Source organism: Micromonospora sp. C28SCA-DRY-2 (genome assembly GCF_030519475.1).
GTDB lineage: Bacteria > Actinomycetota > Actinomycetes > Mycobacteriales > Micromonosporaceae > Micromonospora.
In genome coordinates this window covers 224482-280264 of record NZ_JAUMKD010000002.1, presented here as the reverse complement: position 1 = coordinate 280264, position 55783 = coordinate 224482, and the positions used below count along the sequence as shown (strand labels likewise).

The window sequence follows — 55783 nt, the reverse complement described above, 5'->3', positions numbered from 1 at the left end:
GCCCACGCCGTCGGTCGCGGACCTGACGCCGGTCAACCTCGACCAGGTGGCGATCGCGCCGGTGTCGCCGGCCGGTCCGGTGCTGCCGGCCACCCGGCCCACCGCCCCGAAGGCCGGTCCGCCGGTCCTCGGCGGCGGCAAGGCCGCCGGTCGCGGCCAGCGAGCCGGGCAGACCCGCCGGTACGCCTTCCGGCGCAGCTGACCGGCACCCCGGGTGGAGGTGCCGCTGCCCCGCCGGCAGTGGCCCCTCCACCCGGTACCGCCACCCACCGGCGGTGACCCTTCCACCCGGCGCGGCCGGTCAGCCGATCAGCGGGCGGAAGGTGCCGAGCAGCACGCTGACCGTCAGGGCCGCGCCGGCCACCGCCGCCGCCCCGGCGATCAGCAGCACGTCGGCGGCGCCGAACCGCTGCCGCCGGGCGACCGTGCGCGGCGTGTCCGCGTCGAAGCCCCGGGCGTCCATCGCCACCGCCAGCCGGGTGCCCCGCCGGATCGCCCCGACCAGCAGCGCGAAAGCGGTCGAGACGAAGAGCCGCAGCCTCGCCAGCGGGTTGCGTCCGGCGTCCACCCCGCGCGCCCGCCGGGCCAGGCTGATCATCTGCCACTCCTGGCCGAGCAGCGGCACCAGCCGGAACGCGGCCAGCGCCCCGATGGCGAACCGGGCCGGCGCCTTCGCGTTCTGGATCAGCGCGTCGGCCAGGTCGGTCGGGTCGGTGGTGGCGAAGACGATCACGCCGGGCAGCGCCACCGCGAACATCCGCAGCACCAGGCCGAGCGCGGTGAGCAGCACCCCGGAGGTGACCACCGCGGGACCGGCCTCCACCAGCACCCGGCCGGACCGCTCGGCGGCGAAGAGCACCAGGGTGACCAGGATGCCCACCGCACCGAGCAGCAGCGGCCAGGCCCGCCGGGCCAGCACCCGGAACCGGACCCCGAACAGCGGCAGCACGGCCAGTTCGGCGGCGACCGCGATGGCCGGCGCCACCGGGTCCAGGGTGGCGATCATGATGAACGAGAAGACCAGCGCCGCGGCCAGCTTGGCCACCGGGTTGCGCCGGGCCAGCGGGGCGTCCGGCGCGGCGACCGGCTCCAGCGTGATCACGGACGGCTCACGGTGAGGGTGCGGTCGGCCAGCGCGGCGACGAACTCCGGGTCGTGGGTCACCGTGACCACGCCGTGCCCGGCCTCACGCAGCTCGGCGAAGAGGTCCACCAGCTCCAGCCAGGTCCGCCGGTCCTGGCCGAAGGTGGGTTCGTCGCAGATCAGCAGCCGGGGCGCGGTGGCCAGCGCGGTCGCCACGCTCAGCCGCCGCGCCTCGCCGCCGGAGAGGGTGTACGGGTTGGCGCCGGCCAGCCGCTCCAGCCGCAGCCGGGCGAGCAGCGCGTCCACGGTGGCGCGTACCGCCGGCTCGGGCGAGCCGGTGCGGCGCGGACCCAGCGCCAGCTCGTCGAAGACCGTGCCGGTGACGAACTGGTGCTCGGGATCCTGGAAGACCGAGCCGATCCGGCGGGCCAGCGCCGGGGCCCGCCACCGGTGCGGGGGAGTGCGGGCGTCCGGGCCGGCCAGCGCCGGGCTCGCGGCCACCGTGCCGGCGCCGGGCCGGAGCAGCCCGCCGAGCAGCAGGGCCAGGGTCGACTTGCCGGCCCCGTTCGGGCCGAGCACGGCGAGCGCCTCGCCGGCGCGTACCGCCAGGTCGGTGGGGGCCAGCCGGGGCGGCAGGCCGAGCCGGTCGGCGGCGAGCAGCGGGTCGCCGGCCGGCGCGGTGGCGCGGCGCGGCGGCACCGGACGGCCCGGCACCCAGACCCCCTCGGCGGCGAGCGCGTCGCCGTGCGCGCCGAACACCGCCTCCGGGGTGCCGTCGGCTCGGACGCCGCCGCCGGGTTCCAGCACCACCACCCGGTCGACCAGCGGCAGCGCGTCGGCGACCCGGTGCTCGACCAGGATCAGCGTGGTGTCGGCGTCCACCGCCCCGGCGACCGCGTCGCGGACCAGCGCGGCGCCGGCCGGGTCGAGGTTGGCGGTGGGTTCGTCGAGCAGCAGCAGGCCGGGGCGCAGGGCGAGCACCCCGGCCAGGGCGAGGCGCTGCTGCTCGCCGCCGGAGAGCGCGGCGGTGGGCCGGTCCCGGTGGTACGGGAAGCCGACCCGGCGCAGCGCCTCGTCCACCCGGGGCCAGATCTCCCCGGCGGGCACCCCCCGGTTCTCCAGCCCGAACGCGACGTCGTCGCCGCTGCGGGCCATCACCAGTTGGCTCTCCGGGTCCTGGAAGACGATGCCGACCCGTTCCCGGCCCTTGCGCGGGTCGAGCCCGTCGATCTCGACGGTGCCCTCCTGCTCACCGGAGTCCTCGGGCAGCAGGCCGGCCAGCGCGGCGAGCAGCGTGCTCTTGCCGGCCCCCGAGGGCCCGAGCAGCAGCACCCGCTCCCCGCTCTCCACCCGCAGGTCCACCCCCCGCACCGCCCACGCCCGCCGCCCGGCGTGCCGCCACCCGAACCCCCGCACCAGCACGGAACTCACACCCCCACCCCCGCCCGGCCAGGGTTGACCATGAAGTTGCCACCACGACAGGCCGCTGCGGAGGGCAACAACTTCGTGATCGACGCGGTGGGGCGGGGGTGGGGGTGCATGGTGGGCGGGTCAGACCGGGGTGCGGTCGCGGGCGGCGGGGAAGCGGTCCAGGGCGCCGGTGCCGGCCAGGGCGCGGGTGAGGTACCAGCCGCCGGCGCCGGCGACGACCGCGGCGCTGACCACGGTCAGCAGCGCGTACGGGATCCGGTAGCTGCCCAGCGCGTAGTCGACGTTCCAGACGAAGAAGTCGAACAGCGCCGCGCCGAGGCCGGTCAGCGCGCCGGCGAGCAGCGCGGTCGGCAGCCGGAACGAGCGGTACCGGAAGACGGCGAAGGCCAGCTCGGCGCCGAGGCCCTGGATCAGGCCCTGGACGATGGTGATGCCGCCCCACTCGGAGCCGAGCAGTGCGGAGATCGTCGCGGCGACCGCCTCGCAGAACAGCGCCGCGCCGGGCTTGCGGATGACCAGGCCGCCGAGCACCGCCGGCACCAGCCAGACGCCGTACATGACCGCCTGGCCGGCCGGGAAGAACGCGAACGCCGGGTCGACGGCCCGCCAGAGCAGGCCCCAGGCCCAGAAGATGACGCCGAAGGCGACCGCGATCACCGCGGCCACGACGATGTCGATGGTGCGCCACCGGTTGCTGGTGGGGTGAGTCATGAGTGCTCCCAGTCCTGAGTGCGAACCAGGAGAAGACGCACGCCGCGCCCGGTGTCCCGGACGGCGGCGCGGCTGGAGGTCGACCGAACTCCCTGCGCTGGCATTACCCAGATCAGGTTCGAGGGTCTGCGGGTGGTGCCCGCACTCTCAGCGCTGTGCGCTCCCCTGTCGGATGTGAAGTTGTCCCGGCAGACGCTAGCACCGCCGGCAGCGCCGGGACGAGTCGCCCGCGCCGGCCTGGGTAGGCTGCCGATCATGCGCATCGACGCCCGGCAGTTGCGGTTCGAGGTACGCGCCGGCGGTCCGGAGGACGGCGAGCCCGTGCTCCTGCTGCACGGCTTCCCGCAGCACGGCGGGGAGTGGGACGACGTGGTCCCCGCGCTGCACGCCGCCGGGCTGCGCACGTACGCGCCGGACCAGCGCGGTTACTCGCCCGGCGCGCGGCCGGAGGCGGTCGAGGCGTACCGGATGGCGGAGCTGGTCGCCGACGCGCTGGCCGTGCTGGACGCCCTCGGCGCGCCGACCGCGCACGTGGTCGGCCACGACTGGGGCGCGCTGGTCGGCTGGGAACTGGCCGTCCGGCACCCGGAGCGGGTACGCACGCTGACCGCGGTCTCCGTGCCGCACCCGGCCGCCATGGCGTACGCGCTGGCCAACGACCCGCAGCAGAAGGTGCGCTCGGCGTACATCGTGCTGTTCCGGCAGCCCGGCAAGGCGGAGAAGGTGCTGCTCGGGTTGAACGCCACGGCGCTGCGCCGGATGCTCGGCGGGGTCGGCGACGCCGACCGGGTGGCGGCGTACGCCGAGCCGATGCGCGAGCCGGGCGCGCTCACCGCGGCGCTGAACTGGTACCGGGCGATGCCGTCGCGGTCGGAGCTGGCCGCCACCGGCCCGGTGACCGTGCCGACCACGTTCGTCTGGAGCGACCAGGACGTGGCGATCGGCCGGACCGCCGCCGAGGCGTGCGCCGCGCGGGTGACCGGGGACTACCGCTTCGTGGAACTGCCCGGGGTGAGCCACTGGATCCCGGACGAGGCGCCGGCGCCGCTGGCCGAGGCGATCCTGGCCCGGGTACGCGGACTGGCCTGACGCCGACGCGAGGTGCAGGCAGCGATGGACGGAGGAAGCATGACGGTGAGTGCCGAGGACTACCTGGCAGTGGTGACCGAGACGATGGGCCGGGTCGCCGCCAGCCAGCGCGAGGCGGTCGGTCGGGCGGCCGACCTGATCGCCGGGGCGGTGCGCGCGGACGGTGTGGTGCACGCCTTCGGCACCGGGCACTCGGAGGCGCTGGCGATGGAGATCGCCGGGCGGGCCGGCGGGCTGGTGCCGACCAACCGGATCGCCCTGCGGGACCTGGTGCTGCTCGGCGGCGAGCCGGTCGACCTGCTTGGCCCGACCCTGGAGCGGGACCCGTCGGTGGCGCACAAGCTCTACGACCTCGCCCCGGTCCGCCCCGGGGACGTCTTCGTGCTGGCCTCCAACTCGGGGGTCAACGGGGCGATGGTGGAGTTCGCGTCCCTGGTGAAGGAGAAGGGGCACGCCCTGGTGGCGATCACCTCGGCCCAGCACTCCGCGCAGATGACCTCGCGGCACCCGTCGGGGCGCAAGCTCGCCGACTTCGCCGACGTGGTGCTGGACAACGGCGCCCCGTACGGCGACGCCACCCTGCCGCTGCCCGGCGGCGGCGCGGTCGGTGCGGTCTCGTCGATCACCGCCGCGCTGCTGGCCCAGCAGATCACCGTCGAGGTGGTGGCCCGGCTGCTGGCGGCGGGGGAGCGCCCGCCGGTCTACCTGTCGGCCAACATCGCCGGCGGCGACGAGCACAACCACGAGCTGGAGGCCCGGTACGCCGGCCGGATCCGCCGCGGGGCGTGAGCCGGGAGGCCCCGGCGCGGTGCCGTGCGGCGCCGGTTGTGAGCCGGTTTCGTGACGCGTGCGGTGGGGCATCAGCGTTGCTGCCGGCGGGCTGGACCCCGCCGGCAGTAGCGTCTCACCGGAGGTGGCCCCCGTGTCGAAGGAAACCGAGCGGCAGCGCTGGCAGCGCAACTTCGCCGACCTGCTCCAGGAGTTGCGGGTCGCCCAGACCGGTGTGCAGATCCTCTTCGCCTTCCTGCTCACCCTGCCGTTCAGCAACGGTTTCACCAGCACCAGCGGCTTCCAGAAGGACGTCTACATCGTCTCGCTGCTGGCGGCGGCGGCCGCGACCGCGATGATCATCTCGCCGGTGGCGTTCCACCGGGCGCTGTTCCGCCAGGGGCGCAAGCCGGAGCTGGTCCGGTTCGCCCACCGGATGGCCAGTGCCGGCCTCGCCTTCATGCTGATCTCGATGGTCAGCGCGGTGCTGCTGATCACCGACTTCGTGCTGGACCGGAGCATCGCCCTGGTGCTCAGCGGCGTCACCGGCCTGTGGTTCCTCACCTTCTGGGTGATCCTGCCGTTCGCCCGGCGCAACTGGGGCGAAGACATCGACGACGAGGAGGACGACCCGCGGAGCATCCCCGGCGACTGAGCCGGGTGGCTCGGCACCGACCGCGTCGAGAAAACTCGATCTTTACGTAACGCTACCCCTGGGTAACACCCGGGGGTAGCGTTGCGTGTGTCGAGCACGTTGACGCAGCCGGACCGAGGTTCGAGGGGGCAACCGTGACCACGACGCAGAACAGCCGATCCGCGCCCGACGGCGCCGGCCCCGACCAGCCCACCCCCGCCGACGGCGTGACCACACCCGGCGTCGCCGGGCCACTGCCGATCGAGGCGGGTCAGGTCTCCGAAAAGGAGGCTCGTCAGGTCGCCGAGGCCGCCCGGGAGTCCACCTGGGACCGTCCCAGCTTCGGCAAGGAACTCTTCCTCGGCCGGTTCCGGCTCGACCTGATCAACCCCTGGCCCCGCTCGGACCCGGCCGACGCCGAGCGGGCCGAGGAGTTCCTCGGCCGGCTCCGCGGGTTCCTCACCACCGAGGTGGACGGCGCCGCGATCGAGCGCGACGCGTCCATTCCCGACGAGGTCTTCCACGGCCTGGCCCGGCTCGGCGCGTTCGGCATGAAGATCGACCGGAAGTACGGCGGGCTGGGGCTGAGCAACCTGCACTACTGCCGCGCCCTGATGCTGGCCGGCTCGGTGAGCCCGGCGATCGGCGCGCTGCTCTCGGCGCACCAGTCCATCGGGGTGCCGCAGCCGCTGAAGATGTTCGGCACCGACGAGCAGAAGCAGCGCTTCCTGCCCCGGCTGGCCGCCGGCGAGGTCTCCGCGTTCCTGCTCACCGAGCCGGACGTCGGCTCCGACCCGGCCCGGCTGGCCACCACCGCCGAGCCGACCGAGGACGGCACCGGCTACCGGCTCAACGGCGTCAAGCTGTGGGCCACCAACGGCACCGTCGCCACCCTGCTCGTGGTGATGGCCCGGGTGCCGGCCGCCGAGGGGCGCCGCGGCGGCATCACCGCCTTCGTGGTCGAGGGCGACAGCGAGGGCATCACCATCGAACGGCGCAACGCCTTCCTCGGCCTGCGCGGCCTGGAGAACAGCGTCACCCGGTTCCACGACGTCTTCGTGCCCAAGGAGAACGTGATCGGCGGCGAGGGCAAGGGGCTGAAGATCGCCCTGACCACCCTCAACACCGGCCGGCTGTCGCTGCCGGCGATGTGCGTCGGGGCCGGCAAGTGGGCGCTGCACGTGGCCCGGGGCTGGGCCGCCGAGCGGGTGCAGTGGGGCCGGCCGGTCGGTGAGCACGAGGCGGTCGCCCAGAAGCTCTCCTTCATCGCCGCCACCACGTACGGCATGGAGACGATGCTCGACCTGTGCTGCCTGCTGGCCGACGACGACCGCAACGACATCCGGATCGAGGCGGCGCTGGTCAAGCTCTACGCCAGCGAGATGGCCTGGCGGATCGCCGACGACCTGATCCAGATCCGGGGTGGTCGCGGCTACGAGACGGCCGAGTCGCTGGCGGCCCGGGGCGAGCGCCCGGCCGCGGTCGAGCAACTGCTGCGCGACCTGCGGATCAACCGGATCTTCGAGGGCTCGACCGAGATCATGCACCTGCTGATCGCCCGGGAGGCGGTCGACGCGCACCTCTCCGTCGCCGGGGACATCATCGACCCGGACGCCGGGCTCGGCCGCAAGGCGCGGGCCGGTGCCCGGGCCGGTGCCTTCTACGCGAAGTGGCTGCCCACCCTCGCCGTCGGCCGGGGCCAGACCCCCGGCGCGTACGCCGAGTTCGGGCCGCTCGCCAGGCACCTGCGGCAGGTGGAGCGCTACTCCCGCAAACTGGCCCGCTCGACGTTCTACGCGATGTCCCGCTGGCAGGGGCGGATGGAACGCAAGCAGGCGTTCCTCGGCCGCGTGGTGGACATCGGCGCCGAACTGTTCGCGATGTCCGCGGTCTGCGTCCGGGCGTACGCCGAGCGGGACAGCCGGCCGGAGAACGTGGAGTTGGCCGACCTGTTCTGCCGGCAGGCCCGGGTCCGGGTCGACGCGCTCTTCACCGCGCTGTGGGACAACACCGACTCGGTCGACACGGCCGCCGCGAAGCGGATCCTCGACGGGCGCTACACCGACCTGGAGTCCGGCGTCATCACCCCGGCCGACGACCTGCCCTGGGTGGCCCGCTGGTCGCCCGGCCCGTCCACCGCCACCGACGTCCGCCGCCGGGTACCGCCACCGCGCTGACCGTCGGCTGACCGCCCCGCCCCAGCCCGCGCCCCGGCCGCCCGCGTCGAGGCGCGGGCCTCGGCCGTCCGCGCCGGGTGCCTCGGTTGTCCGCGCCGGGGCGGGTGCTCGGCCTTCCGCGCCGAGGCGCGTGTTCGGCTGTCCGGCGCCGGGGCGTGCCGGCGCCGCCTCAGCCGGCTGCCGGGGTCAGCGGGCGATGGCCCAGGCCAGGACCGCCGCGAGGATCAGTCCGTTCAGCGCGGCCAGCCCCAGGTACGCCTGCGGCGGGATCTTGCGACCCTTGCGGACGAAGTTGACCAGGACGGCGGCGTAGACGAGCAGCAGGACGGCGATGACGACCAGGAAGTAGAACACCCGACGACCTTAGCGGCCCCCGCGCAGGCCGAGTTGGCGCAGTTCCAGTGCGGCCAGCGCGTCGACCGTGGCGTCGTCGCCGCGCCGCCACGCCTCGGCCACGTCCGGCGCGATCCGGGTCAGCCGGCCCAGCGGTTGGGTGGCCAGCGCGCGCAGGGCCAGCAGGTCCCGGCCGGCCGGGGCGGCGGCCAGCTTCGCGGCGGATCCGGCGCGGCGCATCCAGCGCACCCGCAGCGGCAGCCAGCCGAAGAGCACCAGGCCGAGCGGGAAGACGAGCACCGCGACGGCCAGGGCCAGAGCCAGCTGGTCGACCAGCTCCTGCTGGTCCCGGCCGGCCTCGGCCAGCGACCGGGCGGCCCCGGCGGCCCGCTCGAACGGCGCGGTCAGTTCGTCACCGACCAGCGGCACCCGGCCGACCTTGCCGCCCGCCTCGGCCAGGTTGTCGGCCAGCCCGCCGCCGGCCCCCTCCAGCTTCTGCCCGGGTACGGCGAGCTTCTGCACCAGGTCGTGCAGCCAGAGCGCGCCGCGGACGGCGGCGTACACCCAGGCGACGACGAGCAGGTCGGTGATCAGCTGTCGGACGGCGGTGGGAAAGCGATCAGCGTAGATCTTCACGCCGGACAGCGTGCCACGGCCGGCCGCCGGCGGCATCCCGCCGGGTCCGCCCGGGAAGGGGTGGCCCCGGCGGCGTCAGCGGGCGCAGTCCGGGCAGGTGCCGAAGATCTCCAGGGTGTGGCTGACGTCGGCGTAGCCGTGCTGGGCGGCCACCCGCTCGGCCCAGGTCTCCACCGCCGGGCCGGCCACCTCGACCGTCCGGCCGCAGGCCCGGCAGACCAGGTGGTGGTGGTGCCCCTCGCTGCACCGGCGGTAGAGGTGCTCGCCGCCGGGCGGCCGCATCACGTCGATCTCGCCCGCGTCGGCCAGCCCCTGCAACGTCCGGTAGACAGTGGTCAGCCCGACCCGCTCGCCGCGCTGGCGCAGCATGGCGTGCAGGTCCTGGGCGCTGTGGAAGCCCTCCACCTCGGCCAGCAGGGCGCTCACCGCCGAGCGTTGACGGGTGTTGCGGACCGCGGCGCCGCTGCTCATGATCCCTCCCCGGCGTGACTGACCGCGTCGGCCACGATGTGCGCGACGTGCTCGTCCACCAGCGTGTACGCGATTTCCCGGCCCCGGCGGGAGCCGCGCACCACGCCCGCGCCGCGCAGCACCCGCAGGTGCTGGGAGACCAGCGGCTGCGCGACGCCGAGCTGCTCCACCAGCTCGTGCACGCAGCGCTCGCCCCCGGCGAGTTCGCTGACGATGGCCAGCCGGATCGGCGCCGACAGGGCACGCAGCAACTCGCTCGCGCCCTCGTACGCGTCGTAGCCTGACCCGCTGCTCACCGGATAACGGTAACCAATCCCGCCGACGGGGTGCCGCACCGGCTCAGTGGAGCACCACCTCGTGCGGCTCGGGGGCGGGCTCGGGTGCCGGGGTGCTCCGCCGGCGCAGCGCCCGCCACGCCGCCCCGGCCCCGGCGACCACGGCGAACGAGGCGATCGCCAGCAGCACCACCGAGGCGCCGGGGGCGGTGTCGGCGGTGGCGGCCACCCAGACGCCCGCGCCGGCGGCGAACAGGCCGAGCGCCATCGCCGCCGTCATGGTGCTGCGGAAGCCCCGGGTGACCTGCTGCGCCGTGGCCACCGGCACGACCATCAACGCGCTGATCAGCAGTACGCCGACCGCCCGCATGGCGATGGTCACCGTCACCGCGGTGGTGACCGCGATCAGCAGGTTGAGGGTCCGCACGGGCAGGCCGGAGACCCGGGCGTACTCCTCGTCGTGGCTGACCGCGAAGAGCGCTGGGCGCAGCGCCAGCATGGTGACCAGGATGGCGACGCCCAGCACCGCGATGGTGGTCAGGTCGGCGGGGGAGATGGTGGTCAGCGACCCGAACAGGTAGGCGTTGAGGTTGGCGCTGGTGCTGTCGGAGAGGCCGACCAGCATCACGCCGCCGGCGATTCCGCCGTAGAAGAGCAGCGCCAGGGCCAGGTCGCCGGAGGTGCGCCCACGGGAGCGGACCACCTCGATGGTGACCGCGCCGATGGTCGCCGCGATCACCGCGACGAGCACCGGGGACCGGTTGAGCAGCAGGCCGGCGCCGACGCCGGTGAGCGCCACGTGCCCCACCCCGTCGCCGATCAGCGCCAGCCGGCGCTGCACCAGGTAGATGCCGAGCGCCGGGGCGGCCAGCCCGATGACCAGCGCGCCGATCAGGGCACGCTGCATGTAGGGGTACTGGAAGAGTTCCATGGTCAGCTGCTCCAGAGCCCGGCGGGCTCGTCGGGACCGTGCGGATGCACGTGGTCGTGGTCGGGCTCGGCGTGGTGGCCGGCCGGCTCGGGCACCGCCCCGTCGTGGCAGATGCCGCCCTCGTGCACCACGACCGCGCGGCTGATCAACGGGCGCAGCGGGCCGAGTTCGTGCGCCACCAGCAGCACCGTCCCGCCGCCGGCGACGAAGTCGCGCAGCGCCTCGGCGAACGCCTCCTGGCTGTGCGCGTCCACGCCGGCGGTGGGCTCGTCGAGCACCAGCAGCTCGGGCCGGCCGGCCAGCGCCCGGGCGATCAGGGTGCGCTGCTGCTGCCCGCCGGAGAGGGTGGCGACCGGGTCCCTGGCCCGGTCGGCGAGCCCCACCGCGGCCAGCGCCGCGTCGACGGCGGCCCGGTCGGCAGCGCCGGGCGGGCGCAACACCCCGCGCCGGGCGAGCCGGCCGGAGGCCACCACCTCGCGCACCGTGGCCGGTACGCCGCCACCGGCGCCGAGGCGCTGCGGGACGTAGCCGATCCGGTGCCACTGGCGGAACCGCCGCAGCGGGCGGCCGAAGAGGGTGACCGATCCGGCGCCGAGCGGGACCAGCCCGAGTACGGCGCGGATCAGCGTGGACTTGCCGGAGCCGTTGGCGCCGAGCACGGCGACCACCTCGCCGGCGGTCACGGTCAGCGAGACGTCCCGCAGCACGGGGCGGCCGTCGTAGCCGACCACCCCGTGCGTGACGGAGATGACAGGTGCGCTCACGAGCAGCTCAACGCCGTCCGGAGGGTCTCCAGGTTGGTACGCATCACCGAAAGGTAGTCCCCGCCGTTGTCGGCCGACAGGCCTTCCAGCGGGTCCAGCACGGCGGTGCGGGCGCCGACCTCGGCGGCGATGGTCTCGGCCACCTTCGGGCTGACCAGCGTCTCGAAGAAGATGGTGGTGGCGCCGTGCTCGCGGGCCTCCTCGGCCACCTCGGCCAGCCGCTGCGGGGCGGGCTCGACCTCCGGGCTGAGCCCGGTGAGGCCGATCTGCTCCAGCCGGTAGCGCTCGGCCAGGTAGCCGAAGGCGGTGTGGCTGACCACGATCTCCCGGCGCTGGCAGGTCTTCAGCCCCTCGGAGTACTCGGCGTCCAGCTTCTCCAGCTCGGCGCGGAGCGTCGCGGCCCGGGCGGTGTAGTCGGCGGCCCGGTCCGGGTCGGCCTGGCCGAACCGCTCGGCGAGCCGGTCGGCCACGGTGGCCAGCCGGGTCGGGTCGAGCCAGAGGTGCGGGTCCTTGCCGCCGGCCTCGTCGGCGTGCCCGGCCTCCTCGCCCTCGCCCTCGCCTTCGTGCTCGTGCTCGTGCCCGCCGGCGCTGGCGTCCAGCAGCGGCTGCACGGTGGTCACGTCGAAGGAGCGGTCGGCGGCGTTCTGGGCGACCGCCTCGTCCACGGCCGGCTGGAAGCCCTTGAGGTAGACCACCAGCTCCGCCTCGGTGACCTGGCCCACCTGGCGCGGGTTGAGTTCCAGGTCGTGCGGCTCGGCGCCCGGTTTGACCAGGTTGCTGACGGTGACCGCGTCCCCGCCCACCCGCTCGGCGACGAACTGCAACGGGTAGAAGGCGGCCACCACGTCGACCCGCTGCGGGTCGGCGCCGGCCGCGCCGTCGTCGGAGCAGGCGGCCACGCCGCCGAGGGCGAGCAGGGCGGCGGTGGCGGTGGCCAGGACGCGCGGAGCGGTGCGGATGTTCATGACGTCAACTGTCCGCGCGAACGATAATGATTGTCAAAAACGCATGATTGCATGTCAGAGCAGCTTCACCAGACCCGCGGTGACCAGCAGGGTGAGCACCAGCAGCCGGATCACCCGGGTCTGCGGGGTCTGCACCGGCCAGGTGGTGACCAGCAGCGCGGCCAGCCCGGCGGCCAGCAGCAGGGTGAGCAGCCCGCCCGGCACACCCGGGGTGAAGAAGGCCACCAGCACCAGCACCAGCGTGACCAGGAACACCGTCGTCGGGTTCGCCCGGGCCAGTCGGCCCGGCAGGGAGCTCTGCGTACGCTGCATCCCACAGACTCTACGAGGAGGTGGCCGGTGCTGGTGACCAACCGGTTCGTGGTCGAGGTCGATGTCGCGGAGGCGTTCACCGAGCGGGCGCACGCCGCCCTCGCGGCGCTCGCCGCCCGACCCGGCTACCTGCGCGGCCAGTTGGTCCGGGCGCTGGACGACCCGCGGCACTGGTGCCTGGTCACCGAGTGGGAGTCGGTGGGCACCTACCGGCGCGCCCTGGGCGGCTTCGACGTCAAGGTCACCGCCGTCCCGCTGCTCGCCGAGAGCCTGGACGAGCCGTCCGCGTACGAGGCGCTGGCCACCGCCGCACCGGGCGGCGAGGTGGTGGTGGCGGCGAGCGATCGGGCCGCTGGTCCTTACCGCTGAGCCGGTGGGCACTACCCTGCTCCTATGACCGCTCCCGGACCGGCAGCCCCCTCGCCGTACCCGCAGCTGCCCGGCCACGGGGGTGCGCAGCCGCCCGCGGTGCCCGGTCCGCCGGCGGAGCCGGGCGCTCCCACGCCGCCGCAGGGGCCCGGGGTGGCCCCGCCGTTCGCGGCGCCGCCGACCGAGGGCCGGCGCACCCGGCTCTGGCTCGGCCTCGGCGCCGGGGCGCTGGCGGTGCTGATCTGCTGCGGCGGTGGCGGCGCGGCGGTGGTCGGGCTGGCGGTCAGCGGGGTGCAGGCTATCGAGGAGCAGGGCCGCACCGTCTCCACCGACTACTACCAGGCGCTCGTCGAGCGGAAGTTCGGCGCGGCGTACGACCAGCTCTGCGACGACGCCCAGCGGCGCGAGTCGCGGCGGGAGTTCGAGCGGCGGGTGGCCGCCGAGCCGCAGGTCGCCGCCTACCGGGTCGGCGAGGTCGACACCACCAGCCTGACCGTGCCGGTCGACGTGACCTTCAGCGGCGGCCGGCAGGAGCGCCAGCAGGTGATCCTCGGGCAGGACCAGCAGACTGGTGGCCTGGAGGTGTGCGGGGTCAACTGACCCGCCCCCGGTATTCTCCTGGGCTCGGGACCCTGCTGGCCGTACCGTTGTCCCGAACTGTTCGTTCCGTCCACATCACGTCCCCGCCGACCGCCAGCCGGCGTAGGAGGAAACATGCCAGCCGACCGTATCGACGCCGTCGTCAGCCTCGCCAAGCGCCGGGGCTTCGTCTTCCCCTCCAGCGAGATCTACGGAGGCACCCGGTCGGCCTGGGACTACGGTCCGCTCGGCGTCGAACTCAAGGAGAACGTCCGCCGGCAGTGGTGGAAGACCATGGTCCAGCAGCGCGACGACGTGGTCGGCCTGGACTCCGCGGTGATCCTGGCCCGCGACGTCTGGGCCGCCTCCGGCCACCTGGACGCCTTCGTCGACCCGCTGACCGAGTGCCAGTTCTGCCACAAGCGGTTCCGGGCCGACCACCTTGAGGAGGCGTACGCCGAGAAGCACGGCAAGCCGCTGGCCTCGCTGGCCGAGCTGAACTGCCCCAACTGCGGCAACAAGGGCACCTTCACCGAGCCGAAGATGTTCAACGGGCTGATGAAGACCTTCCTGGGCCCGGTGGAGAGCGACGAGGGGCTGCACTACCTGCGCCCGGAGACCGCCCAGGGCATCTTCGTCAACTACAAGAACGTCGAGACGGTCGCCCGCAAGAAGCCGCCGTTCGGCATCGCGCAGACCGGCAAGTCGTTCCGCAACGAGATCACCCCGGGCAACTTCATCTTCCGCACCCGCGAGTTCGAGCAGATGGAGATGGAGTTCTTCGTCGAGCCGGGCACCGACGAGCAGTGGCACGAGTACTGGCTGCGGGAGCGCTGGAACTGGTACCTCGACCTCGGCCTGTCGGAGGACAACCTGCGCTTCTACGAGCACCCGAAGGAGAAGCTCTCGCACTACTCGAAGCGGACGGTGGACATCGAGTACCGCTTCCAGTTCGGCGGCACCGAGTTCGCCGAACTGGAGGGCATCGCCAACCGCACCGACTTCGACCTCTCCACGCACAGCAAGCACTCCGGCGTCGACCTGTCCTACTTCGACCAGACCAAGGGCGAGCGCTGGGTGCCGTACGTCATCGAGCCGGCCGCCGGCCTCACCCGGGCGGTGCTGGCCTTCCTGCTGGAGGCGTACGACGAGGACGAGGCGCCGAACACCAAGGGCGGCGTGGACAAGCGGACCGTGATGCGGTTCGACCCGCGGCTGGCCCCGGTCAAGGTGGCGGTGCTGCCGCTGTCCCGCAACGAGGCGCTCTCCCCGAAGGCCAAGGAGCTGGCCGCCACGCTGCGCAAGCGCTGGGTGGTGGAGTTCGACGACTCGCAGGCGATCGGCCGCCGCTACCGCCGGCAGGACGAGATCGGCACCCCGTTCTGCGTGACCGTCGACTTCGACACCCTGGACGACAACGCGGTGACCGTGCGCAACCGGGACACCATGGCCCAGGAGCGGATCTCGCTGGACCAGGTCGAGCGTTACCTGATCGAGCGTTTGCCCGGCTGCTGAGCCACCCGTGCGACGGCCCCGCCCCGATCCCGGGGCGGGGCCGTCCGCCGTCTGCCGCCGGGGCGCGTTCACTTTCCGGGCGATGCGGACCAATCGTCTGATCGGCCGAGGTCAGCGGCCACCCGGTGGTTGAGCGGCCCATGATCTCGTGCGAGCATTCCCCGCGTCGAATCTCGTCACGGGGGTGTGTATGACGCGCGCGTCGCAGGAACACGACCACGACCCGAACCGCCGGCGGCTGCTGCGCCGGGCGGCCACGGTCGCCGCCACTACGGCCGGCGCGGGAGTCGCCGCCGCGGTCGGCCTGCCCGGCACGGCCCAGGCCGCCCCGGGCGACAACCTCGTCATGGGTACGACGAACGACGCCGGCCCGGCCACCACCACGCTGAACGGCGCCTACCCGACGCTGACGCTGAAGAACAGCGCCGGCGCGCCGCTGCGGCTGGTGCCCGGCGACTCGATCTACCCGCAGGTGCTGGACGCTCCGGTCGGCACCCTGGCGGTCGACAACCAGGGCGACCTGTTCGTCCGGGCCGGCACCGCGGGGCAGGAGACGAACGGCTGGGCCTGGACCACCGAGTGGGCCACCACGTCCGTCGCGGTGCGGCCGACCCGGGTGCTCGACACCCGCGACGTCAACCTCCGCCGCAACATCGTCTCCGGCTCGCTGGACTCGCTCGGGCGGGTCCAGCCGGGCGCTCCGATCGTCCTCGCCCTCGACTCCTACGTGCGCGACGGCTACGCCCTCAAGGGGAACGTCACGGTGGTCGGGATGACCGGCGCCGGCGTGCTCACCGTCTGGGGCGCCGGCACCAAGCCGGCCACCTCCACCGTGAACTGGTCGGCCGCCGGCACCGTCCTGTCCAACTTCCTCTTCACCGAGTTGGGCGCCACCGGGGCCTACCGCAGCGTCATCACCATCCAGGCGACCGCTTCGCCGACGCACGTGATCGTCGACATGACCAGCCTGTTGGTCGGCCACCCGAGCCAGGTCCTGGCGCCCCAGGCCTAGTCGACCGGCCGGTCGCCCCGGCCCACTTCCGACCTTCACCGTCAGACCGACCCACGGGGGAAACGAGATGTCCTCGACCGAACCTGACCGTCCCGCGTCACGGCGCACGCTGCTGCGCCGCGCGGCAGTCACCGGTGGCGCCGCGGTCGCCGCGACCGCGGTGACCGCCACCCCGGCCTCCGCCGCCCCCGGCGATCCCGTCGTCATCGGCCTGCCCAACTCGGGTGGCCCGACCACGGTGACGAGCGCCGCCCCGGCCGGGGGTGCCACCCTGGCGCTGCGGAACGCCACCGGCGCGACCCTCCACATCGAGAAGGGGCCCAGCTACACGTCCCCGGCGCCCACCGGCGCCCTCTACGCCGAAGGGACGGCGCTCGCCGTCTCCAACGGCAACGGCGCCTACTCCGCGTTCAGCACGGCCAACGCCACCATGCTGGTGCCGGTGCCGCCCACGCGCATCCTGGACACCCGCAGCGCCGCCGGCCGGGCCCGGCTGATCGAGGGCGCGGGCCGGATCGACGCGCAGGGCCGGGCCGTCGCCGACAGCTTCCTGGTCGTACACCTGCAGGGCATCGCCGAGTACGCCGACGGGATGCTGGGCAACATCACCGTCGCCAACACCGAGAAGGCCGGCTTCGTCACCGTCTACGGCCGGGGCGACCGCCCGAACGCCTCCACCATCAACTGGTGGAGCGCCGGGCAGTTGCTCTCCAACGGCGTGATCACCCAGCTCGGCGCGTACGAGACCGCCAACGGTGACTACTACCCGGACGTCGTCGGGATCTACGTGCCGAAGGCGAGCGCCACCGCGCTGATCCTCGACGTGACCGGGCTGCTGGTCTTCCACCCCGACTCGGCGGTCATCAACAGCCCCAAGACGGCCGGAGCGCGCGTCGCCGCCGACGGTAACCGGGGCGTGCGGGCCCAGGCGATCAAGGAGGCCGCCGAGCGCGGTGACCGGGCGGTGCACACCGGTGCGTGACCACGGAACCCAGGAGAGCAGCATGACCACCGACGAGAACTCGACCACCCGCCGCCGGATCATCAAGGCCGGCGTCGCCGCGGGTGCCGGTGTCGGCGCGGCGGCCGTGGTCGCCTCCCCGGCCAGCGCGGCGCCCGGCGATCCGGTCATCCTCGGCCAGGTCAACGACGCCGGAGCGGCCGAGACCGTGCTCGTCGGCGGCTCGTCGGCCAACCCGACCCTGACGGTGCAGGGCACCTCGCCCAAGCTGGTGTTGGCCCCGACGCCGGAGGCGAACATCCCGCAGGAGCTGCCCACCGGATCGCTCGCCGTCACCCCGGCGGCCGACCTGGTGATCGGCGGCCGTGGTGGCACCCGGGCGTACGTCAACACGACCCGCTGGGCGAACCGGACGATGGCCGTCCCGCCCCAGCGGATCATGGACACCCGATCCCTGAGCACCTACTCCGGGAACGTGCTCCACGGCGCCGCCAACGTCGAGGCCGGGAAGCTGAAGGCGAAGACCTTCATGCACCTGACGCTGAAGAACGTGTCGCCGGTGGTGGCGGAGAAGGCGGTCTCCGCGTATGTCAACATCACGGTGGCCGGCACCGTCGCGGCGGGCTTCCTCACCGCGTACAGCTCGGGGCTCGCCAGCGTCCCGGAGACCTCGTCGCTGAACTGGTGGGGGCCGAACCAGATCCTCTCCAACCTGGTCGAGGTGCGGCTCGGCAGCTACAACGGGGGGGACCCGTTCAGCTTCGCGATCTACGTCAACAGCGCGACCTCGGTGATCGTCGACGTCTCCGGGCTGACGCTGGCCGCTCCGGACGGAGCACTGGCCTGATCGACCGCATCGGTCGCCGCCGCGGTGCGAGTTCGCTCACCATCGCGGCGGCGACCGGCCACCGGCACCGGCCCGCCCCGGCCGGCGTGGGATTCTTGGGTACGTGACCAGTCCCGCCGTTCCCGCACTCCGCCCGCTCACCCTCGGGCGGCACCAGGTGTGGCCGCCGGTGGTGCTCGCCCCGATGGCCGGCATCACGAATGTCGGCTTCCGTCAGCTCTGCCGGGAGCAGGGCGGCGGCATCTACGTCTGCGAGATGATCACCACCGTCGCGCTGGTGGAGCGGAACCCGAAGACGCTGCGGATGATCGCCTTCGGCCCGGACGAGCGGCCGCGCAGCCTCCAGCTCTACGGCACCGACCCGGAGACCACCGCCGCCGCCGTGCGGATCGTGGTCGAGAAGGACCTCGCCGACCACATCGACCTCAACTTCGGCTGCCCGGTTCCGAAGGTCACCCGCAAGGGCGGGGGTGCCGCGCTGCCCTGGCGGCGCCGGCTCTTCGCCCGGCTGGTGCGGGCTGCGGTGGACGCCGCGTCGCCCGCCGGGGTGCCGGTCACTGTCAAGATGCGCAAGGGCATCGACGACGACCACCTGACGTACGTCGAGGCGGGGCTGGCCGCCCAGGAGGCCGGCGTGGCGGCGGTCGCCCTGCACGGGCGTACCGCCGCGCAGCGCTACTCGGGCACCGCCGACTGGGACGCCATCGCCACCCTGAAGCAGGCGCTGGACGTGCCGGTGCTCGGCAACGGCGACATCTGGGAGGCCGACGACGCGCTGCGGATGGTGGCGCACACCGGCGTGGACGGGGTGGTGATCGGCCGGGGCTGCCTGGGCCGGCCGTGGCTCTTCGCCGACCTGGAGGCCGCGTTCGACGGCCGGCCGGAGCGGCGGCTGCCCACCCTCGGCGAGGTGGCCGCGACCATGCGCCGGCACGCCGAGCTGCTGGTCAACCAGTTCAGCGCCGGGGCGCGTACGCCGGCTCGGGGCGAGCGGGACGGCTGCACCGACTTCCGCAAGCACGTCGCCTGGTACCTCAAGGGCTTCCCGGTCGGCAGCGAGCTGCGCCGGGAACTCGCGATGATCGACAGCCTGGCCCAGCTCGACGACCTGCTCGGCAAGCTGGACCCGACCGAGCCGTTCCCGGTGGCCACGCTCGGCCAGCCGCGGGGGCGGACCAACTCGCCGGGCAAGGTCTTCCTGCCCGACGGCTGGCTGGCCAGCCGGGACGACGACACCGTCCCCGAGGGCGCCGAGCTGGACGACTCCGGCGGCTGAGACGCCGGCGCTCCGGTGCGGCGTGCCCGACGCCGAGCGCGCCCCGGCCGTCCTCTGACGCCGGGCCGGCCGAGACGTCCCCCGTCTGCGCCCCTGGACGTCGCCTTGCTTGCGTCCCGGAGCGTCGCCCTGCCTGCGCCCCTTGGACACGCCGAAGGGCCGGCCCCCGGTTGGGGGTCGGCCCTTCGGTGTTGTTCCGCCTGTTCGGTTGTTGGTCGCCGGTGGTGGGTCGTCAGGCGGTGTAGCCGCGGGTGGCGATCCAGTCGGCGAGGTTGTCGATGCTCATCCGGTAGCTGGCGGTGTCCGGGTTGGCCGAGTCGGCGATGGTCACCGTGTTGCCACCGTCGCGGTAGCCGACGACGCTGATGTAGTGCCCGCCCTCGAAGGAGTGGGTGTTGCCGTCGGTGTCGGTGGCGGTGCCGGCGATGTTGGCGACCACGGCACGGCCTTCGTCGACGGCCTTGATGACGTCGGCGCGCAGCTTGTCGGTCTGCTTGTCATCGGCGTTGGGGTCGCGGATCTCGACGCTGTGGTAGACGTCCTTACCGGTCTGCTTGTTCAGCACCGGGGTGATGTCGTTGATGGAGTTGGTGCCGGCTTCGGTGGTGCCCATTTCCTTGGCCATGGCGTGGACGTCGATGTTCTTGCCCTGTACGGACAGGGCGTTGCGGGCGGCGGCGGGGCCGCAGTAGTAGAAGTTCGGCTGGGCTTCGTAGCGCACGCCGAGTTCCCGCTCACCGTGCTTGCGGTCGGTGGTGATCGACACGGCCGGCTTCTCGGCCGGGGCGGCGAACGCGGTGGCGGGGGCGGCGAGGGCGCCGCCGGTGAAGGCGAGACCAGCAGCGGTCAGAGCGGTCTTACGCAGGATGTCGGTACGCATGGTGATCACAAGCCTTTCGATCGGGGGAAACGGCACACCAGAAGGGGGGGTGCGGTGCGCCGCGTCAAGGAAAGGTCGTGCATGAAGGGGGTCGCTTCCGGCGGCCAGGGGCCTGCTCGGGCGTCCCGGGGGTGTAACCATCCGGCCCGGCCCACCATTCCGGCGGGGGCTCCGGGGGCCGGGGGCGTGCTCGGCCCGTCGGGGGTGTAACCATCCCGGCTGGCCCGCCATTCCGGCGGCGCCCGGTGCCTGGGGGCTTGCTCGGCCCGTCAGGGGTGTGTCAACGACCCGTGGCCGGCGGCCATTCCGCCCACGACCCGGTGGGCCGTTCACCCGCGCTCGCTGACGCCCGGGGAGGCGCGGCGGGTATGCCATGTTCAACGACCCCGACCCGCCACCGATTCCGCCGCCAGAGTGGCCCCGACCACCCCACAACCGCACCCAAACCCCGCACCCCGACACACCACGGACACCGCGAACCGGACGCCCGGCCACTCACCGGGCGGCCAGGCGACACCGGCTCGGCCCGTGCAGGCAGGCACCCACGGGCACGCTGTAGAGCCGATCTCGTTAAACGGCTCAGTACGGCACCCCGATGATCGACACCGTGTCGGGGATATCGCGGGGTCCGCAGGCTCGGAATGCCGCCATATCCCCGACACGGGGTGGATCAACCCAGCGGAACGCATTCCGGGCCAGATCGCAGACCGCCGGCGTCGCGGGACGGCCGGTGCCGACCAATCGCCGGGAGAGCGTGATACCTCAGCGGCATATCTATGACGCTCGGGTATCACCCCTGCCGCCCGCCCCGGCAGACACGCCCGGCCGGCCGGAGCCACGCACGCGTCGGGCTGCGAAGTGCCCCCCCGGTCCGGGCCGGGACATGCCCCTCGCCTAGAGGTGACACGCCCCGCCCGTCAAGCACGTCTGCCCCTGGGCCCCGCCGCCGGCCGGGCCGGAGCCCCGCACGCGCCGGGCTGCGAAGTGCCCGCCCCGGCTCGGGCCGCGACATGCCTCACGCCTAGCGGCCACACGCCCCGCCGCCCTGGTCAAGCACGTCTGCCCTGGGCCCCGCACGCCCGGCCGACCCGGCGCTGCCCCACCGCGTCCCGTCGTCTGGCTGCGGTACGGGACCGGTGACGCGTCTGCGACTCAGCTCCCAAGCGCCTGAGCCCTGGATGGGCGACAGGCCGGTTGGCGGGGCGGTTCGGCGGTCCGGTGGTTGGTGGACGGGCCAGCCGCCGGCCCCGGGAGCGGGGCCGGCGGCTGATCGATGTCGGTGGGGATCAGGCGGACGGGGCGGTGGCGGGTGCGTCGTCGGGGCCGGGCTGGGCCGGGATCGCGAGCGGCGTACCCGCGGGAACCGCCGTACCCGCGGGAACCGGAGCGTCCGCCGGCCAGGACACCTCCGGGGAGCGGTGGAAGGTGATGCCGGCGGCGGTCCAGCGGGGGCCGTGCCCGGCCAGCCGGTCGCGGAAGCGGTCCCAGTCGTGCGTGGTGCGCGGCGACCAGGCCAGCTCGGCGAGGGCGGGGAGCCGGGGGAAGAGCATGAACTCGACCTCGGGTAGCGAGGTCACCGACTCGGTCCAGAGCGGCGCCTCGACGCCCAGCACCGCGGCCTCCGGCACGCTCGTCACGTGCGCGCCCGGATTCCACTCGTACGACCGCCGCAGGTCGATCAGGCCGGCCCAGTCGTGCCCGATCGGGGTGTCCGGGGCGTACTTCATGTCGAGGTAGGCGTGGTTGGCGGGGGAGAGGAGGAGCCGGGCGCCCCGGCGTACCGCGTCGGCGGTGGCCGGATCGTCGGCGTCGGTGCCCCACCACTGGAGCACCCGGCCGTCGGCGTGCCCGGCCGGCGCGAACTGGTGCCAGCCGACCACCGTCTTGCCGAGGCCGGCGACGATCCGCTGCGCCCGCTCGACGAAGCCGGTGTACGCCTCGCCCTTCACCTTGAACGCCTCGTCGCCGCCGATGTGCAGCCACGGGCCCGGCGTCATCGCGGCCACCTCGGCGAGCACGTCGGCGACGAAGTCGTACGTCCGCTCGCTGGCCGGGTCGACGTAGCTGAAGCCGACCTCGGTGCCGGTGTACGGCGTCGGCACGATCCCCGCCGCGGCCAGTTCGGGGTACGCGACCAGCGCGGCGTTGGTGTGCCCGGGCAGGTCGATCTCCGGCACCACGGTGATGTGGCGCTCGGCCGCGTAGGCGACGATCCGCTGGTAGTCGGCCTTCGTGTAGTGCCCGCCGGGGCCGTCGCCCACCTCGCCGACCCCGCCGACGGTGGCCAGCCGGGGCCAGGAGTCGACGGCGATCCGCCAGCCCTGGTCGTCGGTGAGGTGCAGGTGCAGATGGTTGAGCTTGTAGCGGGACAGGTGGTCGATCACCCGCAGCACGTCCTCGACGCCGAAGAAGTGCCGGGCCACGTCGAGCATCGCGCCCCGGTAGGCGAACCGCGGCCGGTCGGTGATCGACCCGCCGGGCACCGCCCAGCGCTCGGTGACCGGGGTGCGGCTCTCGATCGCCGCGGGCAGCAGTTGGCGCAGCGTCTGCACGCCGTGCAGCAGTCCGGCCGGTCCGGCCGCGGCGATCCGTACCCCGGTCGGGGCGACGTCCAGCCGGTAGCCCTCCGGGCCGAGGGTGTCGTCGTCGGCCAGTACCAGCGCGATGCCGCCGGCCGGCTCGGGCCGGGCGGTGTCGGTGACCGGCAGCGGGTACCCGGTGGCCGGGCGGAGCAGCGCGGCCAGGTGCTCGGCGACGGCCAGCGCCGCCGGCTCGGTGCCGACCCGGATCACCGCGTCGGGGGTCAGCAGGTAGTCGGCGGCGGGGTCGGGGTGGACCTGCTCGGGGGCCGGCACCACGTCGCCGAGGCGCACCGGGGCGGGCGGGGCGAGCAGGTCACCGGCGGCACGGGCGGCGGCGCGCGCCAGGTCGGCGGCGGCCGGCTCGCGCAGCGGCAACCGCTCCTGGTCGGCGGCGGACTGCTGGCTCAGCGGCACCCCGTCCTGCTCGGCGGGGGAGGGGAGGGTGGACACGGCAGCGGCTCCCGGGTGTATTCGCGGCGGTTATGGCAAAGGTGAAGTTCACCGAAACGCGTGCCGTCAAGGGTACGAGGGAGGGCCGGGATTGCGTGATCGTGCGCGTGGAAGCGTTCCCAGAAACCGGCACGAACGCGGATAGTCGTGATGGCTGTGCCTATTGTCACCGAACGGTCCCAGCCCACCCGATGTTCGCTTAACCTTCGCCCACCGACTGGCGTGGCACCGGGATTACCGGTGGCCGGCCCCGGGGTATGGGAGCAACTAAACCTTCGTTAAGTGTCGGACCGGCGCGCGTGGGAGGCTCTGGTGGCAGCGCAAGAGACGGCGGAACACAAGTACGTCTACGACTTCGCCGAGGGCAACAAGGACCTCAAGGACCTGCTCGGCGGCAAGGGGGCCAACCTGGCCGAGATGACCAACCTCGGCCTGCCGGTCCCGCCCGGCTTCACCATCACCACCGAGGCGTGCAAGGCCTATCTCGCCACCGGATCGGAGCCGGCCGGGCTGGCCGAGCAGATCGCCGCGCACCTGGCGGCGCTGGAGCGGGAGATGGGCCGGCGCCTCGGCGACCCCCAGGACCCGCTGCTGGTCTCGGTCCGCTCCGGCGCCAAGTTCTCGATGCCCGGCATGATGGAGACCGTCCTCAACGTCGGCCTCAACGACCGCAGCGTCGTCGGGTTGAGCGCGCAGGCCGGCGGCAACGACCGGTTCGCCTGGGACTCCTACCGCCGGCTGATCCAGATGTTCGGCAAGACCGTCTGCGACGTGCCGGGCGAGGAGTTCGAGCACGCGCTCGACGAGGTCAAGCGGGCCAAGGGCACCACCAACGACCTGGACCTCGACGCGGACGACCTGCGCGGCCTGGTCGACGCGTACAAGAAGATCTTCAGCAAGCACACCGGGCGGGAGTTCCCGCAGGAGCCGCGCGAGCAGCTCGACCTGGCCATCCGCGCGGTGTTCGAGTCCTGGAACGCCGAGCGCGCGGTGATCTACCGCCGGCAGGAGCGCATCCCGGCCGACCTGGGCACCGCTGTCAACGTGGTGGCGATGGTCTTCGGCAACCTCGGCGCCGACTCCGGCACCGGCGTCGCGTTCACCCGGGACCCGGCCAGCGGCGCGCAGGGCATCTACGGCGACTACCTGGCCAACGCCCAGGGCGAGGACGTGGTGGCCGGCATCCGCAACACCGTGCCGTTGCAGGAGCTGGAGCGGATCGACAAGAAGTCCTACGACGAGCTGCTCGACTACATGGCCCGGCTGGAGGGGCACTACAAGGACCTCTGCGACATCGAGTTCACCATCGAGCGCGGCAAGCTCTGGATGCTGCAGACCCGGGTCGGCAAGCGCACCGCCGCGGCCGCCTTCGTCATCGCCGGGCAGCTGGTGGACGAGGGCCTGATCGACCTGGACGAGGCGCTGCACCGGGTCAACGGCGCGCAGCTCGCCCAGCTGATGTTCCCCCGGTTCAAGCTCGACCACGAGTTCCAGCCGGTGGCCAAGGGCATCGGGGCGTCGCCGGGCGCGGCCGTCGGCAAGGTGGTCTTCACCTCGGCCCGCGCGGTGGAACTGGCCGCCGAGGGCGAGTCGGTGATCCTGGTCCGCCGGGAGACCAACCCGGACGACCTGAACGGCATGATCGCCGCCAAGGGCATCCTCACCTCGCGCGGCGGCAAGACCAGCCACGCCGCGGTGGTGGCCCGGGGCATGGGCAAGACCTGCGTCTCCGGCGCCGACGAGCTGGACATCAACATCCCGCAGCGGAAGTTCACAGTGGCCGGGCAGACCGTGACCGAGGGCGACGTCGTCTCCATCGACGGCACCACCGGCAAGGTCTACCTCGGCGAGGTGCCGGTCATGCCGTCGGAGGTGGTGCAGTACTTCGAGGGCACCCTCGACCCGGAGCAGACCGACGACGCGCTGGTGAAGGCCGTACACCGGATCATGACGCACGCCGACGCCCGGCGGCGGCTGGCGGTCCGGACGAACGCCGACACCGGCGCCGACGCGGCGCGGGCGCGGCGCTTCGGCGCCCAGGGCATCGGCCTGTGCCGCACCGAGCACATGTTCCTCGGTGACCGCCGGGAGCTGGTCGAGCGGCTGATCCTCGCGGCCACCGACGCCGAGCGGGAGGACGCGCTCGCCGCGCTGCTGCCGTTGCAGCGGGAGGACTTCATCGAGATCTTCCGGGAGATGGACGGCCTGCCGGTCACCGTGCGGCTGATCGACCCGCCGCTGCACGAGTTCCTGCCCCCGCTGGAGCAGCTCGCGGTCAACGTGGCGGTCGCCCAGGAGCGCGGCGAGGACGTGGCCAAGGAGGAGGCCCTGCTCGCCGCCGTCCGGCGGATGCACGAGGAGAACCCGATGCTCGGCCTGCGCGGCGTCCGGCTCGGCCTGGTCATCCCCGGCCTGTTCGCCATGCAGGTCCGCGCCATCGCCGAGGCCGCCGTCGCGGTCACCCGGGCCGGCGGATCGGCCTGTCCGGAGATCATGGTCCCGCTGGTCGGTGCGGTGCAGGAGCTGGAGACGGTACGCACCGAGGCCGAGAAGATCATCGCCGAGGTGGTCGGGGACAGCGGCGTCGAGGTGCTGATCGGCACGATGATCGAGGTGCCCCGGGCGGCGCTGACCGCCGGGCAGATCGCCGAGGCGGCGCAGTTCTTCTCCTTCGGCACCAACGACCTGACCCAGATGGGCTGGGGCTTCTCGCGCGACGACGTCGAGGGCGCGTTCTTCTGGCGCTACCTGGAACTCGGCATCTTCGGCATCTCGCCGTTCGAGTCGATCGACCGGGACGGCGTCGGCCGGCTGGTCCGGATCGCCGCCGAGGAGGGCCGGGCCGCCCGCCCGGGGCTGAAGCTCGGCGTGTGCGGCGAGCACGGCGGTGACCCCGAGTCGGTGCACTTCTTCCACGAGGTCGGGCTGGACTACGTCTCCTGCTCGCCGTTCCGGGTGCCGGTCGCCCGGCTGGAGGCCGGCCGGGCCGCCATCGAGACGACCGGCTCGGACAGCCGCTGAGCCGTCGACGCGTACGCCCCGGCGGCGGCCCGGTCACCGGGCCGCCGCCGGTCGCGTTCCGGGCCGGGGGTGAACCGGCGGCGGCGGCCGGCTCAGACGGGTGGGCGGCGCCAGGTGGCGTGCGGGTGCCGGGCGACGCGCCGGGTCGGCAGCGTGGCCCGGCCGGGGGTGCGCGTGGCGAGCGGGCCGTGCGTGGTCGGCAGCGCGGCGGCGCCGACCGGACGGCGGTGCGCCAACGCGCTGCCGGCCCGGCGGGCGACGGCCCGGGCGTCGGCGTGCAGCGCGTCGAGGTCGCCGGTGGCCTCGGTGACCAGGGTGAGCAGCGCGTCGCTGCCGACCGGGTAGGTCACCACACAGCCGGCCGAGGTGTGCACCACGGACTCGCGGAACTCGCCCCGGCGCGCCGTGTCGGCCACCCGGCTGCCGAGGCCGAAGCTGGCCGCCGCGAGCGCCGCCAGGTGGGTGGCGTCCGTCGCGGGCAGGTCGCTGGAGATGAGCAGGCCGTCGGTGCCGGCGAGCACCGTGCCGGCGATCTCCGGCCGGCGCCGGCGCAGCCCGCGCAACTCCGTTCCCACCACGTCCTCGTCCACGCGTTCTCCCCCGTCGTGTCTCCGGTCGGTCGGTCACGTTCCGCATCGGAGACGCTACCGGTGGCCGATGCGGTCCCGCGAGCCCGTGACGGTCGGCGATCGGTTGACAACTCTCGTCTGATCGGGGGTTGCGGCCCGCCAGAGCGCACCTCGCAGGCGCGCCGGGACGGCCGCGCGGGCGTACCCTGATCGACATGAGCAGCGCCTGGGAGAGCCTGACCGTCGATGCCCGGGACCCGGCCCGACTGGCCCGCTGGTGGGCCGAGGCGCTGGGCTATCAGGTGGTCACCGAGAAGCCGGACGAGGTGGAGATCCGTCAGTCCGCCGACCGGCTGCCCGGCATCGTGTTCGTGCCGGTGCCCGACGGCAAGGAGGGCAAGAACCGGCTGCACCTCGACCTGCGCCCCAACGACCAGGAGGCCGAGGTCGAGCGGCTGGTGGACATGGGCGCCCGGCACGTGGACGTGGGGCAGGGCGACGTCGGGTGGACGGTGCTGGCCGACCCGGAGGGCAACGAGTTCTGCGTGCTGCGCGAGCGCGGGGAGTGAGCCGGTTCCGCGGGCCCCAAAGTGGGCGACAGGGGTGTGCCGGCAGCGTGACCAGGCCGGTGGCGGGTTGAGCGTCCAGCCCGGCCGACCCGGGGCGGACGACCCGGCCGAGCGCCGGGTCGAGGAGCCGCCGAAGGACTCCGGCTACGGCCGTTCCCCGTACGAGCGGGACCGGGCCCGGGTGCTGCACTCGGCGGCGTTCCGCCGGCTCGCCACGAAGACGCAGGTGCACACCGCCGGCACCGACGACTTCCTGCGTACCCGGCTCACCCACTCGCTGGAGGTCGCCCAGATCGCCCGCGAGATGGGCGCGCGGCTGGGCTGCGACCCCGACGTGGTGGACACCGCCGGGCTGGCCCACGACCTCGGCCACCCGCCGTTCGGGCACAACGGCGAGGCCGCGCTGGACCAGCTCGCCGCGGCCTGTGGCGGCTTCGAGGGCAACGCGCAGACGCTGCGGGTGCTGACCCGGCTGGAGGCCAAGGTGCTGGCCCCGGACGGGTCCTCCGCCGGGCTGAACCTGACCCGGGCGTCGCTCGACGCGGTCGCCAAGTACCCCTGGCCGCGCCGGCCGGGCCAGCGCAAGTTCGGGGTGTACGCCGACGACCTGCCGGTCTTCGAGTGGCTGCGCGCCGGCGGGCCGGGCGGTGACCGGCGCTGCCTGGAGGCGCAGGTGATGGACTGGGCCGACGACGTGGCCTACTCGGTGCACGACGTGGAGGACGGCTTCCACGGCGGCTACATCACGCTGGCCCCGCTGCTGACCGACCCGGACGAGCGGGCCGCGCTCTGCGTCGACGTCGCCGCCACCTACTCCGGCGAGTCCCCGGCCGACCTCGGCGAGGTGCTGGTCGACCTGCTCGCCGACCCGGTGCTCGCCCCGCTCGCCGGGTACGACGGCAGCCACCGCGCGCAGGCGGCGCTGAAGACCACCACCAGCGTGCTGACCGGCCGCTTCGTCTCCGCCGCGGTGGCCGCCACCCAGGAGCGGTTCGGCGCCGGCCCGCACCGCCGGTACGCCGCCGACCTGGTGGTGCCGCGGTCGATCCGGGCCCGCTGCGCGCTGCTCAAGGGCATCGCCCTGCGGTACGTGCTGCGCCGGCCGGGCGCGCGCGGCCGGTACGAACGGCAGCAAGAGGTGATCGCCGACCTGGTCGCGGTGCTGGCCGACCGGGCGCCGGACGTGCTCGACCCCGTCTTCGCCCCGCTCTGGCGGGCCGCCCGGGACGACGCCGCCCGGCTGCGGGTGGTGGTCGACCAGGTGGCCTCGCTCACCGATCCGGCGGCGGTGGCCTGGCACACCCGGCTGGTGGGGGCACCCCGGACGGGGACGTGTCGAAGTTAGGCTAACCTAAGTGGTATGACGGAGCGCGCCAAGAAGGTCACCACCGCCCGGGTGCTGCGCACCTCGCGGCCCACCCCGCACCTGATCCGGCTGGTGCTCGGCGGTGCGGAGCTGGCCGGCCTGCCGGTGGGCGAGTTCACCGACCACTACATCAAGATCCTCTTCCCGGCGCCGGGCGTCCATCTCGCCGACCCGGTCGACCTGGCCGCGATCCGTCGTGACCTGCCCCGCGAGCAGTGGCCCCGGCTGCGCGCGTACACCGTGCGGGCCTGGGACCCGCTGGCCGGCGAGCTGACCGTCGACGTGGTGCACCACGGCGACGAGGGGCTGGCCGGGCCGTGGGCGGCCGCGCTGCGCCCGGGCGACCCGGTGCGTTTCGTCGGCCCCGGCGGGGCGTACGCGCCGGACCCGGACGCCGACTGGCACCTGCTGGTCGGCGACGAGAGCGCGCTGCCGGCGATCGCCGCCGCCCTGGAACGGCTGCCCCTCGGCGCCCCGGCCGTCGTGCTGGTGGAGATCGACGACCCGGCGGACGAGCAGCGGCTGCTCAGCCCCGGAGCGGTACGGCTGACCTGGCTGCATCGCGACGGCCGGCCGGTCGGCGAGGCGCTGCTGGCCGCGGTCCGCGAGCTGGAGGTCCCACCCGGTGACGTGCACGCCTTCGTGCACGGCGAGGCGACCTGGGTCAAGGAGCTGCGCCGGCTGCTGCGCGTGGAGTGGGGCGTCGCCCGGGAGCGGCTCTCCATCTCCGGCTACTGGCGGCGCGGCATGGACGACGAGGGCTGGCGCTCGACCAAGCCCGAGTGGAACCGCCAGGTCGAGGCGGAGGAGTCCACCGCGCTGGCCGCCTGACCCGCCGCCCGCCCGGGGCTGACGTTTCCGCGATCCCCACCGGCCGCCCCCTCCGGTCACCAGGATGGGGTGGGGGTGCAGATGTCCGAGCAGCGGGAGCAGCCGGCACACCGGGGGAGCGTCGATCCGGTGGTGCTGGCGCTCAGCGTCGGCGGGGTGCTGGCCGTGGTGGCCTGGGGCGCGCTCGCCCGCAACTCCCTGGCCGGCTTCGGTGAGTCCGGGCTGGCCTGGACGATCGGCACCTTCGGCTGGTTCTTCGTCCTGGCCGCCGACGCCTTCCTGGTGCTGGCGGTGGTGATCGCGGCGAGCCGGTTCGGCCGGATCCGGCTCGGCGCCGACCAGGACGAGCCCGAGTTCAGCTCGCTGGCCTGGATCGCGATGATGTTCAGCGCCGGGATGGGGATCGGGCTGGTCTTCTTCGCCGTCGCCGAGCCGATCCAGCACTACGCGGCGCCGCCGCCCGCGACCGGAGTCGCGCCGCAGACCGGCCCGGCCGGCGCGACGGCCATGCAGTACACCCTCTTCCACTGGACCCTGCACCCCTGGGGGATCTACGCGGTGGTGGCGCTGGCGCTCGCGTACTCGACCTTCCGGAAGGGTCGGGAGAACCGGATCTCCGCGGCGTTCCGTCCGTTGCTCGGCGACCGGGCCGACGGGGCGGCCGGCCGGGCGGTCGACCTGCTGGCGGTCTTCGCCACGGTGTTCGGCTCGGCGACCAGCCTCGGCCTCGGAGCGCTCCAGGTCGCCGCCGGCCTCGACCTGGTGGCCGGCATACCGGACACGACAGCGGTGGAGCTGGTCGTGATCGGCGCGCTCACGCTGGCCTTCGTGATCTCCGCCTTCTCCGGGCTGCACAAGGGCATCAAGTGGCTCTCCACCACGAACGTGCTGCTGGCGGTGCTGCTGATGCTCTTCGTCTTCGTGGTCGGGCCGACCATCTACACGCTGGAGGTGCTGCCGGCCTCGGTCGGCGACTACCTCAGCAACCTGCTCTTCATGTCCACCCGCACCGGCGCCTTCTCCGACCCGTCGTGGCTCGGCTCCTGGACGATCTTCTACTGGGCGTGGTGGATCTCCTGGGCGCCGTTCGTGGGCACCTTCATCGCCCGCATCTCGAAAGGGCGGACGATACGGCAGTTCCTCGTCGGGGTGCTGCTGGTGCCGAGCGGGGCCAGCGCGGTCTGGTTCGCGGTTATGGGCGGGAGCGCGCTGCGGGCGCAGGCCACCGGCGCGCGCGATCTGGTCGCGGACGTCGGGGCGGGCACCGAACAGGCCCTCTTCGGCCTGCTGGACGCGCTGCCGCTGGCGACGCTGACCAGCGTCCTGGCCATGGTGCTGATCGCGCTGTACTTCGTCACCAGCGCCGACTCGGCGTCGCTGGTGCTCGGCTCGCTGAGTTCCCGGGGTGCGCTGCGTCCGCACCGGGTGCTCGTGGTCACCTGGGGGGTGCTGATCGGCGCCATGGCCGCGGTGCTGCTGCTGGCCGGGGGCCTGGACGCGCTGCAACAGGCGACGATCATGGTGGCGCTGCCGTTCGTGGTGGTGATGCTCGGCCTCGCGGTGGCGCTGATCCGGGACATGTCCCGGGATCCGACGGTCAATCCGCCGCCCCGCAACCGCCGCTACGGGCTGGCCGCCGCGATCCGGGCCGCCCGGTCGTACGACGAGGAGGACCCGCCGCCGGTGCGGCGCTACCTGCGGCGCCGCCCCCGGTGACCCGCGCCCGCCGGACCGGCCTCACCGGCCGGCGGTGGCCTCCCCGTCGTGCACGACCTCCCGCTCCCAGCGCTGCCGGGGCTGGGTGTGCAGGCGCCAGTAGTGTTCCGCGATGTCGTCCGGGTCGAACGCCGTGTCCGGGGCGACGGCACCGGCGACGGTGACCGTCGCCACGTGGACCCCGGACGGTCCGTACTCCTGGTCGAGCAGCGCCACGAGCGTCCGCACGCCGGCCTTGCCGAGCGAGAGGGAGACGTACCGCGGCTTGGGCTCGGGCATCCCGCCGGTGACGATGAACGAGCCGCCGCCGCGCCGGGCCATGCCGGGCAGGACGTGTGCGGCCGTGGTGAGCGCCCCCACCACGTTGACCGCCCAGGCGGCCTGGTGGGCGGCGACGGACAACTCGCCGAGCGAGTCCGCCTGGATGATCGCGGCGTTGTACACCACGACGTCCGGCGGGCCCAGTTCGTCGGCCGCCGCGTCCAGCGCCGCCCGCAGCGCCACCTCGTCGGTGCTGTCCGCGGTCAACGGCACGGCCCGTACGCCGAGCGCGGCGACGGCCTCGGCCACCGCCCGCACCGTCGCCCCGGTCCGTGCGACGAGCGCGACCGGCAGGCCCTCCCGCGCGAACCGCAGCGCGACCGCCCGTCCGATGCCCGGTCCCACCCCGATGATCACCGCGCCTGGCATCCTCTGCTCCTTCCCCGCCGGCCGTCGACGGGAGGAAAGCTAAGCTTTCTCATCGGTGTGAAGGTCAACGGTCGAATGGGGCAGCTCACATGCGGATCGGGGCGCTGGCCCGCGAGACAGGGGTGAGCGCGCGGCTGCTGCGCTACTACGAGGAGCAGGGGCTGCTCCGCCCGGTGCGGCTGGCCAACGGTTACCGCGAGTACGCCGCCTCGGACGTCGTCACCGTGTCCCACATCCGTGCCCTGCTCGCCGCCGGGCTGCCCACCGCCGTCATCGCGCGGGTGCTGCACTGCGTGCACGACGAGGGTGGGCGGCCGACACCGTCGGCGTGCCCGGGCATGGTCGAACACCTGGAGCGGGAGCGGACCCGCATCGCCGAGGCGATGGCGCGGCTGGGCACCGAGCGACAGGCGCTCGACACCCTGCTCGCCGCCATGCCGGGGCGGGGCGACCGGTCCGCCGCCGCCGGCCGGGAGCAGCCGGCCGGGGATTAGCTCCGGGAGCGTCCGCGTCCCGAATCGGCCGGGACGCTCCCGCCGGGCCGGGCCGGGCCGGGCTGTGGCGGGGCGCGGCGCGGCGCGGGCGCCGGATCGGGTGGACCGCACGACCTCCCCCGGCGGCGGAGCGTCGGTCCGGCAGGGCAGGATGTACGCCGAGGGGGTGGCAGGCATGGCTGGGCGGATCCGGGACGAGGACATCGCGCTGGTCCGCGAGCGCACCTCGATCGCGGACGTGATCTCCGAGACGGTGACCCTGAAGTCGGCCGGGGGCGGCAACCTCAAGGGCCTCTGCCCGTTCCACGACGAGAAGAGCCCGTCGTTCAACGTCTCGCCGGCCCGCAACGTCTGGTACTGCTTCGGCTGCGGCGCCGGCGGCGACGCGATCAAGTTCCTGATGGACGCCGAGCACCTGAGCTTCGTCGAGGCGGTCGAGCGGCTCGCCGCCCGGGCCGGCATCCAGCTGCGCTACGTCGAGACCGACCAGGCCGCGCCGCGGGCCGCCCGGCCGCAGCACGGGCAGAAGCAGCGCCTCGTCGCCGCGCACGCCGCCGCCGTGGAGTTCTACCGGGCCCAGCTCGGCACGGCCGGGGCCCGACCGGCCCGGGAGTTCCTCGCCCGCCGCGGCTTCGACAAGGCCGCCGCCGAGCGCTACGGCTGCGGCTTCGCCCCGGACGGCTGGGACCTGCTCACCAAGCACCTGCGCCAGCAGGGCTTCACGCACGACGAGCTGGTCACCGCCGGGCTGTCCCGGCCGGCCCGCTCCGGCTCGCTGATCGACCGGTTCCGCCGCCGGTTGATGTGGCCGATCCGGGACATCACCGGCGACGTGATCGGTTTCGGCGCCCGGAAGCTCTTCGACGACGACGACGGCCCGAAGTACCTGAACACCCCCGAGACGCCGATCTACAAGAAGTCGCACGTCCTCTACGGCATCGACCAGGCCAAGCGTGAGATCGCCAAGCAGGGCAAGGTGGTCGTGGTCGAGGGCTACACCGACGTGATGGCCTGCCACCTGGCCGACGTGCCGACGGCGGTGGCGACCTGCGGCACCGCGTTCGGCGCCGACCACATCTCCGTGCTGCGCCGGGTGCTCTTCGACAGCGACGAGCGGGCCGGCGAGATCATCTTCACCTTCGACGGGGACGCCGCCGGGCAGAAGGCCGCGCTGCGGGCGTTCGAGGACGACCAGCGCTTCGTCGGGCGTACCTTCATCGCGGTCAGCCCCGACAACATGGACCCGTGCGAGCTGCGGCTGGCCAAGGGCGACCTGGCCGTACGCGACCTGGTCGCCCGCCGCGAGCCGCTGGTCGACTTCGCGCTGCGCCACGTGATCAGCCGCTACGACCTGGACACCGTCGACGGTCGGGTGGAGGCGATGCGCCGGGCCGCCCCCCTGGTCGCCAAGCTCAAGGACCGGGAGAAGCGCCCGGAGTACGTCCGCAAGCTCGCCGGCGACCTCGGCATGGAGATCGAGCCGGTGCAGCGGGCCGTGCTGGCCGCCGCCTCCGGCCAGCCCGCTCGGGAGGCCGCGGCGGCGCCGTCCCGGCCGGCCCGGCCGGAGCCGAGCGTGGACAGCCCGCAGTCGATGGTCGAGCGCGAGGCGCTCAAGCTCGCCCTCCAGGAGCCGGTGCTGGCCGGGCCGATGTTCGACGCGGTCGAGGCGGTGGAGTACCGCCACCCGGTGCACGCCGCGGTGCGCGCCGCCGTGGCGGCGGTCGGTGGTGCCTCGGCCGCGACCGGCGGCGCGGTCTGGATCTCCTCGGTGCGGGACGCCTGCGAGGATCTCGCCGCCCAGGCGCTCGTCGGCGAGCTGGCCGTGGAGCCGTTGCGCATCGACGGCGAACCGGACCCGCGCTACGTCTCGGTCACCATGGCCCGGTTGCAGTGGGGCTCGGTGACCAGCCGGATCAAGGAACTCAAGTCGCGGATCCAGCGGATCAACCCGGTCAGCAACAAGGACGAGTACTTCGCGCTCTTCGGCGAGCTGCTCTCGTTGGAGCAGCACGCCCGGGCGCTGCGCGAGCAGGCCGCGGGAGGGCTGTGATGGGACTGTTCAACCGCAAGCCGAAGCTGCCGGCGGCCGCCCGGCCGCCGCTGGACGCCGAGGAGCGGGTGCTGGCCTGGGCGGCCGCCGGCAACGGCGAGGGCGACGGGGTGGTGGTGGCCAGCAACCTCGGGCTCTGGCTGCCCGGCCGGGGGCACCGGCTGGGCTGGCACGACATCCTCAAGGCGGTCTGGTCCGGCCGCGAGCTGACCGTCACGCCGGCCGAGCGGGTCGCCGAGCGTGACGGCTACCTGGTGGTCGCCGACTGCCCGGCCGAGACGTACCTGCTGCTGGATCCGGGGGAGCTGCCGCACCAGGTGCGCGCCCGGGTGACCCGCTCGGTGGCGTACACCCAGCACCACCCGCTGCCCGGCGGCGCCGGCCGGGTGGCCGCCCGGCGAGTGCCCGGCGTGGACGGTCTGACCTGGACGGTCCGGCTGGACCCGGGCACGCCGGTCGACGACGACGCGGTGCTCGCCGAGACCGACCGGCTGGTCGCCGCCGCCCGCGCCGCCACCGCCCCGACCGACGCCTGACCGCACCGACCTGACCGCGCCGGCCTGACCGCACCGACCTGACCGCGCCCGCCCGCGCCGGGCCACCGCCGTCGGCGGGGACGGCGCCCGTGCCGGGCCCGGCGGGAGCGGCGCCCGCGCGGGCCCGGCGACCGTTCAGTTGGCGCCCAGGTCGCGCAGTGCCTTGTCCGCGCCGCGGTGCAGCGGTACGGGGTCGGTCCGGCGGGCGGTCTCCAGGCTGATGCCCTTCGCGGCCGGGTTGGCCTGAGCCAGCGCGTCCTTGCGCTCGAACACCGTCCGGGTGATCGCGCAGGCCACGTTCGCGTCCAGGTCCTTGCGCACCAGCAGCACGTTCGGCACCACGATGGTCGGCGTGTCCGCCGCCGTGCGGTACACGTCCTTGCCGATCGTGCCGGCCTGGTAGGCCGGGTTCAGCTCGGCCATCTTCGGCAGCAGCGGCGTGATGTCGAGGAACCTCACCTGGTCACCGGCGGTGGTGAAGAGGTCGGTCAGCCCGCCGGTGGGCACCCCGCCGGACCAGAAGAAGCCGTCGATGCTGCCGTCCTTGACGCCCTGCACCGTCTTGGCGAGGTCGAGCCGCTGCGCCTGGATGTCCGTGGCCGGATCCAGGCCGGCGGCCTCCAGCAGCCGGTTGGCGATCACCTCGGTGCCGGACTTGGGCGAGCCGGTGGAGATCCGCTTGCCCCGCATGTCCGCCACCGAGGCGATGCCCGCGTCGGCCCGCACCACCACCTGCGTGTAGTTGTCGTAGATCCGGGCGAGCGCCTCGACCGGCTGCGCGGCGGTGAAGCTGCCCTTGCCCTGCACCGCGTTGACCGCCGTGTCGAAGAGCGAGAAGGCGACGTCGTACTGGCCGGCGACCAGCTGTTCGATGTTCTGCACCGAGGCGCCGGTCTCGGCGGCGGTGCCGGTCAGCTTCCCGCCGGTGCTGCCGGAGAGCTGGCCGGCGAGGGCGTTGCCGACCACGTAGTAGACGCCGGTCGCGTTGCCGGTCGCGATACCGACCCGGGTGTCCGCGGTCACCTCGCAGGTGACCTCGCTGGCGGCGTCGTCCTTCGCCGCGCCGCCCTGCCGGCCGCCGCAGCCCGCGACACCCGCCGCGGCGAGGGCGAGCACGCTCACCCCCGCCACCAGCCGAATCCTGTTCCCGCTCACTGTCATACCTCCCTGACCTCCGGTGATCCGGCGCGCGGCCCGGCGGCCCGGCCGGCGGATCCGCGTCGTACGAGCACTCCGGTGGCGGCCACCGCGGCCAGCGCGAGGCCGACCGCGACCGGCACCGGTTCGAGCCAGAGCAGGGTCACGCCGGCCAGCGCGCCGAGGACGCGCTCCGGCACGCCGGCCGGGCCGACGCCGGGCAGCCAGCCGCCCGCCGCCACGGCCAGCACGGCGACGCTGAGCGCGACCACCACGGCGGCGACCGCGATCCGCCGCGCTCCGCCGATGCCGAGCAGCCCGAGGCCGGCCGGGGTGAGCACGAACGCGATCGGCGTCAGGTAGGCCGGCAGGGCGTACCGCAGGGTCTGCCACATGGTCGGCACCAGCCGGCCGCCGGTGACCGCGGCGGCCGCGACGGCGGCCAGCGCGGTCGGCGGGGAGACCTCGGAGAGCACCGCGAAGTAGAAGACGAACATCGCCACCGCCGGCGCGGACACGCCGAGGTCGAGCAGCGCCGGACCGATGATCACCCAGCCGATGACGAACGAGGCGGTGACCGGCACGGCCAGGCCGAGCAGGCTGAGCGCGACGGCGGCGAGCACCGCGGTGAGCGCGAGCACCAGGGTCGGGTCCGAGGCGACCGCCTGCGCGCCGCTCACCAGCAGCGCGGCCGCCTGCGGGCCGAGGCCGGTCTTCGTGGTGGTCGCGGTGATGATGCCGGCGGCGGCGCAGACGGCGGTCACCGCGAGCACCCCGCGTACGCCGGCGACGAGCGCGGCGCCGAGCCGGGCCGGGGTGAGCCGGTGGGCCCGGTCCAGGAAGGACAGCGCGGCGGCCAGGACGGTGGCCAGCACCACCGCGCGGGTGGCGGAGACGCCGACGGCGAGCAGCACCACGATGGCGACCAGCGAGGCGAAGTGGTAGCCGAACCGGGCGAGCAGCCGCCACGGCGACGCGGCGTCGATCAGCACCGGGCGGACCCCGGACCGCCGGGCGTCGATCTCCACGGCCAGCAGGATGCCCAGGTAGTAGAGGACGGTCGGCACGGTCGCCCAGCCGAGCACCTGGAGGTACGACACGCCCAGGTACTCGGCGATGATGAACGCCGCCGCGCCCAGCGTCGGCGGCGAGAGGATGGCGCCCACCCCGGCGGCCGCGAGCATGCCGCCGGCCCGCTCGGGCGGGTAGCCGGCGCGTCGCAGGATCGGCCAGGTCACCGCGCCGATGCTGACAGTGGTCGCGGCGCCCGAGCCGGAGACGGTGCCGAGCAGGAAGCCGGACGCGACGGCGGTCCGCCCGGCGGCCGTCCGCGAGCGGCGGAACGCGGCGGTGGACAGGTCCACGAAGAACCGCCCGGCGCCGGAGAGGTCGAGCACCGCGCCGTAGATGGTGAACAGCACGATGTACGAGGCGGCGACGTCGAGCGGGGTGCCGTAGAAGCCGCTGTCGGAGTTGTAGAAGGCGTCGACCAGTTGGCTGAAGTCGAGCCCGGCGTGGGCGACCGGCCAGGACTGCGGCAGCAGCCCGCCGTAGTAGCCGTAGCCGAGGAACAGCAGGCAGACCGCGGGCAGGATCCAGCCGGTGGTGCGGCGGCACGCCTCCAGCAGCAGCAGGAGCAGCACCGTGCCCAGCACCAGGTCCAGCGGCACGAGCAGGCCCTGCCGGTCGAGGAAGGCGTTGTACCCGCCGCCGCCGGCGCCGAGGCGGACCGGCAGCACCGGGTAGAGGCAGGCGAGCAGGGCCAGGGCGGCCAGCGCGCAGTCCGGCAGGGTCGGCCGCGCGCTCCCCGCTGGCCGGACCGGTCCGACCGGTCCCTCCGGTCCCTCCCCATCGGACCGGCCGGGCCGGACCTGGCCGTCCGCACCGGACCGGCCGGGCCGGATCGCCCGCCGGAGCCGGGCCGGCAGTGGCAGGTCGGCCGGGTAGGCCAGGAAGACCAGTGGCAGTACGCCGGCCAGGAAGATGATCAGGTAGTACTTGCTGCCCTGCGGCAGCGGGCGGAACACCTGCCAGAGGGCGAGCGCGGCGACCGCGAGCGCCACGCCGGCCAGCAGCAGGCCGGGCGCTCCGGTGAGGGTCCGGCCGGGCTTCTCGTCCTCGAACCGGGCGGCCAGGTCGGCGGTCGCCGCGTCGGCCACCGTCGGTCCGGTTCCGCCCGTCGCCGCCCGTGCGGTGCCGGGGCCCTCGGTGGCGATGCCGGGGCCGTCGGTCGCGGTGCCCGGCGGATTCGCGTCGCCTCCGGCGTGCTCCGTGGCGACGCCTTCCGCCGGCCCGGCGGTGTCGGAGGCGGTGGTGGTGCCGGCCGGTCGCGCGGCGGCCTCGGGGTCGACGGGTTGGCCCGCCGGACGTTCGGGGTCGCCGGGTGCGGCGGGGGAGTCCGCCGGCATCGTCTCCGGGGCGGGCGGTGCCGCCGGCCGGGGCGCTGCCCCGGGCGGGCCGAGGCGGCCGGCGGCACCGGCCCCATCGGCCAGCCGGCCGGGTGGCGGTGAGCCGTCGGGTGGGCGGGTGGGCGGCCTGAGGGACGAGTACACGTCGATCAAGCGGCGGACGGGGTATCGACATCCGTCCGTCCCGTGTCGCCGCTGCCGCCCGCCGGGGCGCGGGTAATTCGGGTGGAGCTGTCGGACCCGGCGGCTAGGGTCGGGCGGTGACCACGGCTCAACCACTCATCCAGGCCCGGGGGCTGGTGAAGCGGTTCGGCGACTTCACCGCCGTCGACGGCATCGACGTCGAGGTGCGCTCCGGCGAGGCGTTCGGCTTCCTCGGCCCCAACGGCGCCGGCAAGTCCTCGACCATGCGGATGGTCGGCTGCATCTCCCCGCCCAGCGGTGGTGAGCTGCGCATCCTCGGCATGGATCCGGTCCGCGACGGCCCGGCCATCCGGGCCCGCCTCGGCGTCTGCCCGCAGCTCGACAACCTCGACCCCGAGCTGACCGTCCGGGAAAACCTCACCACCTACGCCCGCTACTTCGGCATCTCCCGCCGGGTGGCCCGGGCCCGGGCCACCGAGCTGCTCGACTTCGTCCAGCTCAGCGAGCGCGCCGACAGCAAGGTCGAGCCGCTCTCCGGCGGCATGAAGCGCCGGCTGACCATCGCCCGCGCCCTGGTCAACGAGCCCGAGATCGTGCTGCTCGACGAGCCGACCACCGGCCTCGACCCGCAGGCCCGGCACCTGGTCTGGGAGCGGCTGTTCCGGCTCAAGCAGCAGGGCGTCACGCTGGTGCTCACCACGCACTACATGGACGAGGCCGAGCAGCTCTGCGACCGGCTGGTGGTGATGGACGGGGGGCGGATCGTCGCCGAGGGTTCGCCGCGTGAGCTGATCGAGCGGCACTCCACCCGCGAGGTGGTCGAGCTGCGCTTCGCCGCCGAGTCGCAGGAGGCGTTCGCCGGCAAGGTCGAGCCGCTGGCGGAGCGGGTCGAGGTGCTGCCCGACCGGATCCTGCTCTACGTCCCCGACGGCGACGCGGCGGTGGCCGAGGTCAACGGGCTCGGGCTCACCCCGGCCAACGTGCTGGTCCGGCGCAGCAGCCTGGAGGACGTCTTCCTGCACCTGACCGGGCGCACCCTGGTCGACTGAGGCCCGCCCGGCCGGGCTGCCCCGGTGCCCGTAGCATCGGCCGGACGCCCGGCCGCCGGTGGCCCGGGCGCGGCGAGCGGGGGTGCCGGTGTCGGTCGGAGCGGTTCGGTCGCGGCGTCAGGGCGGGCTCGGCGCGCTCTACCTCGGCATCTTCGCCACCGTCTGGTTCAGCGTGCCGGCCGCCGAGCAACCGCTGCGCGGCGTGCTGGTGGCCGGCAGCGTGGCGGCGCTGCTCACCGCGGTCGGCGGCGGCATCGTCACGGCCCGGTCCCGGGGCGCGGACGCCGGGCCGCGCGACCGCGCGACGGACCGGCGCTACCTGCTGATCGTGGTGGCCGAGTTCGCCGTCGCCGCGCTCGGCGCCGTGCTGCTGGCCGCCGCCGGCTGGTCGGAGTTCACCCCGGCGCTGGTCTGCGCCGTGGTCGGGCTGCACTTCTTCCCGCTCGCCCCGCTGCTGGGCGACCCGCTGCTGCGGCCGCTCGGCGTGGCGATGTGCGCGGTGGCGCTGGCCGGGCTGGTGACCGGGTTGGCCACCGGGGTGTCGGCCGGCCTGGTGGTGGGCACCGGCGCGGGCGTGCTGCTGCTCGGCTACGCGCTCCGGTCGCTGCTCCGCGCGATCCGCGGCTGACCGACCCGGACGGGCCCCGGCTGAGCTGGGCCGAGCGGTCGTGCTGGTCACCGCGCCCTCGCCCAGTTCAGGAAGCGGTCGGCCAACCCGTCCGGCACCGCCTGACCGTTCAGCTCGGCCAGGTCGGCGGTGGCCTCGCACATCAGCGTGCCGAGGTAGATCAGCAGACCCGTCCGGTTCTCCCGGTACTCCCCGAGCAGCGCCAGCCGGGCCGGGGAGCAGGGCCACGCGGCGCCGCACACCCGGCAGCGCCAGGACGGGCGCGCCGCCACGTGCGGGCGGTAGCGCGGCATCAGCGCGGGCCGTCCTCGCTCCGGCACGGACCCTCCGCGCTCCGGCGCGGCGACGGCAGCCAGTGGCCACCGTTCGCCCGCCACTCCTGCGCTCGGGTCAGCCGCCCCGGGCGTCCCGGACCGTCGGTGGGGAAGACCTCCGTCGGCGCGGTCGCCCACGCCGGCCGGGTGTTGGGCGTACGCCGGGGGAGCGTGGCGGGTGGCGTCGGGCGCCGGCAGCGCCAGAACCTGAGTCGCATGCGGTGAGCCTCCGTCGAGCTGGGAAGGGGGCGCCCGGACCTCGTTGTCGCCGGGCGCCCCCGGCCTGGTTCCGCCCGCCGTCCGATCCCGTGAGCGGTTCCGCTGCGTGACAGTCTGGTGAGGACCCGACTACGGTGGGAGGTCCCGCGCGCCGACGACCAGGGCGTATGGCGGCCGGTCCCGGCCGGTACGAGGATGTACGGAGGCTGTCCGTGGAACGCTCGTCCATGTTGGACCACTTCGCGGAGGAGCTGCGGCTGGCCCGGGCCACCAGCGGCATGTCCCAGAGCGCGCTGGCCGAGGCGCTGAGCTACTCGGGCGCCCTGGTCGCCAAGGTGGAGACGTGCGAGCGCCGGCCGAGCCTCGACTTCGCCCGCCGCTGCGACGCGGTGTTCGGCGCCGACGGCCGCTTCGAGCGCATCCAACGCCGGATCAGCCGGGAGACGGTGGTGCCCTGGTTCCGCGACTGGGCCGGCATCGAGCAGGAAGCCACGGCACTGCGGTGGTTCGAGCCGCTCTACGTGCCGGGCCTGTTGCAGACCGAGGGCTACGCCCGGGCCATTCTCGTCGGTGCCGGGCTGTTCGCGGCGGACGAGATCGAACAGCAGGTGGCGACCCGGCTTGATCGACAGGGCGTGCTCACCCGTGAGCGACCGCCATTGTTCACCGCCGTCATAGACGAGTACGTGCTGCGCCGCTGCGTCGGCGAATCGGCGGTGATGCGCGAGCAGTTGCTGCACCTGGTAAAGGTTTGCTCGGCATTGTCCCGGGTTCGGATCCAGGTCGTGCCCCTCTCCGCCGGAGCGTACGCTGGGCTCGACGGCCCCTTCGTGATCGCCACCTCGCCCGCCGGGGAGGACGTTGTCTACCTGGAGGGGCAGCGCCACGGCCAGGTGATCGACCGTGCGGAGTATGTGCGGCAGATGGTCGAGGTGTGGGAGTCGATCCGTGGTGAGGCACTATCGCAGCAGCAGTCCCTCGACCTGATGACGGAAGTGGCGGAGACATGGACCTGAGCGGCGCCCGGTGGCGCAAGAGCACCCGCAGCAACGGCAGCGGCGGCGCCTGCGTGGAGGTGGCCGACAATCTGCCGGGTGTGGTGGCGGTGCGCGATTCCAAGGACCCGGGTGGCCCGGCCCTGACCTTCGACCCGGACGCCTGGCGCGCCTTCGTCGCGCACACGGCCGGCCGACGGTAGGGCTGTCTCCTGGTGGAGGTGGCGGAGGCATGGATCTGACCAGCGCCCGGTGGCGCAAGAGCAGCCGAAGCAACGGCCAGGGCGGCAACTGCGTGGAGGTGGCCGACAACCTGCCCGGCGTGGTGGCCGTGCGCGATTCCAAGGACCCGGCCGGCCCGGCCCTGACCTTCGACCCGGACGCCTGGCGCGCGTTCATCGCAGGCGTCGCCCGGCGGTAGCTCGCTCGCCGCGCATGCCGGATGCCGGGTGCCGGTCCGGGCAGCCGGCGGCGGAGCGGTCGCCGGTCAGCCGGCGATGAGCAGCCCGACGCCGGCCAGCAGGGTCGCGGTGAACACGGCGGCGAGCGCGGCGGCGCGGCGGCGGGCGTGCGTGCCGCCGACCAGCTTCAGGGCGAGGGCGAGCGGGCCGATTGGCTGCATGGTTCGAGGTCCTTTCGGGCTGGTGGCGGCGATCCGGACGGCGGCGCGGAGGGTGCCCGCGGCGAGCCGCAGGGGTGACATGCCGAGGTCGGCGGCGCCGTGGACGTCCGCCTGCCACTGTTCGAGATGACGGGCCCGGGAGGGGCCGGGGAGCAGCGCCGCGGCGCAGCGGACGAGGACGAGCGCGGCCCGGACCGGCGCCATCACGCCTCCCGCAGTCGAGCCGGGCGCCGGTCCGCCGCCCGGGCGGCGGCCTGGGCGCAGACCCGCCGGGCGGCCACCGTGCCGTCGGCGGTGAGCCGGTACATCCGCCGCCGGGGGCCGCGACGGTCGGTCTCGTCCTCCCAGTGCGAGGTCACCCAACCGTTGCGCTCCAACCGCTCCAGCAGCGGGTAGACGCTGCCGGACGGGCGGCCGGTGGCCTTGATGATCTCCAGCCCCCAGCGCGGCCGGTCGCTGTCGAGCAGCACCCGCAGGACGTCGACCGTCGCCGCACCGATGCGTCCGAGTGGCTCCACGAGGTCAAGACTACCTATGTAGATTAAGCCTGTCCAGGAAAACCCGGGCACCCCCGCCCGCGGCGGAAACTGCCACGACAGGTCGGCACGCCGGTCGTAGGGTGGCCACGGCCTGTCGTACCCCCGGGGTAGGAAGGCCGTGGTGGACGGGGGTGATCGGGTGAGCGTGACCCAACAGGCGCGGGAGCGGGCGCGGCCGCCGCTGCCCCGGGTGCCGGCGCTCGCGGTGCTGGCGCACTACCTGGTGGGCTACCGGCGCACCTGGCGGGCCGGGGTCTTCTCCTCGTTCCTGCTGCCGGTGCTGACCGTGGTCGGCTTCGGGTTGGGCGTCGGGGCCTACATCGACCAGGGCGTCGACGGCGTGCGCTACCTCGACTGGCTGGTGCCGGGGCTGATCGCCTCGACCGCGGTGCAGGTGGCCATCGGCGAGTCGACCTGGCCGGTGTTCAGCAACTTCCAGTGGATCAAGACCTACTTCGCGCAGAGCGCCGCGCCGCTGCGGGTGGCCGACATCCTCACCGGTCACCTGGCCTTCGTGCTGTTCCGGGTGCTCACCACGATCGCCGCGTTCCTGGTGGTGACCGCCCTGTTCGGGGCGCTGCGCTCGCCCTGGGCGCTGGTGGTCCCGGCGGTGGTGGCGCTGCTCGGGCTGGCCGTGGCGGCGCCCACCTTCGCCTACGCGTCGGCGGTCGACACCGACAGTTGGCTGGCCATGCTGTTCCGCTTCGCGGTAATCCCGATGACGCTCTTCGCCGGGGTGTTCTTCCCGGTCGAGTCGCTGCCGGTGGGGCTGCGCTGGGTGGCCTACGCGACGCCGCTCTGGCACGGCGTCGACCTGTGCCGGGCGGCCACCCTGGGCGTCGCTCCGCAGTGGTCGGTCGCCGGCCACCTGCTCTACCTCGCGGCCTGGGCGCTCGGCGGCTGGCTGCTGGCCCACCGTGCGTTCCGCCGCAAGCTGGTCGTCTGAGGAAGGCTGTCGTGGTCACTCTCGTACTGCCCCGGCTGGTCGACGTCTCCGCCGCGACCCGGCGGTCGGTGTCGGTCGCCGAGCGCAACGTCGCGGCGCTGAAGTCGGTCTACTGGCTGCTGCTCCTCTCCGGCTTCGTGGAGCCGCTGCTCTACCTGCTCTCCATCGGGGTCGGGGTGGGCGCCCTGGTCGGCGACCTCACCCTGCCCGGCGGGCAGGTCGTCTCGTACGCGGCGTTCGTGGCCCCGGCGATGCTGGCCTCCTCGGCGATGACCGGCGCGCTGGCCGAGACCACCTTCAACTTCTTCGGCAAGATGAAGTACATGAAGCTGTACGACGGGGTGATCGCCACCCCCGTGCAGCCGTTCGAGATCGCCCTCGGCGAGCTGGGCTGGGCGATGCTGCGGGGCAGCGCCTACTCGGCGGCCTTTCTCGCCGTGATGGTGGCGATGGACCTCACCACCGCCGCCCGGGCGCTGGTCGCCTTTCCGGCCGCGGTGCTGGTCGGGTTCGCCTTCGGGGCGATCGGCATGTCCGTCTCCACCTTCATGCGCAGTTGGCAGGATTTCGACCTGATGGGGTCGGCCCAGTTCACCCTCTTCCTCTTCTCCGGCACCTTCGTGCCGGCCGAGGCGTACCCGTCGGTGCTGCGCTGGCTGGTCGAGGTGACCCCGCTCTACCGGGCGGTGCACCTGATCCGGGGTGTCACGGTCGGCGGCGACGGCTGGTCGTGGCTGCCCGACGTGCTCTACCTGCTGGCCGTGCTGGCCGTCGGGTTGCTCGTGGCCTCGCGCCGGATGGGCAGGTTGCTCTACAAGTAGCGGGTTATCCGGTGCGGTCGTCGGGGCATGTGGTCAGCACACCGCAGACCACGAGGGAGGGGCGATGGCCTCCGACGAGACTTCCGCCCGCGCCGGGCGCGACGCCGATGACGCGCCCGCCGGGCGCGATCCCGAGTACGCCCGCCCGGGCCGCGACGCCGAGCACGCGCGGGGCGCCGACGGCGGCCGGCGTGCCGGCCACTCCCGGCCGGTCGGGCCGGACGAGGGGCCGGAGAGCCCGGCCCAGCTGCCGGGCACCGGGTGGAAGGCGGCGCTGCGCCGCACCGTCCGGGAGTTCAAGGACGACAGCCTGACCGACTGGGCGGCGGCGCTGACCTACTACGGCGTGCTCTCCATCTTCCCCGGCCTGCTGGTGCTGGTCTCGATCCTCGGCCTGCTCGGCGAGCGGGCCACCAAGGGCGTCAAGGACACCGTCACCCAGACGGTGCCGCAGGAGAACATCCGGCAGATCATCGAGAGCGCCATCGACCAGGCGACACGCAGCGGCGGCTTCGCCGGTCTCGCGGCGATCCTCGGTCTGCTGGCCGCCTTCTGGTCCGCGTCCGGCTACATCGCGGCGTTCATGCGCGCCTCGAACACCATCTACGACGTGCCCGAGGGCCGGCCGATCTGGAAGACGCTGCCGATCCGGATCGGGGTCACCGCGGTGATCGGGGTGATGCTGCTGGCCTCCGCGGTGATCGTGGTCTTCACCGGCGGGCTGGCCGAACAGGTCGGTGAGGCGATCGGGGTCGGCTCCACGGTGGTCACGGTCTGGAACATCGCCAAGTGGCCGGTGCTGCTGGTCCTGGTGAGCCTGATGTTCGCGATCCTCTACTGGGCCTCGCCGAACGCGCGGCACGGCGGGTTCCGCTGGGTCAGCCCCGGCGGCGTGCTGGCCGTGGTGATCTGGCTGGTGGTCTCCGGCCTGTTCGCGCTCTACGTGAGCAACTTCGGCTCGTACAACAAGACCTACGGGGCGCTGGCTGGCGTGATCATCTTCCTGGTCTGGCTCTGGCTCAGCAACATCGCGATCCTGCTCGGCGCCGAGTTCGACGCCGAGTTGGAGCGCAGCCGCGCCATCTCGGCCGGGCACGCGGCCGACGAGGAGCCGTACGTCGAGCTGCGCGACGACCGCAAGCTCCGCAAGAAGCGCAACGCCCCCGGCCCCCGCTAACCGCCCCTACCCCGCCCCTACCCCGCCCCGCCCCCCACCCCGGGTGGCGGGGCGCTCCGCGTGGTCCTCCGCGATCTTGCACTTTCGGCCCGGTTTCTGTCCTGACCTGCGGCCTTTGCCGGGGCGCAAACTGCAAGATCGCGCGAGGCGGGGGCGGGGCTCTTTTCTTGATCCACTATTAGCTTTTGTTCGGACGGACAAAAGTTGGAGTCAGATGGGCCGAAGCTCTGGACAGGCGGCACGGAACGCTCCTACTGTGTCGGACACAACACCTCGGCGTTGCGCCGACGTGGACGAGCCCCTGAAGAGGTGAGCCCGGTGCGGACCGTGGACCCGTTGCACGTACGGCTGTTGCGGTTGCTCCGCGACGAGGGAGCGGTCTCCCGCGCCGAACTGGCCGACCGGTTGCAGATGCCGCGCCCGCGCCTGCTCGCCGAGCTGGAACGGCTGGTCGCCCTCGGCTACGTGGCCGAGGCGGGGTTGGCCGCCTCCCGCGGCGGCCGCCGCTCCACCCTGGTCGAACTCAGCCCGCACCTGCGCTTCGCCGCCGTCGACCTGGGCGCCAGCTCGATCGACGTCGAGGTGGTCAACGGCCGGCTGGAGCCGGTCGCCGCCTACGCCGAACCGGCGGACATCCGCTCCGGGCCGAAGCTGATCCTCCAGCGGGTCAACGAGCTGCTGCACAAGGCCAGGGTGGACGGCGCCTACGAGCGCCTCGACGCGGTCGGCATCGGCGTCCCCGGCCCGGTCAGCTTCCGCGACGGCGTCCCGGTCTCCCCGCCGATCATGCCGGGCTGGGACCGCTTCCCCGTGCGGGAGCTGCTCACCCGCGAGCACGGCTGCCCGGCCGTGGTCGACAACGACGTCAACATCATGGCGATCGGGGAGCGGCACGGCGGGGTGGCGCACTCGGTCGACGACTTCCTCTTCGTCAAGATCGGCACCGGCATCGGCTGCGGCATCTACCTCAGCGGCGAGGTCTACCGGGGCACCGACGGCTGCGCCGGCGACATCGGCCACATCCAGGTCGACTCGCACGGTCCGATGTGCTCCTGCGGCAACGTCGGCTGCCTGGAGGCGCTGTTCAGCGGCGCCGCGCTGGCCAAGGACGCGACCGCCGCGGCGCGCAGCGGCGCCTCGCCCGCGCTGGCCGAGCGGCTGGCCGCCCGGGGTGAGGTCACCGCGCTGGACGTCGCCGAGGGCGCCGTCGAGGGCGACGTCACCTGCATCCAACTCATCCGCGACGGGGGGCGGCGGGTCGGCGGCGTGCTGGCCGGGCTGGTCAGCTTCACCAACCCGTCGATGATCGTGATCGGCGGCGGTCTCGCCCAGCTCGGTCACATCCTGCTCGCCGAGATCCGCAGCGTGGTCTACCGCCGGTCGCTGCCGCTGGCCACCGGCAACCTCCCGGTCGTCCTGTCCGAGCTGGGGCCGCGCGCCGGGGTGGCCGGCGCCGCGGTCCTCGCCAGCGACGTGGCCTTCGGCGAGGCATCGTGAGCGCGAGGAGTGAGCCGGTTCTGCGAGCCCCACAGTCGCGAACGGAGAAGGCACGGTGACCGAGCAGCGCGCGCAACCCGAGGAGGCCGTCGTGACAGATGCTCCGCTGGTCGAGGCGCCCGCCGACGCCGTCGCGGGCGAGGTGGTGCTGCGCCTCACCGACGTGGTCAAGACCTTCCCGGGCGTACGCGCCCTGGACGGGGTGCAGCTGGAGGTGCGGGCCGGCGAGGTGCACTGCCTGCTCGGGCAGAACGGCGCCGGCAAGTCCACCCTGATCAAGGTGCTCGCCGGGGTGCACCGGCCCGACTCGGGGCTGGTCGAGTGGCGCGGCGAGCCGGCCACCTTCGCCAACCCGCAGGCCGCCATGCGCGCCGGCATCGCCACCATCTACCAGGAACTCGACCTGGTCGAGGACCTCTCGGTCGCGGAGAACACCTTCCTCGGCCACGAGCCGCGCCGGTTCGGCTTCGTCCGCCGCGGGCACATGGCCCGGCGCACCCGGCAGATCCTCGGCCGGCTCGGCCACGCCGAGATCCCGCCCGGTCGGATGGTCCGCGCCCTGCCGGCCGCCGGCAAGCAGGTGGTCAGCATGGCCCGCGCGCTCTCGCACGAGGCACGACTGATCATCATGGACGAGCCGAGCGCGGTGCTCGCGCACGACGAGGTCGGCAACCTGTTCCGGATCATCCGCGAGCTGACCGCCCAGGGCATCGCGGTCATCTACATCTCGCACCGGCTGGAGGAGATCCGGGAGATCGGCGACCGGGTCACCGTACTCAAGGACGGCCGGACCACCGCGGCGAACCTGCCGGCCCGGGACACCCCGACCCGCGACCTGGTCAGCCGGATGACCGGCCGCACCATCGAGTACGTCTTCCCGGACCGCCCCGCCGCCGAGCCGGGCGGCGAGGAGCTGCTGCGGGTGGACGGGCTGACCCGGGCGGGGGAGTTCGCCGACGTCTCGCTCAGCGTCCGGCCCGGGGAGATCGTGGGCATCGCCGGGCTGGTCGGCTCGGGCCGCTCCGAGCTGCTGGAGACCATCTACGGCGCCCGCCGGGCCGAGGCCGGCACGGTCACCATGGCCGGCCGGACGCTGCGTCCGGGCAGCGTCGGCGCGGCGGTACGGGCCGGCATGGGGATGGCCCCGGAGGAGCGCAAGAGCCAGGCCCTGCTGCTCGGCGAGCCGATCTACCGCAACGTCACGCTGGCCACCTTCGGCCGGTACGCGCGGTTCGGCTTCACCGACACCGGCCGGGAGCGGGCCGAGGCGGACCGGATCGCCGAGAGCCTGGAGCTGCGCCCCCGCGACGTCCGCCGGCCGGTGCGCACCCTCTCCGGCGGCAACCAGCAGAAGGTGGTGGTCGGGCGGTGGCTGCTCGGCGACACCCGGCTGCTGCTGCTCGACGAGCCGACCCGGGGCGTGGACGTCGGCGCCCGGTCCGAGCTGTACCAGGTCATCCGGGCCCTGGCGGCCCGCGGCGTCGGGGTGCTGCTGGTCTCCAGCGAGGTGCCCGAGGTGCTCGGTCTGGCCGACCGGGTGCTGGTCATGCGGGAGGGGCGGGTCGTCCGCGAAGCCCCGGCCGGCGAACTGGACGAGAACACCGTGCTCGACCTCGTCATGGCGGGGTCCCTGATGGAAGGCGCACCGGCATGAGCGATGTACCCTCCACACCCACCGCGGAGCGGGCGGCGCAGCTGCCGGCGCAGTCCCCGCCGGTGGACCCGGCGGAGACCGCCGCGGCCAGCGGGCAGACGGCGGCCGCCGGGCGGCTCTCCTGGTGGCGGGGCGACGGTGGCGAGGGCGCCCGCCGCAACCTCGCGCTGATCGGGGTGCTGCTGGTGCTGATCGTGATCGGCGCGGTCACCCGCTCCGATCTCTACTCCAACCCGGACTGGGTCTGGGACAACGTGCTCAGCATCCTCAAGCTGGCCTCGGTGGTCGGCGTGGTCACCGTCGGGATGACCTTCGTGATCATCGGGGGTGGCATCGACCTCTCGGTCGGCGCGATCGTCGCGCTGGCCGGGGTCTGGTGCACCACGGTGGCCACCCAGAGCTACGGCGCCGGCGGCATGATCTTCAGCGCGCTCACCGTCGGGCTCGCGGTCGGCCTGGTCAACGGGCTGCTCATCTCGTACGGCCGGCTGGTGCCGTTCATCGCCACGCTGGCCATGCTGGTGGCCGCCCGCGGCCTCGCCGCCGAGATCTCCGACAAGCAGACCCAGGTCTCCGACAACTCCTTCATCAACGGCCTGGCCAGCAACAACCTGCTCGGCATCCCGCTGCTGGTCTACATCCTCGCCGCGGTGGTCGCGGCCGGCTGGGTGCTGCTCAACCGCACCACCTTCGGCCGGCGCACGGTCGCCGTCGGCGGCAACCCGGAGGCGGCCCGGCTCGCCGGCATCAACGTCAAGCGGCACACCGTGCTGCTCTACGCGCTCTCCGGGCTGTGCTGCGGCATCGCCGCCATCATGCTCACCGCCCAGGCCAACTCGGCCCAGGCGGCGATGGCGAACCTCTACGAACTGGACGCGATCGCCGCCGCGATCATCGGCGGCACGCTGCTCAGCGGCGGGCGGGGCACCATCATCGGCTCCCTGCTCGGGGTGGTCATCTTCGCCACCATCACCAACCTCTTCGCGATCAACGGTCTCTCCACCGAGGCCCAGAACATGGTCAAGGGCGGCATCATCGTCGCGGCCGTCCTGGTCCAGCAGGTCAAGTTCCGCAGCGTCACCCAGTTCCTGGGCCGCAACCGGCTCACCACCACCTGACCCGATCCGACCACGCACCACCCGGGCCACCCGAGCACGCGACGGTGGCCGGGCCCCGCACACCCTTTTCCCCCGCACCGCGAACCGTTCCCTCCACCACCGCGAACACAGGAGGTCGTCATGACCCAGCACAGTCGCGACCTGTCGCGCCGCCGACTGCTCTTCGGCGGGGCCGCCGTGGGCGCCGGCGTACTTCTCGCCGGGTGCACCAGCAACGAGGAGCAGCCGACCGAGGCGCAGACCAAGGCGGCCGGCGCGCCCGGCGGCAACAGCGAACCCGGCAAGCGGGTGACGATCGGGTTCTCCGCGCCGGCCGCGGACCACGGCTGGATCGCCGCCATCACCAACAACGCCAAGGCGCAGGCCGGGACGTACTCCGACGTGGAGTTCAAGACGGTCGAGGCCGGCGCGGACGCGGCGGCCCAGCGGGCGGCGCTGTCCACCCTGATCTCGCAGAAGCCGGACGTGATCGTGCTGCTGCCACACGACGGCAAGGAGCTCAACGCGTTCGGCCTGGAGGCGATGAACGCCGGCATCCCGGTGGTCAACCTGGACCGGGCCTTCCCGGACGCGCGGGCCTACCGGTTGCAGATCAAGGGCGACAACTACGGCATGGGGGTGGCCGCCGCCACCTACATGATCGCGCAGTTCAAGGCGAAGAACCTGACCAACCCGGTGATCGGCGAGATCGCCGGCATCGACTCGCTGGAGCTGACCCAGGAGCGGTCGAAGGGCTTCGCCGACACGCTCACCGCGGCCGGCTTCCGGATCGCCAACCGGCGGGCGGCGGAGTTCACCGCCGACTCGGGCCAGCGGGAGGCCGCCCAGCTGCTCCAGGCCCTGCCGAAGATGGACGCGCTCTGGAACCACGACGACGACCAGGGCATCGGCGTGCTGGCCGCGATCAACCAGGCCAACCGCAAGGAGTTCTTCATGGTCGGCGGCGCCGGCTCGAAGAAGGCGATGGAGGACATCCAGGCGGACAACACGCCGCTCAAGGCGACGGTCACCTACAGCCCGTCGATGGCCTCGTCGGCGATCTCGCTGGCGCGGCTGATCGGCCAGGGCCGGGGCATGTCCGACCTGGTGGAGCTCCAGGTGCCCAAGGAAATCATCCTCGCCTCCGAGACGATCACCAAGGAGAACGCGAGCAACTACCTCAAGCTCGGGTTCTGACACACGGGGGGAGACCCACCTTGTCCACGACAGACAAGCAACTGCGGGTCGGCATGGTCGGCTACGCGTTCATGGGCGCCGCGCACTCGCAGGCGTGGCGCACCGTGAACCGGGTGTACGACCTGCCGGCGCGGGCCCGGATGGCGTTGATCTGCGGCCGGGACGCCGGGAAGGTGGCCGACGCCGCCGACCGGCTCGGCTGGGAGGCGTACACCACGGACTGGCGTGACCTGGTCAGCCGGGACGACATCGACGTGGTGGACGTCTGCACGCCGGGCGACAGCCATGCCGAGATCGCACTCGCCGCGTTGGCCGCCGGCAAGCACGTGCTGTGCGAGAAGCCGCTGGCCAACACGGTCTCCGAGGCCCGGGCGATGGCCGCCGCGGCGGCCACCGCCCAGGCCGCCGGGGTGCGGTCGATGTGCGGGTTCAACTACCGCCGGGTGCCCGCGGTCACGATGATGCGGCAGTTGGTCGCCGACGGACGGCTCGGAGTGATCCGGCACGTCCGGGCGACGTACCTGCAGGACTGGATCGTTGACCCGCAGTTCCCGCTGGTCTGGCGGTTGCAGAAGGACAGGGCGGGCTCCGGCGCGCTCGGCGACATCGGCGCGCACATCATCGACCTGACCCAGTTCGTCACCGGGCAGCGGATCACCGGGGTCAGCGCGGTGACCGAGACGTTCGTCAAGGAGCGGCCGCTGCCCGCCGAGTCGAGCGGGCTGGCGGCCAGCGTGGACGGGGCGGGCCCGGTCGACGGGCACGGCTCCGTCGACGGGCACGGGCCGGCCACGGGGCCGGTCACCGTCGACGACGCCGCGGTCTTCGTGGCCCGGCTCGACGGCGGCGCGCTGGCCACGTACGAGGCGAGCCGGTTCGCCACCGGCCGCAAGAACGCCCTCCGGGTGGAGATCAACGGCTCCCTCGGGACCGTTGTCTTCGACCTGGAACGCCTCAACGAACTGGAGTTCTACGACGCCACCCGACCCACCGCCGAGCAGGGCTTCAGCCGCATCCTGGTGACCGAGGGGGAGCACCCGTACATGTCGGCGTGGTGGCCGCCCGGCCACATCATCGGCTACGAGCACTCGTTCACCCACCAGATGCGGGACTTCATCGAGGCGATCGCCACCGGCGTCGACCCGGCCCCCTCCTTCGCCGACGCGTTGCAGGTCCAGCTGGTGCTGGACGCGGTGACCCGGTCGGCGGAGCTCGGTTCCTCGTGGACCGAGGTGGAGCCGGCGCTGGCCCCGGTGGCCGCCTGAGGCACCTCCGGGACCGACCGGCGAGGGCCCGGCCGCGGTTTGCGCCCCGCGGCCGGGGCGAGGCCGGTTCCGGAGGACGTGCAGCCGGGCCCTACGGCCCGGTGGCGCACGAGCAGGACGGTCGTCCGGTGCGGCCGGACCGGGATTCCCCGGCCGCACCGGAGGGCCGCCACCACCCCGGCGATCCGGAGGACCAGATGGCACTCCCCACCGCTCGCGTCGACACCGTCCACCGCTCTCACTCCCGTGGGTGCTCCGCGCCCCGGGCATCGACCGTTCCGGCGAACGGCTGAGACGTCCGGCCGGGGCGTGCCGTCGCTCCGACCGGCCGGATGCGGGGGAGGCAGGGTCGAGACGCCGACCGACCCTGCCTACCAGCCCCGTCCGTCCGGCCCGCACCGGGAACCGGTCCGGCGCCGTTGCCGCCGACTTCGACGCCGGCCGGTCAGCTCCACCCGAGGTGGACGGCCGGACGGGGCCATCCGCTCCGCCGGAAGATCTTCCCCGCTACAAAGAAATATGTATATAATTCTATTTCCGGCCGGTTCCTCCTGATCTGGGAAGGAGCACCATGCGTACGGGTGTCTGGCTGGTGGGGGCGCGCGGTTCGGTCGCGACCACCAGCATCGTGGGAGCGCTCGCCCTGCGGGCGGGGCTGGCCGGCCCCACCGGCTGCGTCACCGAGCTGGCCGAACTGCGCGGCCCCGCCCTGCCGTCCTTCGCCGATCTGGTCTTCGGCGGCCACGACGTGGTCGCCACCCCGCTGGTCAAGCGGGCCGAGGCGCTCGCCGCCGCCGGGGTGCTGCCCGGGCGGCTGGTCGCCGCGCTGGCCGACGAACTCGCCGCGGTCGAGCGGGAACTGCGCCCCGCGCCGGCCGGCGGCAGCCAGGCCGACCGGGCCGCCGCCACCGCCCGCGACCTCGACGACTTCCGCCGCCGGCACGAGCTGGACCGGGTGGTGGTGGTCAACGTCTCGGCCACCGAACCGGTCGCCCGGCCGCATCCGGCGCACGCCGACCCGGCCGCGCTGCGGGCCGCGCTCGCCGGCGCCGAGGAGGTGCTGCCGGCCAGCTCGCTCTACGCGTACGCGGCGGTGACGGCCGGCTGCCCGTACGTCGACTTCACCCCGTCCACCGGGCTGCGCCTGCCCGCGCTGCGCGCGCTGGCCGACGAGCGCGGCCTGCCGTACGCCGGGCACGACGGCAAGACCGGGGAGACCCTGGTCAAGTCGGTGCTCGCGCCGATGTTCGCGATGCGGCACCTGGCGGTGCGCTCCTGGTCCGGGGTGAACCTGCTCGGCGGCGGCGACGGCGCCACGCTGGCCGACCCGGCCGCCAACGCGGCCAAGGTGGAGAGCAAGCAGCGGGTGCTCGGCGAGACCCTCGGCTACCAGCCGCAGGGCGGCACCCGGATCGACTACGTCGAGGACCTCGGCGACTTCAAGACCGCGTGGGACCTGGTCACCTTCGCCGGTTTCCTGGGCACCGGGATGCGGCTGGAGTTCACCTGGCACGGCTGCGACTCCGCGCTGGCCGCGCCGCTGGTGCTCGACCTGGCCCGGCTCACCGCCGCCGCGCACGCCGCCGGGCACCGCGGGCCGCTGGCCGAACTCGCCTTCTTCTTCAAGGACCCGCTCGCCGCGCCCACCCACGCGCTGGCCGAGCAGTGGACCCGGCTGTGCGAGTTCACCCGCCGGCTGCACGCCGGAGGCAGCGATGCCCAGCCCGGCTGATTTGGCCGAGCTGGTCCGCGCACCGGCCGCGCTCTCCGTTCCCGGGGACGTGTTCGCCGGCGCCGCGGCGGCCGGCACGCTGGGCCCGCGTACCCCCGCGCTGGCCGGCGCCTCGGTGCTGCTCTACTGGGCCGGCATGGCCGCCAACGACTGGGCCGACCGGCGGCTGGACGCCGTCGAGCGGCCGGAGCGGCCGATCCCCAGCGGCCGGGTCAGCCCGCCCGTCGCGTTCGGCCTCGCCGCCGGGCTCACCGCCGCCGGGCTCGCGCTGGCCACCGCCGCCGGCGGAAGGCGGGCCGCCGCGGTCGCGCTGCCGCTCGCGGCCACCGTCTGGGGGTACGACCTGGCGGCCAAGAACACCGCCGCCGGGCCGGCCGTGATGGCCGCCTGCCGGGGGCTGGACGTGCTGCTCGGCGCGTCCGGCGGCCGGCTGCGCCGGGCGGTGCCGGCGGCGGTCACCGTGGCCGCGCACACCTGGACGGTCACCGCGCTGTCCCGCCGCGAGGTCAGCGGCGCCGAGGCCGGCCTGCCGCTGCGCACCCTGGCCGGCACCGCCCTGGTCGCGGCCGCCGCCGCGGCGCCGCCGGCCGCCCGCACCCGCCGCGCCGGCGACCCGGCGCGGCACCGGGTCCGGCTGGTCCGGGTCGCGGCGGCCCTGCCGGCGGTGCTCGCCGGCTGGTACGCCGCCCGCTACGGCGGGGCGCAGGCGCGGGTGGTCGCCGAGCCCTCGGCCGGGCGGGTACGCGCCGCGGTGGGCGCCGGGATCACCGGGCTGCCCGCGTTGCAGGGCGCGCTCACCGCGCGCTCCGGCGCGGGTCTGCTCGGGCTGGCCGTGGCGGCGGCCGTGCCGCTGGGCCGCCGGCTGGCCCGGAAGGTCTCCCCGACATGACCACCCGCCCCGACCCGCTGCCGCGCCCCACCGACCTGCGGTTCGGCTACGGCACCAACGGCTTCGCCAACCACCGGCTGGACGACGCGCTCGCGGTGATCGCCGACCTCGGCTACACCGGCGTCGCGCTCACCCTGGACCACGACCACCTCGACCCGTTCGCGCCCGCGCTGGCCCGTCGGGTGGCCGCCGTCCGGCGCCGGCTGGCCGATCTCGGCCTCGCCGTGGTGATCGAGACCGGGGCGCGTTACCTGCTCGACCCGTGGCACAAGCACGCGCCGACGCTGCTGCACGACGACCCGACGCGGCGGGTGGAGTTCCTCCGCCGCGCCGTCCGGATCGGCGCCGACCTGGGCGCCGAGGCGGTCTCGTTCTGGGCCGGCGTACGCCCCGAGCCGGTCGCCCCGGCCGCCGCCTGGGACCGGTTGGTCGCCGGCTGCGCGACGGTGGTGGACGCCGCCGACGCGGCCGGAGTGCCGCTCGGCTTCGAGCCCGAGCCGGGCATGCTGGTCGAGGACATCGCCGGTTGGCGGCGGCTGCGCGCCGCGCTCGGCGACCCG

56 protein-coding genes and 1 riboswitch (2 of these 57 running past the window's edge) are annotated in these 55783 nt (G+C 74.0%); of the genes, 36 read left to right on the top strand and 20 right to left on the bottom strand.

Annotation, left to right across the window (positions count from 1 at the left end):
• Nucleotides 1-202, top strand: partial view of a hypothetical protein gene (locus tag Q3W71_RS09720; RefSeq protein WP_302918992.1) — the 3' portion only. 41 nt of this gene lie to the left of the window's left edge; the window shows 202 of its 243 coding nt (coding positions 42-243); its start codon lies off the left edge, out of view; the stop codon is at nucleotides 200-202.
• Between the two features lie 99 nt (nucleotides 203-301).
• Here Q3W71_RS09720 and Q3W71_RS09715 read toward each other — a convergent pair whose 3' ends face one another.
• The 3 genes from Q3W71_RS09715 to Q3W71_RS09705 form a co-directional block, all read right to left on the bottom strand.
• Nucleotides 302-1102 carry an energy-coupling factor transporter transmembrane protein EcfT gene (locus Q3W71_RS09715; protein ID WP_302918991.1) on the bottom strand — a complete coding sequence of 267 codons (801 nt, stop codon included), beginning with the start codon at nucleotides 1100-1102 and terminating at the stop codon, nucleotides 302-304.
• Nucleotides 1099-2514 (bottom strand): ABC transporter ATP-binding protein, encoded by a 1416-nt coding sequence (locus Q3W71_RS09710; protein ID WP_302918990.1) that lies wholly within the window; start codon nucleotides 2512-2514, stop codon nucleotides 1099-1101. The genes Q3W71_RS09715 and Q3W71_RS09710 overlap by 4 nt, the downstream gene beginning before the upstream one ends.
• A 120-nt stretch (nucleotides 2515-2634) precedes the next feature.
• Nucleotides 2635-3225, bottom strand: coding sequence for an ECF transporter S component (locus Q3W71_RS09705; RefSeq protein WP_302918989.1), 591 nt, complete (start codon nucleotides 3223-3225; stop codon nucleotides 2635-2637).
• A 71-nt stretch (nucleotides 3226-3296) separates the two neighbouring features.
• A riboswitch (TPP riboswitch) is annotated at nucleotides 3297-3402 on the bottom strand.
• Nucleotides 3403-3480: 78 nt separating this feature from the next.
• Here Q3W71_RS09705 and Q3W71_RS09700 point away from each other — a divergent pair.
• The 4 genes from Q3W71_RS09700 to Q3W71_RS09685 all read left to right on the top strand — a co-directional run bounded on the left by Q3W71_RS09700 (nucleotide 3481) and on the right by Q3W71_RS09685 (nucleotide 7893).
• Nucleotides 3481-4314, top strand: coding sequence for an alpha/beta fold hydrolase (locus Q3W71_RS09700; RefSeq protein WP_302918988.1), 834 nt, complete (start codon nucleotides 3481-3483; stop codon nucleotides 4312-4314).
• Nucleotides 4315-4353: 39 nt separating this feature from the next.
• Entirely contained in the window at nucleotides 4354-5103 is a 750-nt protein-coding gene (locus tag Q3W71_RS09695; RefSeq protein ID WP_302918987.1) for an SIS domain-containing protein, read from the top strand.
• Between the two features lie 133 nt (nucleotides 5104-5236).
• A complete protein-coding gene (locus tag Q3W71_RS09690; RefSeq protein WP_302918986.1) occupies nucleotides 5237-5737 on the top strand; it encodes a DUF6328 family protein in 501 nt (166 codons plus the stop codon).
• Nucleotides 5738-5871: 134 nt separating this feature from the next.
• Complete coding sequence (locus Q3W71_RS09685) at nucleotides 5872-7893, top strand: acyl-CoA dehydrogenase family protein (RefSeq protein WP_302918985.1); 2022 nt, start codon at nucleotides 5872-5874, stop codon at nucleotides 7891-7893.
• 186 nt (nucleotides 7894-8079) lie between these two features.
• Here the strand turns inward: Q3W71_RS09685 and Q3W71_RS09680 are convergent, their stop codons facing one another.
• The 8 genes from Q3W71_RS09680 to Q3W71_RS09645 all read right to left on the bottom strand — a co-directional run bounded on the left by Q3W71_RS09680 (nucleotide 8080) and on the right by Q3W71_RS09645 (nucleotide 12580).
• Nucleotides 8080-8247 carry a hypothetical protein gene (locus tag Q3W71_RS09680; RefSeq protein WP_302918984.1) on the bottom strand — a complete coding sequence of 56 codons (168 nt, stop codon included), beginning with the start codon at nucleotides 8245-8247 and terminating at the stop codon, nucleotides 8080-8082.
• 9 nt (nucleotides 8248-8256) lie between these two features.
• Nucleotides 8257-8862 carry a hypothetical protein gene (locus tag Q3W71_RS09675; RefSeq protein ID WP_302918983.1) on the bottom strand — a complete coding sequence of 202 codons (606 nt, stop codon included), beginning with the start codon at nucleotides 8860-8862 and terminating at the stop codon, nucleotides 8257-8259.
• 75 nt (nucleotides 8863-8937) lie between these two features.
• On the bottom strand, nucleotides 8938-9333 hold the full coding sequence (locus Q3W71_RS09670) for a Fur family transcriptional regulator (protein WP_302918982.1): 396 nt from the start codon (nucleotides 9331-9333) through the stop codon (nucleotides 8938-8940).
• A complete protein-coding gene (locus tag Q3W71_RS09665; RefSeq protein ID WP_302918981.1) occupies nucleotides 9330-9629 on the bottom strand; it encodes a helix-turn-helix transcriptional regulator in 300 nt (99 codons plus the stop codon). The genes Q3W71_RS09670 and Q3W71_RS09665 overlap by 4 nt, the downstream gene beginning before the upstream one ends.
• A 43-nt stretch (nucleotides 9630-9672) precedes the next feature.
• Complete coding sequence (locus Q3W71_RS09660; RefSeq protein ID WP_302918980.1) at nucleotides 9673-10539, bottom strand: metal ABC transporter permease; 867 nt, start codon at nucleotides 10537-10539, stop codon at nucleotides 9673-9675.
• 2 nt (nucleotides 10540-10541) lie between these two features.
• Complete coding sequence (locus tag Q3W71_RS09655; protein ID WP_302918979.1) at nucleotides 10542-11303, bottom strand: metal ABC transporter ATP-binding protein; 762 nt, start codon at nucleotides 11301-11303, stop codon at nucleotides 10542-10544.
• Nucleotides 11300-12268, bottom strand: a complete 969-nt coding sequence (locus tag Q3W71_RS09650; RefSeq protein WP_302918978.1) for a metal ABC transporter substrate-binding protein — start codon at nucleotides 12266-12268, stop codon at nucleotides 11300-11302. Before Q3W71_RS09650 ends, Q3W71_RS09655 begins: the two co-directional genes overlap by 4 nt.
• Nucleotides 12269-12322: 54 nt before the next feature.
• Nucleotides 12323-12580, bottom strand: coding sequence for a hypothetical protein (locus Q3W71_RS09645; RefSeq protein ID WP_302918977.1), 258 nt, complete (start codon nucleotides 12578-12580; stop codon nucleotides 12323-12325).
• A gap of 27 nt (nucleotides 12581-12607) precedes the next feature.
• On the opposite strand from Q3W71_RS09645, the gene Q3W71_RS09640 reads away from it, so the two are divergent.
• The 7 genes from Q3W71_RS09640 (at nucleotide 12608) to dusB (ending at nucleotide 19139) form a co-directional block, all read left to right on the top strand.
• A complete protein-coding gene (locus Q3W71_RS09640) occupies nucleotides 12608-12949 on the top strand; it encodes an antibiotic biosynthesis monooxygenase (RefSeq protein ID WP_109899743.1) in 342 nt (113 codons plus the stop codon).
• Nucleotides 12950-12973: 24 nt separating this feature from the next.
• On the top strand, nucleotides 12974-13549 hold the full coding sequence (locus Q3W71_RS09635) for a hypothetical protein (protein WP_302918976.1): 576 nt from the start codon (nucleotides 12974-12976) through the stop codon (nucleotides 13547-13549).
• A 114-nt stretch (nucleotides 13550-13663) separates the two neighbouring features.
• Nucleotides 13664-15043: a glycine--tRNA ligase gene (locus tag Q3W71_RS09630; protein ID WP_302918975.1), complete on the top strand. Its 1380-nt coding sequence runs from the start codon at nucleotides 13664-13666 to the stop codon at nucleotides 15041-15043.
• A 190-nt stretch (nucleotides 15044-15233) separates the two neighbouring features.
• On the top strand, nucleotides 15234-16055 hold the full coding sequence (locus Q3W71_RS09625; RefSeq protein ID WP_302918974.1) for a hypothetical protein: 822 nt from the start codon (nucleotides 15234-15236) through the stop codon (nucleotides 16053-16055).
• A gap of 67 nt (nucleotides 16056-16122) precedes the next feature.
• Complete coding sequence (locus Q3W71_RS09620; RefSeq protein ID WP_302918973.1) at nucleotides 16123-17037, top strand: hypothetical protein; 915 nt, start codon at nucleotides 16123-16125, stop codon at nucleotides 17035-17037.
• A 22-nt stretch (nucleotides 17038-17059) separates the two neighbouring features.
• Nucleotides 17060-17863 (top strand): hypothetical protein, encoded by an 804-nt coding sequence (locus Q3W71_RS09615; RefSeq protein WP_302918972.1) that lies wholly within the window; start codon nucleotides 17060-17062, stop codon nucleotides 17861-17863.
• A gap of 103 nt (nucleotides 17864-17966) precedes the next feature.
• Entirely contained in the window at nucleotides 17967-19139 is a 1173-nt protein-coding gene (dusB, locus tag Q3W71_RS09610; protein ID WP_302918971.1) for a tRNA dihydrouridine synthase DusB, read from the top strand.
• Between the two features lie 232 nt (nucleotides 19140-19371).
• Here the strand turns inward: dusB and Q3W71_RS09605 are convergent, their stop codons facing one another.
• Nucleotides 19372-20019 carry a C39 family peptidase gene (locus Q3W71_RS09605; protein WP_302918970.1) on the bottom strand — a complete coding sequence of 216 codons (648 nt, stop codon included), beginning with the start codon at nucleotides 20017-20019 and terminating at the stop codon, nucleotides 19372-19374.
• A 1286-nt stretch (nucleotides 20020-21305) separates the two neighbouring features.
• Complete coding sequence (locus tag Q3W71_RS09600) at nucleotides 21306-23015, bottom strand: beta-N-acetylhexosaminidase (protein ID WP_302919645.1); 1710 nt, start codon at nucleotides 23013-23015, stop codon at nucleotides 21306-21308.
• A gap of 348 nt (nucleotides 23016-23363) precedes the next feature.
• On the opposite strand from Q3W71_RS09600, the gene ppdK reads away from it, so the two are divergent.
• Nucleotides 23364-26072 (top strand): pyruvate, phosphate dikinase, encoded by a 2709-nt coding sequence (ppdK, locus tag Q3W71_RS09595; RefSeq protein WP_302918969.1) that lies wholly within the window; start codon nucleotides 23364-23366, stop codon nucleotides 26070-26072.
• A gap of 92 nt (nucleotides 26073-26164) precedes the next feature.
• Here the strand turns inward: ppdK and Q3W71_RS09590 are convergent, their stop codons facing one another.
• Nucleotides 26165-26662 (bottom strand): roadblock/LC7 domain-containing protein, encoded by a 498-nt coding sequence (locus Q3W71_RS09590; protein WP_302918968.1) that lies wholly within the window; start codon nucleotides 26660-26662, stop codon nucleotides 26165-26167.
• Nucleotides 26663-26856: 194 nt separating this feature from the next.
• Here Q3W71_RS09590 and Q3W71_RS09585 point away from each other — a divergent pair, with 194 nt between their 5' ends.
• The 4 genes from Q3W71_RS09585 (at nucleotide 26857) to Q3W71_RS09570 (ending at nucleotide 31123) form a co-directional block, all read left to right on the top strand.
• Nucleotides 26857-27210 (top strand): VOC family protein, encoded by a 354-nt coding sequence (locus tag Q3W71_RS09585; RefSeq protein WP_302918967.1) that lies wholly within the window; start codon nucleotides 26857-26859, stop codon nucleotides 27208-27210.
• 67 nt (nucleotides 27211-27277) lie between these two features.
• Nucleotides 27278-28555, top strand: coding sequence for a deoxyguanosinetriphosphate triphosphohydrolase (locus tag Q3W71_RS09580; protein WP_302918966.1), 1278 nt, complete (start codon nucleotides 27278-27280; stop codon nucleotides 28553-28555).
• Between the two features lie 15 nt (nucleotides 28556-28570).
• Entirely contained in the window at nucleotides 28571-29407 is an 837-nt protein-coding gene (locus Q3W71_RS09575; RefSeq protein WP_302918965.1) for a siderophore-interacting protein, read from the top strand.
• An 81-nt stretch (nucleotides 29408-29488) separates the two neighbouring features.
• Nucleotides 29489-31123 (top strand): BCCT family transporter, encoded by a 1635-nt coding sequence (locus Q3W71_RS09570; protein WP_302918964.1) that lies wholly within the window; start codon nucleotides 29489-29491, stop codon nucleotides 31121-31123.
• 21 nt (nucleotides 31124-31144) lie between these two features.
• Here Q3W71_RS09570 and Q3W71_RS09565 read toward each other — a convergent pair whose 3' ends face one another.
• Nucleotides 31145-31813 (bottom strand): SDR family NAD(P)-dependent oxidoreductase, encoded by a 669-nt coding sequence (locus tag Q3W71_RS09565; RefSeq protein ID WP_302918963.1) that lies wholly within the window; start codon nucleotides 31811-31813, stop codon nucleotides 31145-31147.
• 89 nt (nucleotides 31814-31902) lie between these two features.
• On the opposite strand from Q3W71_RS09565, the gene Q3W71_RS09560 reads away from it, so the two are divergent.
• From Q3W71_RS09560 to Q3W71_RS09550, 3 genes are all read left to right on the top strand, one after another.
• Nucleotides 31903-32307 carry a MerR family transcriptional regulator gene (locus Q3W71_RS09560; RefSeq protein WP_302918962.1) on the top strand — a complete coding sequence of 135 codons (405 nt, stop codon included), beginning with the start codon at nucleotides 31903-31905 and terminating at the stop codon, nucleotides 32305-32307.
• A 151-nt stretch (nucleotides 32308-32458) separates the two neighbouring features.
• Nucleotides 32459-34357 (top strand): DNA primase, encoded by a 1899-nt coding sequence (gene dnaG / locus Q3W71_RS09555; RefSeq protein ID WP_302919644.1) that lies wholly within the window; start codon nucleotides 32459-32461, stop codon nucleotides 34355-34357.
• Nucleotides 34357-34893, top strand: coding sequence for a hypothetical protein (locus Q3W71_RS09550; RefSeq protein ID WP_302918961.1), 537 nt, complete (start codon nucleotides 34357-34359; stop codon nucleotides 34891-34893). Before dnaG ends, Q3W71_RS09550 begins: the two co-directional genes overlap by 1 nt.
• Before the next feature lie 135 nt (nucleotides 34894-35028).
• Here Q3W71_RS09550 and Q3W71_RS09545 read toward each other — a convergent pair whose 3' ends face one another.
• Both Q3W71_RS09545 and Q3W71_RS09540 read right to left on the bottom strand, forming a co-directional pair.
• Nucleotides 35029-36054 carry a TAXI family TRAP transporter solute-binding subunit gene (locus Q3W71_RS09545; RefSeq protein WP_368050440.1) on the bottom strand — a complete coding sequence of 342 codons (1026 nt, stop codon included), beginning with the start codon at nucleotides 36052-36054 and terminating at the stop codon, nucleotides 35029-35031.
• Complete coding sequence (locus tag Q3W71_RS09540) at nucleotides 36051-38189, bottom strand: TRAP transporter fused permease subunit (protein ID WP_302918959.1); 2139 nt, start codon at nucleotides 38187-38189, stop codon at nucleotides 36051-36053. The genes Q3W71_RS09545 and Q3W71_RS09540 overlap by 4 nt, the downstream gene beginning before the upstream one ends.
• A 509-nt stretch (nucleotides 38190-38698) precedes the next feature.
• On the opposite strand from Q3W71_RS09540, the gene Q3W71_RS09535 reads away from it, so the two are divergent.
• Both Q3W71_RS09535 and Q3W71_RS09530 read left to right on the top strand, forming a co-directional pair.
• Nucleotides 38699-39631 carry an ABC transporter ATP-binding protein gene (locus tag Q3W71_RS09535; RefSeq protein ID WP_302918958.1) on the top strand — a complete coding sequence of 311 codons (933 nt, stop codon included), beginning with the start codon at nucleotides 38699-38701 and terminating at the stop codon, nucleotides 39629-39631.
• An 88-nt stretch (nucleotides 39632-39719) separates the two neighbouring features.
• Entirely contained in the window at nucleotides 39720-40259 is a 540-nt protein-coding gene (locus Q3W71_RS09530; protein WP_302918957.1) for a hypothetical protein, read from the top strand.
• A 47-nt stretch (nucleotides 40260-40306) separates the two neighbouring features.
• On the opposite strand, the gene Q3W71_RS09525 is transcribed toward Q3W71_RS09530, so the two are convergent.
• Nucleotides 40307-40579: a flavin reductase gene (locus Q3W71_RS09525; protein ID WP_302918956.1), complete on the bottom strand. Its 273-nt coding sequence runs from the start codon at nucleotides 40577-40579 to the stop codon at nucleotides 40307-40309.
• 425 nt (nucleotides 40580-41004) lie between these two features.
• On the opposite strand from Q3W71_RS09525, the gene Q3W71_RS09520 reads away from it, so the two are divergent.
• From Q3W71_RS09520 to Q3W71_RS09510, 3 genes are read left to right on the top strand one after another with little or no spacing between them, the layout of a single operon-like run.
• Nucleotides 41005-41808, top strand: coding sequence for a helix-turn-helix transcriptional regulator (locus Q3W71_RS09520; RefSeq protein ID WP_302918955.1), 804 nt, complete (start codon nucleotides 41005-41007; stop codon nucleotides 41806-41808).
• Nucleotides 41799-41990, top strand: a complete 192-nt coding sequence (locus Q3W71_RS09515; protein ID WP_302918954.1) for a DUF397 domain-containing protein — start codon at nucleotides 41799-41801, stop codon at nucleotides 41988-41990. Before Q3W71_RS09520 ends, Q3W71_RS09515 begins: the two co-directional genes overlap by 10 nt.
• 29 nt (nucleotides 41991-42019) lie before the next feature.
• Nucleotides 42020-42208, top strand: a complete 189-nt coding sequence (locus Q3W71_RS09510) for a DUF397 domain-containing protein (RefSeq protein ID WP_302918953.1) — start codon at nucleotides 42020-42022, stop codon at nucleotides 42206-42208.
• A gap of 66 nt (nucleotides 42209-42274) precedes the next feature.
• On the opposite strand, the gene Q3W71_RS09505 is transcribed toward Q3W71_RS09510, so the two are convergent.
• Together Q3W71_RS09505 and Q3W71_RS09500 are read right to left on the bottom strand one after the other, a co-directional pair.
• On the bottom strand, nucleotides 42275-42613 hold the full coding sequence (locus tag Q3W71_RS09505) for a hypothetical protein (RefSeq protein WP_302918952.1): 339 nt from the start codon (nucleotides 42611-42613) through the stop codon (nucleotides 42275-42277).
• Entirely contained in the window at nucleotides 42613-42927 is a 315-nt protein-coding gene (locus Q3W71_RS09500; protein WP_302918951.1) for a PadR family transcriptional regulator, read from the bottom strand. Before Q3W71_RS09500 ends, Q3W71_RS09505 begins: the two co-directional genes overlap by 1 nt.
• 166 nt (nucleotides 42928-43093) lie before the next feature.
• On the opposite strand from Q3W71_RS09500, the gene Q3W71_RS09495 reads away from it, so the two are divergent.
• The 11 genes from Q3W71_RS09495 to Q3W71_RS09445 all read left to right on the top strand — a co-directional run.
• A complete protein-coding gene (locus Q3W71_RS09495; RefSeq protein ID WP_302919643.1) occupies nucleotides 43094-43894 on the top strand; it encodes an ABC transporter permease in 801 nt (266 codons plus the stop codon).
• A gap of 11 nt (nucleotides 43895-43905) precedes the next feature.
• Nucleotides 43906-44715: an ABC transporter permease gene (locus Q3W71_RS09490; RefSeq protein ID WP_302918950.1), complete on the top strand. Its 810-nt coding sequence runs from the start codon at nucleotides 43906-43908 to the stop codon at nucleotides 44713-44715.
• A 64-nt stretch (nucleotides 44716-44779) separates the two neighbouring features.
• The gene (locus Q3W71_RS09485; protein WP_302918949.1) at nucleotides 44780-45892 is read left to right on the top strand and encodes a YihY/virulence factor BrkB family protein; all 1113 of its coding nucleotides are present in this window, start codon (nucleotides 44780-44782) and stop codon (nucleotides 45890-45892) included.
• A gap of 318 nt (nucleotides 45893-46210) precedes the next feature.
• Nucleotides 46211-47389 (top strand): ROK family protein, encoded by a 1179-nt coding sequence (locus Q3W71_RS09480; RefSeq protein WP_302918948.1) that lies wholly within the window; start codon nucleotides 46211-46213, stop codon nucleotides 47387-47389.
• Nucleotides 47390-47480: 91 nt separating this feature from the next.
• The gene (locus Q3W71_RS09475) at nucleotides 47481-49043 is read left to right on the top strand and encodes a sugar ABC transporter ATP-binding protein (RefSeq protein WP_302918947.1); all 1563 of its coding nucleotides are present in this window, start codon (nucleotides 47481-47483) and stop codon (nucleotides 49041-49043) included.
• Complete coding sequence (locus Q3W71_RS09470) at nucleotides 49040-50161, top strand: ABC transporter permease (RefSeq protein ID WP_302918946.1); 1122 nt, start codon at nucleotides 49040-49042, stop codon at nucleotides 50159-50161. Before Q3W71_RS09475 ends, Q3W71_RS09470 begins: the two co-directional genes overlap by 4 nt.
• Before the next feature lie 120 nt (nucleotides 50162-50281).
• Nucleotides 50282-51337: a substrate-binding domain-containing protein gene (locus Q3W71_RS09465; RefSeq protein WP_302918945.1), complete on the top strand. Its 1056-nt coding sequence runs from the start codon at nucleotides 50282-50284 to the stop codon at nucleotides 51335-51337.
• 20 nt (nucleotides 51338-51357) lie between these two features.
• Entirely contained in the window at nucleotides 51358-52602 is a 1245-nt protein-coding gene (locus tag Q3W71_RS09460) for a Gfo/Idh/MocA family protein (protein ID WP_302918944.1), read from the top strand.
• A gap of 571 nt (nucleotides 52603-53173) precedes the next feature.
• Nucleotides 53174-54334 (top strand): inositol-3-phosphate synthase, encoded by a 1161-nt coding sequence (locus tag Q3W71_RS09455; protein ID WP_302918943.1) that lies wholly within the window; start codon nucleotides 53174-53176, stop codon nucleotides 54332-54334.
• Nucleotides 54318-55223, top strand: coding sequence for an SCO3242 family prenyltransferase (locus Q3W71_RS09450; RefSeq protein ID WP_302918942.1), 906 nt, complete (start codon nucleotides 54318-54320; stop codon nucleotides 55221-55223). Before Q3W71_RS09455 ends, Q3W71_RS09450 begins: the two co-directional genes overlap by 17 nt.
• Nucleotides 55220-55783 carry the 5' portion of a sugar phosphate isomerase/epimerase gene (locus Q3W71_RS09445; RefSeq protein ID WP_302918941.1) on the top strand. Its footprint extends 516 nt past the window's final position, so only the first 564 of its 1080 coding nucleotides appear in the window; the start codon lies at nucleotides 55220-55222; the stop codon falls past the right edge of the window. Before Q3W71_RS09450 ends, Q3W71_RS09445 begins: the two co-directional genes overlap by 4 nt.

Coding starts and splice junctions, on each gene's coding strand:
- Q3W71_RS09705 (WP_302918989.1), bottom strand. CDS start 3,225: ATGACTCACCCCACCAGCAACCGGTGGCGCACCATCGACATCGTCGTG.
- Q3W71_RS09700 (WP_302918988.1), top strand. CDS start 3,481: ATGCGCATCGACGCCCGGCAGTTGCGGTTCGAGGTACGCGCCGGCGGT.
- Q3W71_RS09695 (WP_302918987.1), top strand. CDS start 4,354: ATGACGGTGAGTGCCGAGGACTACCTGGCAGTGGTGACCGAGACGATG.
- Q3W71_RS09670 (WP_302918982.1), bottom strand. CDS start 9,333: ATGAGCAGCGGCGCCGCGGTCCGCAACACCCGTCAACGCTCGGCGGTG.
- Q3W71_RS09660 (WP_302918980.1), bottom strand. CDS start 10,539: ATGGAACTCTTCCAGTACCCCTACATGCAGCGTGCCCTGATCGGCGCG.
- Q3W71_RS09650 (WP_302918978.1), bottom strand. CDS start 12,268: ATGAACATCCGCACCGCTCCGCGCGTCCTGGCCACCGCCACCGCCGCC.
- Q3W71_RS09645 (WP_302918977.1), bottom strand. CDS start 12,580: ATGCAGCGTACGCAGAGCTCCCTGCCGGGCCGACTGGCCCGGGCGAAC.
- Q3W71_RS09635 (WP_302918976.1), top strand. CDS start 12,974: ATGACCGCTCCCGGACCGGCAGCCCCCTCGCCGTACCCGCAGCTGCCC.
- Q3W71_RS09630 (WP_302918975.1), top strand. CDS start 13,664: ATGCCAGCCGACCGTATCGACGCCGTCGTCAGCCTCGCCAAGCGCCGG.
- Q3W71_RS09625 (WP_302918974.1), top strand. CDS start 15,234: ATGACGCGCGCGTCGCAGGAACACGACCACGACCCGAACCGCCGGCGG.
- Q3W71_RS09620 (WP_302918973.1), top strand. CDS start 16,123: ATGTCCTCGACCGAACCTGACCGTCCCGCGTCACGGCGCACGCTGCTG.
- Q3W71_RS09615 (WP_302918972.1), top strand. CDS start 17,060: ATGACCACCGACGAGAACTCGACCACCCGCCGCCGGATCATCAAGGCC.
- Q3W71_RS09605 (WP_302918970.1), bottom strand. CDS start 20,019: ATGCGTACCGACATCCTGCGTAAGACCGCTCTGACCGCTGCTGGTCTC.
- Q3W71_RS09585 (WP_302918967.1), top strand. CDS start 26,857: ATGAGCAGCGCCTGGGAGAGCCTGACCGTCGATGCCCGGGACCCGGCC.
- Q3W71_RS09575 (WP_302918965.1), top strand. CDS start 28,571: ATGACGGAGCGCGCCAAGAAGGTCACCACCGCCCGGGTGCTGCGCACC.
- Q3W71_RS09570 (WP_302918964.1), top strand. CDS start 29,489: ATGTCCGAGCAGCGGGAGCAGCCGGCACACCGGGGGAGCGTCGATCCG.
- Q3W71_RS09565 (WP_302918963.1), bottom strand. CDS start 31,813: ATGCCAGGCGCGGTGATCATCGGGGTGGGACCGGGCATCGGACGGGCG.
- Q3W71_RS09560 (WP_302918962.1), top strand. CDS start 31,903: ATGCGGATCGGGGCGCTGGCCCGCGAGACAGGGGTGAGCGCGCGGCTG.
- dnaG (WP_302919644.1), top strand. CDS start 32,459: ATGTACGCCGAGGGGGTGGCAGGCATGGCTGGGCGGATCCGGGACGAG.
- Q3W71_RS09550 (WP_302918961.1), top strand. CDS start 34,357: ATGGGACTGTTCAACCGCAAGCCGAAGCTGCCGGCGGCCGCCCGGCCG.
- Q3W71_RS09545 (WP_368050440.1), bottom strand. CDS start 36,054: ATGACAGTGAGCGGGAACAGGATTCGGCTGGTGGCGGGGGTGAGCGTG.
- Q3W71_RS09515 (WP_302918954.1), top strand. CDS start 41,799: ATGGACCTGAGCGGCGCCCGGTGGCGCAAGAGCACCCGCAGCAACGGC.
- Q3W71_RS09510 (WP_302918953.1), top strand. CDS start 42,020: ATGGATCTGACCAGCGCCCGGTGGCGCAAGAGCAGCCGAAGCAACGGC.
- Q3W71_RS09505 (WP_302918952.1), bottom strand. CDS start 42,613: ATGGCGCCGGTCCGGGCCGCGCTCGTCCTCGTCCGCTGCGCCGCGGCG.
- Q3W71_RS09485 (WP_302918949.1), top strand. CDS start 44,780: ATGGCCTCCGACGAGACTTCCGCCCGCGCCGGGCGCGACGCCGATGAC.
- Q3W71_RS09470 (WP_302918946.1), top strand. CDS start 49,040: ATGAGCGATGTACCCTCCACACCCACCGCGGAGCGGGCGGCGCAGCTG.
- Q3W71_RS09465 (WP_302918945.1), top strand. CDS start 50,282: ATGACCCAGCACAGTCGCGACCTGTCGCGCCGCCGACTGCTCTTCGGC.
- Q3W71_RS09455 (WP_302918943.1), top strand. CDS start 53,174: ATGCGTACGGGTGTCTGGCTGGTGGGGGCGCGCGGTTCGGTCGCGACC.
- Q3W71_RS09450 (WP_302918942.1), top strand. CDS start 54,318: ATGCCCAGCCCGGCTGATTTGGCCGAGCTGGTCCGCGCACCGGCCGCG.